This window comes from Nocardia sp. NPDC004278 (assembly GCF_053602975.1).
Genome location: NZ_JBSGEQ010000007.1, coordinates 285,840 through 340,917 on the forward strand (window position 1 = coordinate 285,840; position 55,078 = coordinate 340,917).

Annotated in this window: 57 protein-coding genes and 1 pseudogene (1 of these 58 running past the window's edge); 29 read left to right on the forward strand and 29 right to left on the reverse strand. The window is 66.7% G+C overall.

Annotated elements, in window-relative coordinates; translation table 11 throughout:
* Positions 1–789 carry the 3' portion of a hypothetical protein gene (locus ACWEO2_RS14010; protein WP_452405639.1) on the forward strand. Its footprint begins 138 nt before the window's first position, so only the last 789 of its 927 coding nucleotides appear in the window; its start codon lies beyond the left edge, outside the window; the stop codon is at positions 787–789.
* Positions 776–961 carry a TetR family transcriptional regulator gene (locus ACWEO2_RS14015; protein WP_452405640.1) on the forward strand — a complete coding sequence of 62 codons (186 nt, stop codon included), beginning with the start codon at positions 776–778 and terminating at the stop codon, positions 959–961. The genes ACWEO2_RS14010 and ACWEO2_RS14015 overlap by 14 nt, the downstream gene beginning before the upstream one ends.
* Positions 962–1,252: 291 nt before the next feature.
* Here the strand turns inward: ACWEO2_RS14015 and ACWEO2_RS14020 are convergent, their stop codons facing one another.
* Both ACWEO2_RS14020 and ACWEO2_RS14025 read right to left on the reverse strand, forming a co-directional pair.
* A complete protein-coding gene (locus tag ACWEO2_RS14020) occupies positions 1,253–1,630 on the reverse strand; it encodes a DUF2218 domain-containing protein (protein WP_452405641.1) in 378 nt (125 codons plus the stop codon).
* A 6-nt stretch (positions 1,631–1,636) separates the two neighbouring features.
* Positions 1,637–2,257 carry a class I SAM-dependent methyltransferase gene (locus ACWEO2_RS14025; RefSeq protein ID WP_452405642.1) on the reverse strand — a complete coding sequence of 207 codons (621 nt, stop codon included), beginning with the start codon at positions 2,255–2,257 and terminating at the stop codon, positions 1,637–1,639.
* 120 nt (positions 2,258–2,377) lie between these two features.
* On the opposite strand from ACWEO2_RS14025, the gene ACWEO2_RS14030 reads away from it, so the two are divergent.
* Complete coding sequence (locus tag ACWEO2_RS14030; RefSeq protein ID WP_452405643.1) at positions 2,378–2,956, forward strand: TetR/AcrR family transcriptional regulator; 579 nt, start codon at positions 2,378–2,380, stop codon at positions 2,954–2,956.
* On the opposite strand, the gene ACWEO2_RS14035 is transcribed toward ACWEO2_RS14030, so the two are convergent.
* The 3 genes from ACWEO2_RS14035 to ACWEO2_RS14045 form a co-directional block, all read right to left on the reverse strand.
* Positions 2,936–4,144, reverse strand: coding sequence for a permease (locus ACWEO2_RS14035; protein ID WP_452405644.1), 1,209 nt, complete (start codon positions 4,142–4,144; stop codon positions 2,936–2,938). The two genes, ACWEO2_RS14030 and ACWEO2_RS14035, sit on opposite strands and share 21 nt — an antisense overlap.
* Positions 4,145–4,269: 125 nt before the next feature.
* The gene (locus tag ACWEO2_RS14040) at positions 4,270–5,391 is read right to left on the reverse strand and encodes a metallophosphoesterase (protein WP_452405645.1); all 1,122 of its coding nucleotides are present in this window, start codon (positions 5,389–5,391) and stop codon (positions 4,270–4,272) included.
* A 117-nt stretch (positions 5,392–5,508) separates the two neighbouring features.
* Positions 5,509–6,390: an esterase/lipase family protein gene (locus tag ACWEO2_RS14045; RefSeq protein WP_452405646.1), complete on the reverse strand. Its 882-nt coding sequence runs from the start codon at positions 6,388–6,390 to the stop codon at positions 5,509–5,511.
* Positions 6,391–6,648: 258 nt separating this feature from the next.
* Here ACWEO2_RS14045 and ACWEO2_RS14050 point away from each other — a divergent pair, with 258 nt between their 5' ends.
* Positions 6,649–7,860, forward strand: coding sequence for a hypothetical protein (locus tag ACWEO2_RS14050; protein WP_452405647.1), 1,212 nt, complete (start codon positions 6,649–6,651; stop codon positions 7,858–7,860).
* Positions 7,861–7,866: 6 nt separating this feature from the next.
* Here ACWEO2_RS14050 and ACWEO2_RS14055 read toward each other — a convergent pair whose 3' ends face one another.
* On the reverse strand, positions 7,867–9,168 hold the full coding sequence (locus ACWEO2_RS14055; RefSeq protein ID WP_452405648.1) for a serine hydrolase domain-containing protein: 1,302 nt from the start codon (positions 9,166–9,168) through the stop codon (positions 7,867–7,869).
* Between the two features lie 201 nt (positions 9,169–9,369).
* Between ACWEO2_RS14055 and ACWEO2_RS14060 the strand changes: the two genes are divergently transcribed.
* Positions 9,370–11,376, forward strand: coding sequence for an ArnT family glycosyltransferase (locus tag ACWEO2_RS14060; protein ID WP_452405700.1), 2,007 nt, complete (start codon positions 9,370–9,372; stop codon positions 11,374–11,376).
* On the opposite strand, the gene ACWEO2_RS14065 is transcribed toward ACWEO2_RS14060, so the two are convergent.
* Positions 11,373–11,951 carry a carboxymuconolactone decarboxylase family protein gene (locus tag ACWEO2_RS14065; RefSeq protein WP_452405649.1) on the reverse strand — a complete coding sequence of 193 codons (579 nt, stop codon included), beginning with the start codon at positions 11,949–11,951 and terminating at the stop codon, positions 11,373–11,375. The genes ACWEO2_RS14060 and ACWEO2_RS14065 overlap by 4 nt on opposite strands.
* A gap of 59 nt (positions 11,952–12,010) precedes the next feature.
* Here ACWEO2_RS14065 and ACWEO2_RS14070 point away from each other — a divergent pair, with 59 nt between their 5' ends.
* The gene (locus tag ACWEO2_RS14070) at positions 12,011–12,361 is read left to right on the forward strand and encodes a winged helix-turn-helix transcriptional regulator (RefSeq protein WP_355176723.1); all 351 of its coding nucleotides are present in this window, start codon (positions 12,011–12,013) and stop codon (positions 12,359–12,361) included.
* A 27-nt stretch (positions 12,362–12,388) separates the two neighbouring features.
* Here ACWEO2_RS14070 and ACWEO2_RS14075 read toward each other — a convergent pair whose 3' ends face one another.
* Complete coding sequence (locus ACWEO2_RS14075; RefSeq protein WP_452405650.1) at positions 12,389–14,152, reverse strand: hypothetical protein; 1,764 nt, start codon at positions 14,150–14,152, stop codon at positions 12,389–12,391.
* 75 nt (positions 14,153–14,227) lie between these two features.
* Between ACWEO2_RS14075 and ACWEO2_RS14080 the strand changes: the two genes are divergently transcribed.
* Together ACWEO2_RS14080 and ACWEO2_RS14085 are read left to right on the forward strand one after the other, a co-directional pair.
* Positions 14,228–14,800 (forward strand): TetR/AcrR family transcriptional regulator, encoded by a 573-nt coding sequence (locus tag ACWEO2_RS14080; RefSeq protein WP_354951493.1) that lies wholly within the window; start codon positions 14,228–14,230, stop codon positions 14,798–14,800.
* 95 nt (positions 14,801–14,895) lie between these two features.
* Positions 14,896–15,918 (forward strand): medium chain dehydrogenase/reductase family protein, encoded by a 1,023-nt coding sequence (locus ACWEO2_RS14085; RefSeq protein WP_452405651.1) that lies wholly within the window; start codon positions 14,896–14,898, stop codon positions 15,916–15,918.
* A gap of 15 nt (positions 15,919–15,933) precedes the next feature.
* Here ACWEO2_RS14085 and ACWEO2_RS14090 read toward each other — a convergent pair whose 3' ends face one another.
* The gene (locus ACWEO2_RS14090; RefSeq protein WP_452405652.1) at positions 15,934–16,398 is read right to left on the reverse strand and encodes a hypothetical protein; all 465 of its coding nucleotides are present in this window, start codon (positions 16,396–16,398) and stop codon (positions 15,934–15,936) included.
* Positions 16,399–16,408: 10 nt separating this feature from the next.
* Positions 16,409–16,813, reverse strand: a complete 405-nt coding sequence (locus tag ACWEO2_RS14095; RefSeq protein WP_452405653.1) for a hypothetical protein — start codon at positions 16,811–16,813, stop codon at positions 16,409–16,411.
* Between the two features lie 100 nt (positions 16,814–16,913).
* Here ACWEO2_RS14095 and ACWEO2_RS14100 point away from each other — a divergent pair, with 100 nt between their 5' ends.
* The 3 genes from ACWEO2_RS14100 to ACWEO2_RS14110 all read left to right on the forward strand — a co-directional run bounded on the left by ACWEO2_RS14100 (position 16,914) and on the right by ACWEO2_RS14110 (position 18,956).
* Entirely contained in the window at positions 16,914–17,864 is a 951-nt protein-coding gene (locus tag ACWEO2_RS14100; protein ID WP_452405654.1) for a GlxA family transcriptional regulator, read from the forward strand.
* 51 nt (positions 17,865–17,915) lie between these two features.
* Positions 17,916–18,536, forward strand: coding sequence for an aromatic-ring hydroxylase C-terminal domain-containing protein (locus tag ACWEO2_RS14105; protein WP_452405701.1), 621 nt, complete (start codon positions 17,916–17,918; stop codon positions 18,534–18,536).
* Positions 18,537–18,629: 93 nt separating this feature from the next.
* Positions 18,630–18,956 (forward strand): hypothetical protein, encoded by a 327-nt coding sequence (locus ACWEO2_RS14110; protein WP_452405655.1) that lies wholly within the window; start codon positions 18,630–18,632, stop codon positions 18,954–18,956.
* A gap of 9 nt (positions 18,957–18,965) precedes the next feature.
* Here the strand turns inward: ACWEO2_RS14110 and ACWEO2_RS14115 are convergent, their stop codons facing one another.
* The 4 genes from ACWEO2_RS14115 to ACWEO2_RS14130 form a co-directional block, all read right to left on the reverse strand.
* Entirely contained in the window at positions 18,966–19,508 is a 543-nt protein-coding gene (locus ACWEO2_RS14115; protein WP_452405656.1) for a hypothetical protein, read from the reverse strand.
* A 219-nt stretch (positions 19,509–19,727) separates the two neighbouring features.
* Entirely contained in the window at positions 19,728–20,429 is a 702-nt protein-coding gene (locus tag ACWEO2_RS14120; RefSeq protein ID WP_452405657.1) for a DUF305 domain-containing protein, read from the reverse strand.
* Positions 20,430–20,511: 82 nt separating this feature from the next.
* Complete coding sequence (locus ACWEO2_RS14125) at positions 20,512–20,919, reverse strand: DUF6153 family protein (protein ID WP_452405658.1); 408 nt, start codon at positions 20,917–20,919, stop codon at positions 20,512–20,514.
* 63 nt (positions 20,920–20,982) lie between these two features.
* Positions 20,983–21,558 (reverse strand): AMIN-like domain-containing (lipo)protein, encoded by a 576-nt coding sequence (locus ACWEO2_RS14130; protein ID WP_452405659.1) that lies wholly within the window; start codon positions 21,556–21,558, stop codon positions 20,983–20,985.
* A 127-nt stretch (positions 21,559–21,685) separates the two neighbouring features.
* Here ACWEO2_RS14130 and ACWEO2_RS14135 point away from each other — a divergent pair, with 127 nt between their 5' ends.
* Positions 21,686–22,834 carry a methyltransferase gene (locus ACWEO2_RS14135; RefSeq protein WP_452405660.1) on the forward strand — a complete coding sequence of 383 codons (1,149 nt, stop codon included), beginning with the start codon at positions 21,686–21,688 and terminating at the stop codon, positions 22,832–22,834.
* A 192-nt stretch (positions 22,835–23,026) separates the two neighbouring features.
* The gene (locus ACWEO2_RS14140) at positions 23,027–23,884 is read left to right on the forward strand and encodes a Bax inhibitor-1/YccA family protein (RefSeq protein ID WP_452405661.1); all 858 of its coding nucleotides are present in this window, start codon (positions 23,027–23,029) and stop codon (positions 23,882–23,884) included.
* 355 nt (positions 23,885–24,239) lie between these two features.
* Here ACWEO2_RS14140 and ACWEO2_RS14145 read toward each other — a convergent pair whose 3' ends face one another.
* The 3 genes from ACWEO2_RS14145 to ACWEO2_RS14155 all read right to left on the reverse strand — a co-directional run bounded on the left by ACWEO2_RS14145 (position 24,240) and on the right by ACWEO2_RS14155 (position 27,076).
* Positions 24,240–25,460, reverse strand: a complete 1,221-nt coding sequence (locus tag ACWEO2_RS14145) for an acetyl-CoA C-acetyltransferase (protein ID WP_354951516.1) — start codon at positions 25,458–25,460, stop codon at positions 24,240–24,242.
* A 24-nt stretch (positions 25,461–25,484) separates the two neighbouring features.
* Positions 25,485–26,408, reverse strand: coding sequence for an SGNH/GDSL hydrolase family protein (locus ACWEO2_RS14150; protein WP_452405662.1), 924 nt, complete (start codon positions 26,406–26,408; stop codon positions 25,485–25,487).
* Between the two features lie 209 nt (positions 26,409–26,617).
* Positions 26,618–27,076: a hypothetical protein gene (locus ACWEO2_RS14155; protein WP_452405663.1), complete on the reverse strand. Its 459-nt coding sequence runs from the start codon at positions 27,074–27,076 to the stop codon at positions 26,618–26,620.
* Positions 27,077–27,520: 444 nt separating this feature from the next.
* On the opposite strand from ACWEO2_RS14155, the gene ACWEO2_RS14160 reads away from it, so the two are divergent.
* Positions 27,521–28,894: a cystathionine beta-synthase gene (locus ACWEO2_RS14160; protein ID WP_452405664.1), complete on the forward strand. Its 1,374-nt coding sequence runs from the start codon at positions 27,521–27,523 to the stop codon at positions 28,892–28,894.
* A gap of 70 nt (positions 28,895–28,964) precedes the next feature.
* A pseudogene (locus ACWEO2_RS14165) lies at positions 28,965–29,255 on the forward strand (ATP-binding protein); the annotation flags it as partial.
* An 81-nt stretch (positions 29,256–29,336) separates the two neighbouring features.
* On the opposite strand, the gene ACWEO2_RS14170 reads toward ACWEO2_RS14165, so the two are convergent.
* Entirely contained in the window at positions 29,337–29,810 is a 474-nt protein-coding gene (locus ACWEO2_RS14170) for a DUF4254 domain-containing protein (RefSeq protein ID WP_355176741.1), read from the reverse strand.
* 684 nt (positions 29,811–30,494) lie between these two features.
* Positions 30,495–31,670 carry an acyl-CoA dehydrogenase family protein gene (locus ACWEO2_RS14175; protein WP_452405665.1) on the reverse strand — a complete coding sequence of 392 codons (1,176 nt, stop codon included), beginning with the start codon at positions 31,668–31,670 and terminating at the stop codon, positions 30,495–30,497.
* 99 nt (positions 31,671–31,769) lie between these two features.
* Between ACWEO2_RS14175 and ACWEO2_RS14180 the strand changes: the two genes are divergently transcribed.
* The gene (locus ACWEO2_RS14180) at positions 31,770–32,915 is read left to right on the forward strand and encodes a cystathionine gamma-synthase (RefSeq protein ID WP_452405666.1); all 1,146 of its coding nucleotides are present in this window, start codon (positions 31,770–31,772) and stop codon (positions 32,913–32,915) included.
* Between the two features lie 104 nt (positions 32,916–33,019).
* On the opposite strand, the gene greA is transcribed toward ACWEO2_RS14180, so the two are convergent.
* Positions 33,020–33,514 carry a transcription elongation factor GreA gene (gene greA / locus ACWEO2_RS14185; protein WP_040695247.1) on the reverse strand — a complete coding sequence of 165 codons (495 nt, stop codon included), beginning with the start codon at positions 33,512–33,514 and terminating at the stop codon, positions 33,020–33,022.
* Positions 33,515–33,811: 297 nt separating this feature from the next.
* Entirely contained in the window at positions 33,812–34,261 is a 450-nt protein-coding gene (locus ACWEO2_RS14190; RefSeq protein ID WP_452405667.1) for a DUF4307 domain-containing protein, read from the reverse strand.
* A gap of 123 nt (positions 34,262–34,384) precedes the next feature.
* On the opposite strand from ACWEO2_RS14190, the gene mca reads away from it, so the two are divergent.
* The 4 genes from mca (at position 34,385) to ACWEO2_RS14210 (ending at position 36,693) form a co-directional block, all read left to right on the forward strand.
* Positions 34,385–35,269 carry a mycothiol conjugate amidase Mca gene (mca, locus tag ACWEO2_RS14195; RefSeq protein ID WP_354951533.1) on the forward strand — a complete coding sequence of 295 codons (885 nt, stop codon included), beginning with the start codon at positions 34,385–34,387 and terminating at the stop codon, positions 35,267–35,269.
* Positions 35,269–35,538: a hypothetical protein gene (locus tag ACWEO2_RS14200; protein WP_452405702.1), complete on the forward strand. Its 270-nt coding sequence runs from the start codon at positions 35,269–35,271 to the stop codon at positions 35,536–35,538. The genes mca and ACWEO2_RS14200 overlap by 1 nt, the downstream gene beginning before the upstream one ends.
* On the forward strand, positions 35,504–35,866 hold the full coding sequence (locus tag ACWEO2_RS14205) for a hypothetical protein (RefSeq protein ID WP_452405668.1): 363 nt from the start codon (positions 35,504–35,506) through the stop codon (positions 35,864–35,866). Before ACWEO2_RS14200 ends, ACWEO2_RS14205 begins: the two co-directional genes overlap by 35 nt.
* A gap of 260 nt (positions 35,867–36,126) precedes the next feature.
* Entirely contained in the window at positions 36,127–36,693 is a 567-nt protein-coding gene (locus ACWEO2_RS14210) for a TIGR03086 family metal-binding protein (protein WP_452405669.1), read from the forward strand.
* A gap of 81 nt (positions 36,694–36,774) precedes the next feature.
* On the opposite strand, the gene ACWEO2_RS14215 is transcribed toward ACWEO2_RS14210, so the two are convergent.
* Complete coding sequence (locus ACWEO2_RS14215; RefSeq protein WP_452405670.1) at positions 36,775–37,329, reverse strand: GyrI-like domain-containing protein; 555 nt, start codon at positions 37,327–37,329, stop codon at positions 36,775–36,777.
* A 103-nt stretch (positions 37,330–37,432) separates the two neighbouring features.
* On the opposite strand from ACWEO2_RS14215, the gene ACWEO2_RS14220 reads away from it, so the two are divergent.
* Positions 37,433–38,335, forward strand: coding sequence for a serine hydrolase (locus ACWEO2_RS14220; protein WP_452405703.1), 903 nt, complete (start codon positions 37,433–37,435; stop codon positions 38,333–38,335).
* On the opposite strand, the gene ACWEO2_RS14225 is transcribed toward ACWEO2_RS14220, so the two are convergent.
* On the reverse strand, positions 38,287–39,234 hold the full coding sequence (locus ACWEO2_RS14225) for a LysR substrate-binding domain-containing protein (RefSeq protein WP_355176748.1): 948 nt from the start codon (positions 39,232–39,234) through the stop codon (positions 38,287–38,289). The two genes, ACWEO2_RS14220 and ACWEO2_RS14225, sit on opposite strands and share 49 nt — an antisense overlap.
* A 24-nt stretch (positions 39,235–39,258) precedes the next feature.
* Positions 39,259–40,257: an AraC family transcriptional regulator gene (locus ACWEO2_RS14230; RefSeq protein WP_452405671.1), complete on the reverse strand. Its 999-nt coding sequence runs from the start codon at positions 40,255–40,257 to the stop codon at positions 39,259–39,261.
* A 268-nt stretch (positions 40,258–40,525) separates the two neighbouring features.
* On the opposite strand from ACWEO2_RS14230, the gene ACWEO2_RS14235 reads away from it, so the two are divergent.
* The 4 genes from ACWEO2_RS14235 (at position 40,526) to ACWEO2_RS14250 (ending at position 45,379) form a co-directional block, all read left to right on the forward strand.
* The gene (locus ACWEO2_RS14235; protein WP_452405672.1) at positions 40,526–41,083 is read left to right on the forward strand and encodes a cupin domain-containing protein; all 558 of its coding nucleotides are present in this window, start codon (positions 40,526–40,528) and stop codon (positions 41,081–41,083) included.
* A 37-nt stretch (positions 41,084–41,120) separates the two neighbouring features.
* A complete protein-coding gene (locus ACWEO2_RS14240) occupies positions 41,121–41,705 on the forward strand; it encodes a hypothetical protein (RefSeq protein ID WP_452405673.1) in 585 nt (194 codons plus the stop codon).
* An 11-nt stretch (positions 41,706–41,716) separates the two neighbouring features.
* On the forward strand, positions 41,717–44,515 hold the full coding sequence (locus tag ACWEO2_RS14245) for a helix-turn-helix transcriptional regulator (RefSeq protein ID WP_452405674.1): 2,799 nt from the start codon (positions 41,717–41,719) through the stop codon (positions 44,513–44,515).
* Between the two features lie 90 nt (positions 44,516–44,605).
* Positions 44,606–45,379, forward strand: a complete 774-nt coding sequence (locus ACWEO2_RS14250; RefSeq protein ID WP_452405675.1) for a TIGR03084 family metal-binding protein — start codon at positions 44,606–44,608, stop codon at positions 45,377–45,379.
* Positions 45,380–45,473: 94 nt separating this feature from the next.
* Here the strand turns inward: ACWEO2_RS14250 and ACWEO2_RS14255 are convergent, their stop codons facing one another.
* The 4 genes from ACWEO2_RS14255 to ACWEO2_RS14270 form a co-directional block, all read right to left on the reverse strand.
* Positions 45,474–46,313 carry a helix-turn-helix transcriptional regulator gene (locus ACWEO2_RS14255; RefSeq protein ID WP_452405676.1) on the reverse strand — a complete coding sequence of 280 codons (840 nt, stop codon included), beginning with the start codon at positions 46,311–46,313 and terminating at the stop codon, positions 45,474–45,476.
* A 79-nt stretch (positions 46,314–46,392) separates the two neighbouring features.
* Positions 46,393–47,322: an NADP-dependent oxidoreductase gene (locus ACWEO2_RS14260; RefSeq protein ID WP_452405677.1), complete on the reverse strand. Its 930-nt coding sequence runs from the start codon at positions 47,320–47,322 to the stop codon at positions 46,393–46,395.
* Positions 47,323–47,324: 2 nt separating this feature from the next.
* Entirely contained in the window at positions 47,325–47,855 is a 531-nt protein-coding gene (locus tag ACWEO2_RS14265; RefSeq protein ID WP_452405678.1) for an ester cyclase, read from the reverse strand.
* A gap of 222 nt (positions 47,856–48,077) precedes the next feature.
* Entirely contained in the window at positions 48,078–48,695 is a 618-nt protein-coding gene (locus ACWEO2_RS14270; RefSeq protein ID WP_452405679.1) for a TetR/AcrR family transcriptional regulator, read from the reverse strand.
* Between the two features lie 75 nt (positions 48,696–48,770).
* On the opposite strand from ACWEO2_RS14270, the gene ACWEO2_RS14275 reads away from it, so the two are divergent.
* Entirely contained in the window at positions 48,771–49,637 is an 867-nt protein-coding gene (locus ACWEO2_RS14275; RefSeq protein ID WP_452405680.1) for an oxidoreductase, read from the forward strand.
* 398 nt (positions 49,638–50,035) lie between these two features.
* A complete protein-coding gene (locus ACWEO2_RS14280; RefSeq protein WP_452405681.1) occupies positions 50,036–51,001 on the forward strand; it encodes an alpha/beta hydrolase family protein in 966 nt (321 codons plus the stop codon).
* Between the two features lie 43 nt (positions 51,002–51,044).
* Here ACWEO2_RS14280 and ACWEO2_RS14285 read toward each other — a convergent pair whose 3' ends face one another.
* On the reverse strand, positions 51,045–51,935 hold the full coding sequence (locus ACWEO2_RS14285) for an SDR family oxidoreductase (RefSeq protein WP_452405682.1): 891 nt from the start codon (positions 51,933–51,935) through the stop codon (positions 51,045–51,047).
* A gap of 52 nt (positions 51,936–51,987) precedes the next feature.
* Between ACWEO2_RS14285 and ACWEO2_RS14290 the strand changes: the two genes are divergently transcribed.
* On the forward strand, positions 51,988–52,587 hold the full coding sequence (locus ACWEO2_RS14290) for a TetR/AcrR family transcriptional regulator (protein ID WP_452405683.1): 600 nt from the start codon (positions 51,988–51,990) through the stop codon (positions 52,585–52,587).
* Positions 52,588–52,864: 277 nt separating this feature from the next.
* Positions 52,865–54,937 carry a thioredoxin domain-containing protein gene (locus tag ACWEO2_RS14295; RefSeq protein WP_452405684.1) on the forward strand — a complete coding sequence of 691 codons (2,073 nt, stop codon included), beginning with the start codon at positions 52,865–52,867 and terminating at the stop codon, positions 54,935–54,937.
* Positions 54,938–55,078: the final 141 nt, after the last annotated feature.

The window sequence follows — 55,078 nt, forward strand, 5'->3', positions numbered from 1 at the left end:
GACTACCGCGGGTCCGGCGCGCGGATAGTCGAGCGGGCGGAGGTTTTCGCGCGCGCCGACCTTGTGGTGTGGGTGAAGCCTCCGGCATATCCGCTGGATTCGGTGCGGTCCGGTACCACCCTCATCGGATTCCAGGACCCGCTGCATCGTCACGATGTGATCGCTGGACTGCGGGCCCGCGGCATCGAATCCATCGGCTACGAAACCGTTCCGCACTCGCGCCCCGAGATCGATGCCCTCTCCGCCATGAGCCGAATAGCCGGTGAGGTCGCCTATGTGCAAGGCCGACAGCTGCGCTCGGCTCAGGGGACCGTGCACACCTTGATCCTCGGCTGCGGACAGGCCGGACTCGCCGCCATCGCCGTGGCGGCCGCGCACGGCGACGTGCCGACCGCGCTCGGCAACCGCCCCGATCAGGAGTCCGCGGCAATCCGGCACGGTGCCAAGACATTTCTGCCGAATCCGGCCGGGCTGCTCGCACACCTCGCCGCCGAACCACCCGGCCTGATCGTCTGTGCTGCCGTACATCGTGGCGCCCGGGGTCCGCTGCTGCTCGATGGCGCGGCTCTCGACACACTGCGCCCCGGCACGGTGATCGTCGATCTCGTCGCCAAATCGGGTGGCAACTGTGTCGCCACCGCGCTGGACCGCACCGTAACCCTGCCCAACGGCGTCATCGTCACGCACCGATCGAATTATCCGACGCTCCGGCCGCTGGAAGCGAGCCTCGCCTACAGTGCGGCCACCGCCGCCCTGCTGAAGACCCGCTTCGTAGGTGAAGAACGTTAGTGGCCAGGGGTTTCAGCGGGGCAATGTCACTGGATCCGTGCAGTTGGCCGCCGCATCGACCAGTGCGCAGATACTCGAAGCTGCGCTGCGCACCATCGCCGAGCGCGGCTACTCGGCCACCTCCGTGGCCGAGCTGGCCGAGAACAGAAAACCGGAATCCCTGAGGCACTGACATCGAGCGCCGTCGCCGCACGGGCGTCGGTAGGGCCGGAAGAACTCGGCCCCGAGACCCATGTCCAGGGGCGTGGGGTACTCGCGCTCACCGCCTGTGGGCGGCACCGATACGGCCATTACGGTGCCCTGCCCATCTGACGGTTCCCGACCCGCTTCCCGTGCGTCAGGTGCGCTGGAGCTCGCCACTGGTGAGGCCAGCGGTCAATGCATCCCATCATCCTGGATTACATTCCGGTGTGCGGTGAGCCGGGGTCATGCTGGGCGCGGCAGCTGGTTGGTCGGAGGTGGGTCATGGCGCGGCCCCCGCGCTGTCGGGTTCATCGATCGACTGCCATTGCACAGTGAGTTCGTGGCGGCCGAAGCGGTCGAGGTCGCGGGTGATGATCTCGCGGATGCGTTGCAGCGCTCGGTCATCGGTCGCTTCGATGCGCACGTTCAGCGTGTTGGCGTCGTCGCTCAGTACGCATCGACCCCAAGGGTCGAACACGATGGTGGTCCGAATATCGGTCGATTCGATACTCAGCGCTATTTCCGCATGGGTGACCGGGTCGCTGTGTTTGCGGATGCGGTGCGCACGCGGCGAGCCCATTGTGCTTGCGTGCTTTGTGAATTGGCGTAGGTACCGGTGCGGTCGATCGGTCGGGATACGGGCTTCAATGATGGGCATCGCCGATCACATCCTGGTGATACCGACCAGCCAGGCGCGGACGTCGCCCGGTTCCGGATTGATCTCGATGGTGGATTCCTCGATGGACTCGATACGCCAGCCGTCCGTGAAGGCGGCGGTGATGTCGTCGCGGCCGAGCCGATGCGGGCCCCAGGTGCCGGACTGGCGGTCGCTGAAGCCGAGCATGAAGTAGCCGCCACCCGGAACCAGTGCCGTGGCGAGGCTTTCCACATAGGACGTGCGTGCCTTGGGGGTGAAGATGTGGAACAGACCGCAATCGAGCACCGTATCGAAGGTTTCGCCGAGTTCGGCCAGGCGCAGGGCATCGTGGCGCTGGAACCGGACGTCGAGGCCGCGCTCACGAGCCTTCTGCTCGGCGAGCCGAATGGCCTGTGCGGATTGATCGATGCCGACTGCGGGATGGCCGAGCCGCGCGGCCAGCATTGCGTGCTCGCCGGTGCCGCAACCGATATCGAGCACGCGACCGTGCAGTCGGCCGGTTTCGGCGAGCGTCCGGAAGGCGGGTTGTGGTCGGTCGATATCCCACGGCGGTTTGCTCGTGTAGAGGTCGCCGGGGCCGGTCGGGCGCGGGTAGTCGGGGTGGGGATCGTGCGTCGGGGTGAACACGTGTCGTCTCCTGTCGAGTGTTGTCCAGGTCCCTGGCCTGCTGAAACTCAATTTATCGAGACAGGGTGTCTATAGTCAAGACGTTATGTCTACACCAAGGTCGAAATGTATAGTCGGGTGGTGCCGAAGCTGTGGAACGAGACGATCGAGGCGCACCGTCAGCAGGTGCGCGATGCGATCCTGGACGGCACGGCGGCGCTGGTGTTCGAGCGCGGGCTGCGGGCGGTAACGATGTCGCAGGTGGCCGAGCGCGCCGGCATCGGGCGGGCGACGTTGTACAAGTACTTTCCCGATGTCGACACCATCCTGCGCACCTGGCATGCGCGCCAGATCGATACGCACATCGCCGAACTCGTGCGCGTTCGCGACGGCGCGGGCAGTGTCGGCGAACGCCTCGTCGCCGTACTCACCGCGTACGCGCACATCACCCGGCAAACCCGCAGCCACGACCGCGAATTGGTGCGATTCCTGCATCCCGACGAACAGATCGCCAATGCGCAGGAGCAGTTGCGCGGGATGATCCGGCAGCTGATCGAGGAGGGGGCCCAGGCGGGTGAACTCCGCGCTGACGTCCCCGCCGAAGAATTGGCCAACTATTGTCTGCACGCGCTCGGCGGAGCCGCCGAACTCATCACGGAAGCCGCTGTCGCGCGGCTGGTTTCGGTCACCGCGAGCGGACTACATTCCGACGTGCGGTGATCCGTGGTCATGGTCGTGACCGGTGTGCTCTTGTCGAGTGTGATCGTGCTGGGCGTCGGGTGAACCACCCATCATGCGCAGCATGGGAATTCCGCCGGTCCGTACGAAAATCGTGACCAGCAGTGCGGCGAGGATCAGGAAGGCGATATTGAGCCAGGTGGTGTAGTTCCACCTGATTCCTTCCGCCATCACCATGGCATTGCGTTCGGCCGGGATGAGATTTGTTGTGCCGAAAATGATTTCGACCAGAAATCCGGCGCCGACCATGGCGGCGTAGAAGGTGCCGAGCAGGGTGAGCATCATCCGGGTGCCGTAGTACTTGCGGTAGATATTCAGGATCGGCAGGATCAGCAGGTCGGCGTAGATGAAGGCGATCACACCGCCGAAGCTGATGCCGCCGTTCCACAGCACCGCGGCCAGCGGCACATTGCCGATCGAGCAGACGAACGACAGGATCGCCACCAGCGGTCCGACGATCGGTCCCCAGATGGCCGACAGCAGTGGATGATCGGTGAGGAAGAAGTTCTGCCAGAACGTCTCCGGCACCCATGCGCCGATCGCGCCCGCGATGAGCAGGCCGAGCACGAGATCGCGCAGAATCGCGGCCCATTCCATGACGAATACATGTGAGACCGCGGTCAGCCCCGATCGTGACAGCAGCCGGTGCGCGAAGGAGCCTTCGGCCGCTACCGACATATCCATCGCAGCATGGCCTTCCATCGATCCGGCGAGACCGCGGTCGGCTTGCCGACGGGCCTCGTCGACCAGCTTGGACCGCACGAAGAGCCGGAACAGCACCGCGAGCAGCACGATCATAATGGGACCGCCGACGAATTCGGCCGCGGTGAACTGCCAGCCCATCAGCAGCGCGAGGATGACGCCGAGTTCGATGACGAGATTGGTGGAGCCGATCTCGAAGGCCATCGCCGCGGTGAAATTCGCGCCCTTGCGGAACAGTGAACGCGCCAATGCCACCGCCGCGTACGAGCACGACGAGGAGGCCGCCCCCAGCCCGGCCGCGATGGCGAGGGTGCGCGGCCGATCATCGCCCATCAGCCGCAGGATGGTCGACTTGCGCACCACCGCCTGCACCACGGCCGAGAGCGCGAAGCCGAGGATCAACGCCCAGAGGATCTCCCAGGTCATCGACCCGGCCAGCGATAGCGCATGCCCGATAGCGTTCACCACAACCTCGTCTCGGTGGAGATCCGGGGCGACCGCTCTGACCGCCCTGCGCGGCAAGCTATACCCCCACCGGGTAATGGTCAAGCCGCCACTCAGCTCGGCGCGCTGCGTCGCGTGCCCGCTTGCGGTCAGGCGCTGCGCAATACCAGGACGGTGATTTCGCTTGGTGCGAAGACGCGCAGCTGTGGACCCCAGAAACCGGTACCGCGGCTGGTGTAGAGCTGAGTGTCGCCGTGTCGGGACAGGCCGGCCACGACGGGTTGTTCGAGGCGGACCAGATAGTGGAACGGCCAGATCTGGCCGCCGTGGGTATGGCCGGAGATCTGCAGCGCGACACCGGCGGCGGCGGCCTCGGCGACCTGCCTGGGTTGGTGGGCCAACAGGACCACCGGTGCGTCCCGATCCGCGCCCGCGAGGGCGGCGGGCAGGTCGGGGCCGTGGCCGGGCAGGCCGACGCCGGTGGGATCGTCGATACCGGCCAGCACCAGCCGGTCATTGCCGCGGGTGATCGTCTCGTGCTGGTTGTGCAGCGGCTGCCAGCCGATCGAGGTCATATGGTCGATCCAGCCGGGTGCGTCGCCGAAGTATTCGTGGTTGCCGGTGATGTAGAAGCGGCCCAGCGGGGCCTCGATCTTGCCGAGCGGGTCGACCTGCGGATGCCGTTTCGCCACCGAACCGTCCGCGAGATCGCCCGCGTGGCAGGCGATATCGGGCTGCTGGGCATTGACGACGTCGACCACCTGCTCCGACCAGCGCAACCGGTCCAGCGCCGCGTAGTGGGTATCGGTGATGACCACCATGCGCAGTCCGTCGAGCGCGGGGCCGAGCCCACGGATCGCGATATCGAGGGTGCGGACCCTGGGCACCCGGCGCGCTTCGATCACACCCCAGACCGTCACCGCGGCCGCGATCGCCAGTACGCCGATGGCGACAATTCTGGAGCGGGTCGGATCGTCCACCCCGCCGAGCGCCAATCCGAGTCCGACGATATTGCCGATTACCGACCAGCTGAACAGCACCCACATCACGCCGAGCAGCGTGTCGCCCACAATGGACGCCGCATCCGACTGCCTCGGTCCATGGCCGAGAAACATCGAGGTGGGCAAACATGCGAATCCGACCAGGAAAGCCGCCGAGCCGAACCAGAACAGCGGGCCCTCGGTGGTGGCACCGATCAAGGTCCACCAGGGCAGCAGGAACAGTAAGGCGGGAATCGCCAGAAACAGGGCGATGCGCGGAACGTATTTCACGGAAGATCATTTCTCGCGGGTGCGGTGCGGCACCCGGTCCCACCACCCGGTGCCATGGGCGCTATCGACGATAACAGCGTTAACGCAACTGCGTCGGCGACGACCGATCCGCGCACGTCACTCCGGGCAGGGGAGTCCGATATAGGACGGGTCGAGTGCTTTCTGCACGACATAGCCAACGGTGGGCGATTCCGGCAGCGCGCCATGGTTGAAGTCATCGTCCGGGCACAGATCCTGTACCCAGATATTGTCGACCGTGGCACCGAGACCGGCGGTGAGAAAGGTGGCCTCGGGCGGGGTGACGACGCGGTCGAGGTGGCTGGCGATCACCGTGTATTTGATACCGGGTTCGGTATCACCCGCGGCATTGAGGCTGTGCAGGAATTCACTGTCGATCAGTTGTTGCAGCGCGGCTGTGCCGAGATATTCGGCGATGATGCCGAGGACGGGCGCCTGTGCGCTTCCGGTCGGTAGTAGATAGCCGAGTCCTTCGGCAGTGGTGCCGTGATTGGTCGCCGCGATGGTGATCAGCTGGTCCACCTTGTTCTGCGCGGGATCAAGGTGGTTCGCGCCGCCCTCGAAGCGCAGAAATTGCCGGACCAGCGGACCGCCCTGCGAATGCGCGACGATATCCACCTTCGGTACACCGGTCGCCGCGCGCACCAGGTCGACGAATCCCCCGACTTCCCGGGCCGAACTGCGCATATCCTCGGTGCCGTATACGCCCGGTTCCGCACCTCGGACACTGGATTCCGCGCGGCCGTAGCTGAGCGAAAATACGCAGTAGCCTTGCGCTTTCAGTTGCGGTGCGAGCACATCCCAGGAATTCTGATTGCCCCAGGTGCCATGGACCAGGACCACGGGTTCCGGATGCGCCGCCGACGGTCGGCACGCCCAATCATTGGCCCCGGCCGGTGGCGTGCTGCCATCCGGGGAGCCATCGTCGGCGTGCGCCGGAGCGAGCATGCCCGAGAATGCGCCGATGAGCAGAGCGGGCACAATAAATGATCGTCGAATAAGCGAACTCTTCGCGAACAGCGCAACGCTCCCTTCGCTCACAAATCAGGACCTGCAAACGAAACTCGCCACCGACTCGGTGATCGGGGCCGATAAGGCTGTCAACCGCCTGCTTCATAACACGGCAGCGAATACAGGGCAAATATGCTCGCCGCTGTGGCGAGTCGCGGAAATGCGGTGCCACGATGGAGTTGCGCACCGCTGTCGGTCGGTATGGTCGTTGGAGAGGAATTCGAATTCATGCCCAGCACACCGCGTTCGGTTATCGCAGTGTTCATCGCGGCACTGCTGGTTTCGGTGCCGACCGCGTGCGGTTCCGATAACAAACCCGCCCCGGCGGTACCGCGCGGTGCGGTGGTTTCCACCACCCCGGTCGAGCAACTGTCGACCGAACAGACCACGGCGTATCTGGCCGATGCGAATATCGGTACGCCGGTGCGCAATGGCGTCGACGCCTACCGCGTCGTCTATCGCACCATCACCCCGGAGGGCGGCGCGACAACGGCGAGCGGACTTATCGCCTTGCCGCGCACCGATTCCCGGCGGCTGCGCGTGGTCAGCTACGAGCACGGCACGCTGGTGCTGAAGAGTGACGCGCCCTCGGTCAACGGCACGACCCGCCCAGAACGCGCCCGCACCATCATGTTCGCCGCGGCGGGCTATGCGGCCGTCGCGCCGGACTACCTCGGACTCGGCGAAGGTCCGGGCTTCCATCCCTACACCCACGCCCCCTCGGAGGTCAGCGCCTCGGTCGACCTCTTGCGTGCCGCCCGCACCATGGCCGCCGAACGGCAGCGCGATCTGGACCTGGACATCCTCGTCACCGGCTTCTCCCAGGGCGGACAGGCCGCGACGGCACTGGGTAAGGCGCTACAGGGCGGTGCCGCCGCCGGCTTCGGCCTGTCCGCGCTCGCGCCGATCAGCGGGCCCTACGACGTCGCGCACGTCGAGACGCCCGGCGCCATCGAGGGACGGGTCCCCCCGGCGATCGCAGTCTTCTTCCTGGCCTACTGGATCACCTCGATGAACCGCATCTACCACCTCTACGATCGGCCCGCCGACGCATTCTCCGAACCCATCGCCGACCGCATCGACCAACTCTTCGACGGACAGCAGAACGAGATCACCATCGGCACCGCCCTACCCGTGCGCCCGGAACTGCTGCTGACACCGAAATTCCTGGCCCTGGCCCAACATCCGACCGGAACCTCGCAATCGGCAGTGGCCGCCAGCGACGGCACCTGCGACTGGACGCCACGCGTCCCGGTGCACCTCTACGCCGCCACCGGCGACCGAAATGTGCTCTACGCCAATGCCGAACACTGCCTGCAGGCCATGCACACCGACCGCGCCACCCTCACCGACCTCGGCGATATCGACCACTCCGCCACCGCCCGCATCGCGCTCCCGCAGATCCTCGACTGGTTCCAACGCGAAATTCCGGCCACCTGAACAGATTCAGCGGATGCCGGGAGTCGGGGCGGGGCCGATGCAGCCGAGAATGAAGCAGCCGGATGGCCAATCCGCGAACGGTGCGGCAGGGGCCTTGCCGAGGCAGAGCAGCGGGCCGCACCCCGGATAGGCATTGGGGCCGATGCCCAGGGCATCGAGGACCGCGTCGGGGTTGGTGATCGTCGGATCGTCCAGGCTGACGCCCTCTTGTGGCACATAGGGTCCTGGATCCGGTAGCCGCGGTTCCCGGAAGGCCGCGTTGATGGCGCGCAGCGTATCGCTCGGGAAGGTTCCGGCACCGCCGGGGACGGTGACGCCGGTCCAGCTGACCACCAGGTCGAGGCTCGGCACAATGTAGCTGTCCTGGCGCATCATGCCCGACATCTTGACGGCATCGGCCGGCAGACCCGGAAATTCGGCGGCGCATTCGGGTCCATTGACGACGAAGAGGAAGCCGTAGCACGGGCTGGTCTGCGACGGTTGACTCGCCTGCGCGAGGTAGTCCGTCGAAATGACCTGGATGCCATGCCAATTCCCGCGATTGGCGACCAGCAGACCGAGCTTGACGAAATCGTCGGGTGGGAGCACGAGATGGGCGTAGCCGTAGGTGTTCCCGCTGCGGTCGCGGCCCCAGAAGTAGTCGGTCCTCCGGATGCCCAAGGGGTCGAACAGCTTTCGCTGCGCGTACTCCTGGAAGTCCACGCCGACGGCGCGCTGTACCACATAGGCGATCAGATCGACGGCGCGCTGGCTGTAGCGCCAGACGGTGCCCTGCGGATGCTCGACCGGTCGCGCCATGGCCTGCGCCACCACATTCGGATCGAGTTGCGCCAGCCCCGTGACCCCCTCGGAGAGTACCGAGACCTCGAGACCCGAGGATTCGGTGAGCAGATTGCGCACGGTGATCGCGCGGTGCTCGGCATCGCCGATGCCCGGCGGCAGATAGGCACCGATCGGATCATCGATCCGCAACCGCCCCTCGTCGACGGCGAGGCCGGTGACCAGCGAGACCACGCTCTTGGTTGCACTCCACAGATTCCACGGCTCAGCGCCGGTCTGTGCGTTGTTCGGCCCGGTCGCGATAAGACAGTTATTGCGGAACACCTGGATATTGCGCCGGGTCGGATCGGAGACGAAGCCCATGGCGGTGCGCAGCGCGGCCGAATCGAGGCCGACCTCTTCGGGCGTCGCCGTTTGCGGCGTGCGCCCATCGGTGAGTTCACAATGCCTCAACTCCGCTGGCGCGGCCTCGGCGACCGCACCCGACAGACCGGCCAACAGCACAACGGCCATGGTGATCGCAGACACCACAGCACTCTTCGAACGACGACGCACTCGACCCTCCACGTACCCACGGTTTCGGTGGTGAGATCGGGCGGTACGGCCCCCTGTTACGGCATCGAACGCCCCAAATCCCATGGTCATAGGGGTTAGGGGCAGGCTCACAGCGGACTGACAGCAAACGCCAAGGCGGTCCACCGGTACGGCTGTGATACTCCCCAGGTGACAGTGACCAGTCCCCCGGCGTCCCTGCCCGATACGACCCCGCCCGACCCGACCCCGCCCGTCTCGGCGACGGCGTTGTCACCCATCCGGCGGTGGGAGCGCATCGGCCTGGTGGTCCTGCTGATCGGGACGGCGGCCGCCTATCTGTGGAATATCACCGTCAATGCCATGGGCAATGGCTTCTACGCCGCCGCGGCATGGTCGGGTTCGCGGGACTGGAAGGCGGTGCTGTTCGGCTCGCTGGATCCCGGAAACTTCATCACGGTCGACAAGCCACCGGTATCGCAGTGGGTGATGGGACTTTCCGGTCAGCTGTTCGGCTTCAGCAGTGCGAGCATGCTCATACCGCAGGCGCTGATGGCGGTCGCGACGGTCGCGATGATGTACGGCGCGGTGACCAGGGCGACCGCGAGCCGCGGCGCGGGGCTGCTCGCCGGTGCCGTCTTCGCGGTGACGCCGGTGGTGGCGCTGATGTTCCGGTTCAACAATCCGGATGCGGTCATGGTGCTGCTGATGACGGCCGGTGCGTACTGCACGATCCGCGCGCTGCGGCAGGCGAGTGTGCGCTGGCTGATGCTGGCCGGGGTGGCGCTCGGCTTCGCATTCCTGGCCAAGATGCTCGAGGGCCTGATGGTGTTGCCCGCGTTGGGCATCGCGTATCTGATCGTCGCACCCACCGCACTGCGGACCCGGCTGTGGCACCTGCTGGCCGCGGCCGGTGCGTTGATCGTCTCGTCCGGCTGGTTCGTACTGCTGACCATGCTGTGGCCGGAGTCCTCGCGACCGTATCTGGCCGGTTCGACCAACAACACCTTCATGGATCTGGTGCTCGGCTATAACGGCTTCGCGCGCTTCCTCGGCCGCAATCACAAGGGCGGCAACCGCTTCGAGCTGCCGCCCGGTTACGAAATGCCGCACGATGCCGGACCGGGACAGGGCTTCGGCGGCTTCGGTTCGGGACCGGACCGATTGTTCACCGGCGAAATCGGTTATGAGATCTCCTGGCTGCTGCCAGCGGCGATCCTCGCCTTCGTGCTGGTGCTCGCGGCACGGTGGCGCGCGCCGCGCACCGATCTGGTGCGTGGTGCGGCATTGACCTTCGGACTGTGGCTGATCATCGATGGCGTCGCCTTCTCCACTATGAAGGGCGGCATGCACGCCTACTACACCCTGGCGATCGGACCTGCCGTTGCGGGAATGTTCGCGCTCGGTGTGCACGAAATGTGGCGTCGCCGCGACAGCGCGTTCGGCCGAATCGGCTCCGCCGCACTCATTTTGACCGCGGGCATATGGGCATTCGTTGTCCTGCAGCGGAATTCGGACTGGCAGCCCTGGCTGCGGTGGACCATCCTCGTGCTCTCGGTGCTCGCGGCGGTCGGGCTGCTCATCGCATCGCTGCCGGCGGCCGGGCGTCGCCGGGCGCGCGACCGGGTGACCTCGGTACTGGTGGTCGCGGGTGTGCTGGCCGGTCTCGGCGGGTCGACGGCATATGCCGTGACGACGCTGCCGCAGTCGCATACCGGCGGCAGTCCGACGGTCGGCCCGGCCCGCAAGCAGAAGCCCGGTCCCGAGAACGAGGCCCAACAGGAGATCCGTCGGTTCATGAGCGGCGACTTCGCGGAGCCGCGATTGGTGAGCATGCTCACCGATACGACGACGCGGTGGTCGGCCGCCGTGGACCGCTCCTCGACCGCCGCCAGCCTCGAATTGGCCAGTCGCACACCGGTTATCGCGATCGGCGGCTTCACCTCCGATGATCCGGTGCCGACACTCGACCAGTTCCAGGAACTGGTGCGCACCCATCAGGTCACCTATTACCTCGCGCAGGAGGTGAAGCTGCCCGATTCCTGGCGGGTCCCGACTCGAGACAATGCCCCGGCGGCGGAGCCCGACGACGAGCTGTGGCGGCCGGTCGGCCACAAGGACATCGGCGACTGGGTGGCCGAGCATTATCAAGCGGTCCACATCGGCAATGTCGCGGTCTACGACCTGACGGCGTCGCCGAGCTAAGGGTTGCGCGGCGGAAAGCGCCGGGCCCAGGGTTCGAATTCGATACGGGCACTGGTGATCACGGTGCTGAGCAAGCGATACCAGCCAGCGATGATGATCAGTTCCAGGATCTGGTCCACGTCGTAGCGTTCGGCCAGCCGGGTCCAGACCTCATCGGAGATATCCCCGGTGTCGTGGAGTTCATCGGCCATGAGCACCAGCACGCTGTCCGCGGCGGTCCACGCCGGATCGTCGGCCGGACCGACCGCGGCGGCGTCGATTTGGGCGGTGGTCAGGCCGACCTGCGGCCCCTGGACCACCGCGTGCACGCCCCATTCGTACTCGGCGCCCGCTCGGGCGCAGGTGCGGTGGATGACGATCTCGCGATCGCGCGGCGACACCCGGCCATGGCCCAGAATTCCCGCGCCAAGTGGACGCATGCGCGCGAAGAGTTCATCGTGCACGGCCAGCGTGCGGAACAGCGCCAGCGGCTCGATTGTGGCTTCCGGTGGCATCCACTTCTTCAGCTGTGCGTCGATAGCGGGTGCGTAGGGCGGGTACAGCGGGGCGATTCGGGGTGTGGATCCGGTGGTCATCGATCGAACCTCGTTAGGCTGGTCTTCATGCTTCGAAAAACAGAGCAAGGACGGTCTCGATGGTAGCTTCGGAATCCGAAGCGGGCAAGACTCCGGTGGTCGGCAAGCCCGTGCGGGGATCGCGCACCGGGCGCCCGATCATGGCGCTGCTGGATCTGCTCGGACGTCGCTGGACGCTGCGGGTGCTCTGGGAGTTACGCGACGGTGCCAGCGTCACCTTCCGCGAATTGCAGGGTCTGACCGGCGGGGTGTCGGCCAGTGTGCTGAACGATCGGCTGCGCGAATTGCGTGCGGTGGCGATCGTGCAGACGGATGCGAAGGGGTACCGCCTCACCGCCGATGGCCTCGAACTGGTCGCGGCCCTCGAGCCACTACAGGTTTGGGTTGAGCGCTGGGCCGACGACGCCTAGGTGCCGAGGCCGCGTTCGAAGCCGCGGTCAGTTGCTCGACAGGGCGACCGACAGTGCGCGGGCCGCCGCGGCCAATCGGCTGGCATCGCCGCGCCGCAGCACCGCATCGAGTCCGGGCAGGTCACCGCGAGCGCCCGATTTACGTGCGCAATCGGCCGCCACCGCAACCACATCGGGCAGGCCGGGCGTCGGATTGCTGGCGAACAGCACAGGCAGGATGGCCGCGAGCAACGGCCAGGTGCGGTGCGCGCCCAACGCGCGACGGGTGTCACGCAGCGAACTCGCGAGGCGCCCGGTCTGGGCGCGCACGGGCAGTGCCCGCGCCAGCAGATCCGGCCGCAGTTCGTTGGCGGTTGCCAGCACAGCCAGTGCGTCGACGCCCGCGGTTCGGTCGCGGGCATCCTCGCTGACGAGTGCGGCCATTACCGCCCGATGCACCCGCGGCCCCTTCGTGCCCGGCAGATTCACGATGCGCGACAACCGATCTCGGTCCACCCATGACATCCACGCCGCTTGGACCTCCGGGATGGGGAGCTGATATTCGGATAGCGGGCTGGAGTGCCCGCGCTCATTCGGAGGCGGGCCCCGCAATGCCGCGCTCAGGTACTTCGGAAACGCGTCGGTCTCCGCATCGGAATGATCACTGCGCAACCAGGCGGCCAGGCGTGCTCCCTCGGGCGGCCGAAGTGCATCGGCCATCAGTAGCACCTCGGGGCGCGCTGTCGGCGCAACCCGCACCAATGCCTGGGCGAAGTCGACCGGGCCTGGTCGCAGGCCCAACTCGGCGTATTCGCGCAGCCGCTCGACGAGTTCGGCGGCATCGATCCCGCCATTGTCAAAGGAGGGCGTGGCCAGTGCGAACGGCGGCAGCACAGCACCTTCCAGCACCAGGGTGCCCCATTCGGCCATGCGGTCGGTCAGCGGTGTGGAGCGGGTGGGGCCGCGCGGCGGATATCGCAGCGCGCCGATGGCAATCGCGGCCAGGGTGCGCATCGACCACGGTTGCCTATCGCACCACCGACGCTGTTGTTGTCGCTGCCACCACGATGGATCCTGTTGCGCCGCAGGCACTTCGTGGTCGATGAGGCGCCCGAGAGCCGTCGACAACCCGTTGCGATCCCGGTAGCTGAACCGGATGACGGCGTCGAGGAAGCGCTCGTCCAGTGACCAGTCGTCGTGCGGTCGTGCTGTCACCCGGCGGTACAGCTCCACCGTCTCCACGACCGTGCTCGCCACCGTGAATCGAGCGAGCGGAGCCCGCGGTGGCAGCGTGAACCGCTCCTCGATCTCCCACGCTCGCGCCGCGTCCGCCAACTCTTCCCGCGTCCGCTCGTCCGCGACCCGCAGTTGCCGGGTGATGATCCGCGCCATCCGCTCACGCAGCCCGATATCCGCGGTCGTCTCGATGGCTTCCGTCAGCACCCGCACGGCCGCCGAGGCGCACCCGGGCTCACCCCGAACTGTCCGATCCAGCCAGCTCAACTGTGCCCGTACCAGCTTCTTCTCCGGTCGCGCGAGCACCGCTCGGGACAGCGATACGACATCCGCGCTGGCGAGCGCGCCCTCGTTGTGCAATTCGGCGAGCACATTCTGCGCATGCGCGGCGGCGGTGGACCGCCCCTCGGTCAACATCCGCGAGTAGAACTCCACCCGCCCGGCGCATTCCGCGACGCTGGCCCGCATCCGCGTGAGTTCCACCAGCTGCCAACGGATCTCGGACGGACGCGCATCCGCACGCAGCAGACTGCTGAGCAGCTGCCCATGTCTGACCGCGCGGTCGGTATCCGCCATGGGCACACCGTAGAGGCGGGGTCCGACAATCTGGGGGTTGACAGCGGGCGGATGAGTGAGTGTATAGTCACTCACATGAGCAGGCGCGGTGTCGTACTTTCTACTTCGGAGATCCGGCGGGATGCGGTGGTCGATGCCGCGATCGCCGAATTCGCACAGGCTGGATATCACGGCACGCCGATCAATACCGTTGCGGCGCGGGCGGATATCTCGCCCGCCTACGTGTTCAAGCTGTTTCCAGGCAAGGTCGCGCTGTTCGTGGCGGCGCTGGATCGGTGCTACGAACTGGTGGAGCGGGCGCTGTCGGCGGGCGCTGCGCGGGTGGACGGCGCGGCCCCCGATGCGATCCTGTACGAGATGGGCGCGGCGTATGCGGAACTGATCACCGACCGAAACCTGTTGATGCTGCAGGTGCACGCGCAATCGGCGTCCGATATCCCGGAGGTCGCCGAGGCGGTGCGGCGTGGGCTCGAGCGGGTGACGACCTTCGCGAAGACGCGATCCGGGGCGGCCGATGACGCGGTGCAGCGCTTCATAGCCTACGGCCAACTCTGCCATCTGATCACGACGCTCGGATTGGACAGTATCGAAAGCGATTGGGCGCGAATGCTGAGCGCCGGTATCCGTCACGTCGATCCGAAGCACTGAAGAAACTTGTTGCCCCTTCGTGGGGCACTCTTTTTGACCACCGAGTGACTGTCCAGTCACTCACTCGATGAAAATCAACCGAGAGGACACCGAAAATGAACACCCTGGCGACCCAGATCCTGCTGCCCGGCCCCGTCGAACCGTCGGGTCTGCAGATCACCCACCGCGAACTGCCCGCACCGGCCGATGGCCAAGCCATGGTGGCCGTCGAGGCGACCGGTATCTCCTTCGCCGAACAGCAGATGCGCCGCGCGAAGTACTACGACCAGCCGCCGTTCCCGTTCGTCCCCGGCTACGACCTGGTCGGCACGGTGACCGCAATCGGGTCGAATGTCGATTCGACGCTGCTCGGCCGCCGTGTCGCCGCACTGACCAAGGTCGGCGGCTGGGCCAGCCATATCGTCCTCGACGCCGCCGACCTGGTCCCGGTTTCCGACGGACTCGATGCCGCGGAAGCCGAAACCTTCGTCGTGAACGGCATCACCGCATGGCAGATGCTGCATCGCATTGCCAAGGTACGCAGCGGCGCAACGATTCTCGTGCACGGTGCCAATGGCGGCGTCGGCTCGACGCTGGTCCAGCTCGCGCGTCACGCCGGAATCCGGGTGCTCGGCACGGCATCCACCCGGCACGCCGAAGCCGTTACCGCACTGGGTGCCGAGGCCATCGACTACCGCGGTGACGTGGTGGCGCAGGTTCGTGCGCTGGCGCCGGGCGGGGTCGACGCGGTCTTCGATCACGTCGGTGGTCCGGGCATCGTCGATTCGTTCGGCCTGCTCGCGCCGCACGGCACGCTGGTCTCCTATGGCACCGCGGCCACCAAGGACGATCCCGGCAACTCGCGTCTCCCGGTACTCGCCCTGGTGGGCCGCCTGATCTGGTGGAATCTGTTGCCCAACAAGCGGAATGCGCACTTCTTCAACATCTGGGCGGGAAAGCGCAACCGCGCGCGGTTCCGCACCGAGATCGCCGCGGATCTCAGCGCGGTATTCGACCTGGCCGCGGCCGGAATCCTGCGGGCGCAGGTGGCCGCTCGCATCCCGCTGTCCGAAGCCGCCCGCGCAATGGAACTCGCCGAATCCGGAACCGTCACCGGCAAGGTCGTCCTCGTCCCCTGACGCTGTTGCCCCGGCTCACGCCCCGGTCGTTGAGCCGGGGCGGACGATCATCAGCACCGTGACGACGGTCCAGAGGAGATTGAAGATGCCGGTGAACATGGCCAGCTGGGCGGTGCTGGGGACGGGCTGGGATGCGGTGCCGGAAAGCGCGGCGAGGATGCGGGTTTGATCGGGCAGGATTGCCAGGGCGAGGATTCCGGCGGCCGCCCCGGTCAGAGCAATGGAGATGGTCAGCCAAGTATCGGTCAGGACACCGAGACTCGCCGCGGTGGCCAGACCGAAGACCGGGACGGCGAGGCCGATGGCGGCATAGACGCGGCAGATGCGATGCAGGGTGCGGGCGGCGACCAGGTGGTGTTGGTCGGCCGGGGTGGCGAATGCCCGGCGTGCGGCGGCGGGGAACATGCTGGCGGCCACCGTCACCGGGCCGATGGCGATAATGGCGGCCAGGACATGCAGGGAGAGTAGAAGTTTCGTCACGTGCCGCGGCTCACCGGGCGACGGCGGGAGTGCGGCCCGCGTTGCGCCAGACGGTGCCGCGGCGCTTGGTGTCCGGCCATTGGTCCTTCGGTCCTTTGGGCATTGTGCCGACCGCGCCGGGGACGACGATCAGGTCCGCGCGGTCCGGATCGAGTCGGGCTGCGGCATCGAGCGAAATGGCGGGGATGCCGCTGGGCACCCGGCGTGCACCCTCGGCGGAGACCGATTCGACGGTCACCCCGCCGTCGGACACCAGACGTCCGGCATCGAGCACCGCGAACGGTGCGATGACATCCAGTGGGTCGAATCCGTCGAACAGTACGAACTGGGCGAGCACCCGAATCAGCTCCTTCTCATGTCGGTGCTGCCGACGGTAGTGATCGGGGAGCGGCACGGGAACTGGCGAAATTGCCATATGTCAACAGATTCTCGCCAAGCCGGTTGAACTGCAATTATGGGTAATCTGCGAGGTCAGCGCATTTGGCGGGAATCCGGTGACCGCCTACGGTATCGGCATGCACACCGTGGCCGTCCTCGCGTTGGACCAGGTCCTGCCCTTCGACCTCTCCACGCCGATCGAATCCTTCACCCGCTGTCGGCTGCCCGATGGCCGCCCGGCCTACCGGGTGCGCGTCTGCGCCGTCACACCGACCGTCGAGACCGAACTGTTCACCATCCGGGCCCGCTGGGGACTCGAGGCATTGGCCGAGGCCGATACGGTCATCCTGCCCGGCTGCGCGGATCCCGCCGCGCCGGTCCCCGCCGATGTCGTCGCGGCCCTGCGCGCGGCCGCGGCGAATGGCACCCGCATCGCCTCGATCTGTGTCGGTGCCTTCATCCTCGCCGCTACCGGACTGCTCGACGGGTTGCGCGCCACCACACACTGGGTGGCCGCCCCGACGCTCGCCGCCCGCTACCCCGCGATCGATGTCGACCCCGATGTGCTCTACGTCGATAACGGCCAGTTCCTCACCTCCGCGGGTGCCGCCGCCGGAATCGACCTGTGCCTGCACATGATTCGCCGCGATCACGGTTCGGCAGTGGCCGCCGATGCCGCTCGCCTCGCGGTGATGCCGCTGGAACGTGAAGGGGGACAGGCGCAGTTCATCGTGCACGACCAGCCGCCGACGCCGCAGGGCGCGTCGATGGAACCGCTACTGCGCTGGCTGGAGGAGAATGCGGCGAAGTCCCTCACGCTGGAAGATGTTGCGGCCCAGGCCGGTATGAGCCAACGGACCCTCAACCGCCGCTTCCGCGAACAGACCGGCACCACCCCGCTGCAGTGGCTGCACCGAGCCCGCATCCGTCAGGCCCAATACCTGCTCGAAGCCACCAACCATCCGGTCGATCGCATCGCCACCCAGGTCGGATTCGGTTCCCCCACCGCCTTTCGCGACCGCTTCAAACGAGTCGTCGGCACCAATCCGCACGCCTACCGCACCGCCTTCCAGAGCCTCGCCCGCTGACCGGCTCGGCTCGCGAAACTGACGGTTCCAACCGGACCGCCACCCTGGAAACTGGCCGCGGTGCTGGCCGGGCATGCCGGTCCGGCGCTGCTCGACAGCTATGACGCCGAGCGGCGTCCGGTCGCGACCACCACCATGGCGCAGGCGCTGCTTCGATTGAAGGCCCCAGGGCTGCACTGGGATTCCAGCCCGGCCGCCGCCGCCGAGCGCGCGGTACTCGGCATCATCAATGCTCCCGTCGTGCATATGGGCTATCGATACGATTCGGCGGCGGTAATCGCACCGGAGCCCGCGCTGCCATCGACCGAGAACATCGAACTCGTGCTCGACGGCACACCGGGATCCAGGCTTCCGCACGCCTGGGTGGAGCGCGACGGCACCCGAGTCTCCACCCTCGACCTCGTGGCATCCCATTTCACGCTGTTGGTCGGTCCGGACGGTGCGACGTGGCTGCGTGCCGCACGCGAGGTTGCCGACCGTCTACTCATACCTCTGCGCGCGACGGTGATCGATACGCCGGACTGGTTGCGGCAGGTCGGAATTCCCGAGCAGGGCGCTCTCCTCGTGCGACCCGATCAGATGATCGCCTGGCGCGCGCCGACCACGCCGCCGGATCCGGCCGATGCGCTCGGCCGAGTGCTCACGCGCATCCTCGCCCGCACTGGGGGCTAGCCCACCTGGCTGTTTCGGATCGGCGCGTGGGGGAAATCTCAGACATGTCAGGCACCGAGCACCCAGCCTGAGATCGAAATGTGAGGTACCACCATGACAGCGGAAGGGCCGTGGGAAATTCCCCCGCTCGACGACGCGCCGGATATCGCCCGCGCGCCCGAGCCGCAGCCGGGAATTACGTTGGCGGACGCTAGAAATTGGCCCGGATTCGTCCTGCTGATCATCGGCGGACTCGTCGCAATCGCCGCCGCGGTGATCGCGGCGGTCGGATACCCCGGCGCGGCATTCACTTTCGCGCTCGTCGCAATCGCCGCATCGCTCAGCGGCGTGGCGCTCGTATTGTTCGAGCGTCGCGGCCACCGCCCGCACCGCGGGACGCGGACACCGCCGTCGCAGCCGACCATCCCGCCGGGCGCCTGATCGCCTGTGTCAGTGGCCTTTACAGGCATCCTCGGCAATGTTCTTGGTGGCGTTGAACTTATCGATCGCGGCATTGAGGGTATCGGTCGGCGCGTGCCGATCGAGGGTGTCGGCGAGTGCGTTGGTGTCGTCGCGGTAGCTGCGCAGCGGAGTCGCGACGGCCAATGGCACCTCGGAGGTCACCTTCGCATCGATGGTGCGCGCGTTATTGCGCAGCGCGGTGACGGCGTCATTGGCCTTGGAATTGGTCTCCGGGTCGTTGATGCCCTTGCTATTGCTCGCATCGATGTAGTCGTTGAAGGTGCTGATCGAGCTGCTGTTCGCGGTGGCGAAGGTGTCGCACGCGGTTCCGGTCGCCCGTTCGGCCGCTGCCGCGCGCGAGGAGGATGCGGCCACCGACGACGCCGTGACCTCGGAGGTGTATGCGGCGAGTTCGGTCTGGTCGACCTGCGCGCTGCCGGTGATCTGCTTCGAGCATGCGCCGATGGTCAGGACACCCGCTGCGGTCGCGGCCGCGGCGGCGACGAGGCCCGCACGTTCTAGACGTCGCATGTCGGTTTCCCCTCTCTCCTCCGAACACCCGGCCGCTGGAGGCGCGAAGGAGGCCGGACGTAACGACCGTACTTGTTCGTGCCCGCCGACGTCAGCCGAGCGCGGCCAGATCGATGACCAACTGATATCCAGCGCACACGATGACGCAGGTCAGAGTGGAGGATCGGCACCGGAGCACACCGGGACGTGCCGGTCCCGGTGTGCTCCGGTTGCGCTGGATCAGCGCTGGCCGAGCAGGCCGCGCATGGTGTCGATTTCGGCCTGCTGGGCCGCGACGATCGCGGTGGCGAGTGCCTTCGCATCCGGGTTGACGCCGTTGGCGAGTTCGGTGTTCGCCATGGTGATCGCGCCGTTGTGGTGCTCGATCATCAGTTCCATCCACTGCCGGTCGAAGTCGGCCCCCGATGCCGCCGCCAGCGCGTTCATCTGCTCGTTCGACATGATGCCCGGCATTGCCGAGGCGCTGGGCATGGTGGTCATACCGGGCATGCTGGTCATGCCGGGCATTTGCATGGTGCTGGTCATACCGGGCATCTCCATGCCGTGTCCGCCGTGTCCGGTGCTGCTCGGCGCGGGCTTGCCGAAGCTCTCGAGCAACTTGGTGATCTGCTCCATTTCGGGGGACTGTGCCTTCTCGATATTCGCGGCGAGCGCGCGCACCTGCTCGTTCTGGGTGCGGCTCGGGACCAGCCGCGCCATCTCGACCGCCTGTGCGTGATGCGGGTACATCATCTGCAAGAAGGTCACGTCGGCGTCATTGAAATCGGTTCGGGCGGCGGGCGTTCCAGAGCTGGCCTGGCTCGACGACGAGCCGTGGTCCGCGTTCGGCGATTCGCTATTGCTACAGCCCGCGGCGAAAAGCGCTGCGGCGGTGCTGGTTACGGCAATGGCGAGGGTGATTCGGTTTCGGGTGATGAACATGTCTGTGCTCCTGAGGAATGGCGAATAAACGGTTTCGGACAAGGCAGCAGCCGCGACCGTGGTTGCGGGCGCGGTGGGCCTGTCAGATCCGCAGAATCGACAATTCGGCCAGGGACAGCACGGTCCACGGTGGTGCGCGTTCGCGCATCGGCCGCCACTGGCGCGGTTTCGACACACCGCCACCCGGGCGATCGAGGGTGATCCAGTAGAGCAGGACGAGCATCAGAGCCAGTGCCACGGCCGTCAGGATGAAGACGCACGCGTGCATGCCGCCGTGTGCGTTGCCGCAACCGTCGTCGGTGCAGTCCGATCCGGTGGTCGCGTCGTGCTCGGCAGGCATCGCCATTGTCATCGTGCCGTGGTGGTGGTCGGCGGGCGTGGCGACGGTGAAAACCCCGGCGTGCATGGCCACGATCCCCGCGAGCAGCACCAGCACACCGAGCGCCCGGACGAGTCCGGTGGCGCGCGGAGACAGGTGCTGTTCGACCACGCCGTCATTCTAGAGCGGCCCGGACGGGCGATCGTTGATACCCCCTGGCCGTATCGACACCGGCTATGCGGTCGCGATATCGATCACCAGCCGGGTGGGATTCGTCAGCGTGCTGACCGCGAAGTTCGGGCGATCGGCGTTCACCCCGATGAACGATTGGGTGGTGCCCTCGAAGACGGTGGTCCGGTAGACGCCCGCGATCGCGGGCGCGCTGGGGTCGGTGGCCGGATCGGGACCGGAGTACGGCGTCACACCGCTGTCGAACGGATAGGCCGAACCCGTGATCTGGACCTCCAGAATCGAACGGCCCGCGACATCGATGACCTTGCCGCTGCCGTCCTGGATGGCCTGCTCGGTGTACTGCACGATCCAGCCGGGTGTGCCACCGCCGCCGAATTCGTAGACCACGCGGTCGAATCCGGGATGATGTCCGATCCGCAGGTCGGACACGGTCACGCCCGCGCCATTGGACGGGGCACCGCGCTTGGGCAGGGCATCGCGCGGTGCGCTCTCCGGCGCGTCGGTGAATGTGCCGGTCGTGGTCGGCGCGGTGGTGGTGTTCGGGCCGGATCCACCGTCGCCGCAGCCGACGAGCACCATTGCCGCGGCGGCGGCCATCAGCACCATCCTGTTACGCATGTGGCTGATGGTATTGGCCCTCGCCTGTGCTGCCCGGGATTTGCCACAACCCGGTGTAGCCACCGGGGTGTCGCTGATATGCCGGGTCGGACGCGATGTATCGGCAACGATCTAGCACACTTGAGGTGTGGAAGATGTCGAGGATGTACTTGGCCGATTGCGGCGGTATCCGGATGTGGAGGCGCGCAACCTCTATGCCGTCGATGCCGCCGACCGGCTGATTCTCGACGTGGCCGCGGACGCCATCGATGCCGCTGGCAGCGGCCGGATCACCGTCATCGGCGACGCCTACGGTGCGCTCACCCTCGGCGCGATCGCCGGGCACGACCTGAGCGCTGTCCGGGTCCATCAGGATCTGCTCACCGGCGAACTCGCGCTGGCCAACAACGCCCGCGCGCTCGGCCTCACGGATCGCTATACCGCACACGCGCTTTCCGAAGAGTTGCTCGCCGATGCCGAGGTCGTCCTGCTGCGCCTGCCGCGCATGCTCGCCGGACTGGCCGAGGTCGCCGATGCCATCGCCCGCTACGCGGACCCCGGGGTGGTCGTCGTCGCGGGCGGGCGCGATAAATACCTGACCAAATCCATGAACGACACACTGGCCGAATCGTTCTCGCACGTGCGTGCGAGCCGGGGGCGGCAGAAGTCCCGCACGCTATTGGTGAGTGGTCCGAAACCCGTTGCCGCGCCGCCATTTCCGGTGCGCGAGCGGATCGACGATATCGATATCGATGTGGTCGCGCACGGCGCCGCGTTCTCCGGCGCCAAATTGGATATCGGAACCCGGTTCCTGTTGCAGCACCTCAAGTGGATGAAACCCGATGCCCGCGATGCCATCGATCTCGGTTGCGGCACCGGCATTCTGGCCGTCGCACTGGCCAAGGCGCGGCCCGGCATCCGCGTCATCGGCACCGATCAGTCGGCGGCCGCGGTGGCCTCGGCGCGGGCGACCGCCGAGGTCAATCGGGTTGCCGATCGGGTGACGGTGGTGCGCGACGATGCCATGTCCGCGGCCGCGGACAATAGCGCCGATCTGGTGCTCTGCAATCCGCCGTTCCACGTCGGCGCGGCCGTGCACACCGGATCGGCGATCAAGATGTTCGCCGAGACCGGCCGGGTATTGCGGCCCGGCGGTGAGCTGTGGACGGTGTACAACTCACATTTGAACTATCGCGGTGTGGTCCAGCGCATGGTGGGCCAGACCGAGGTGATCGGCCGCAATCGGAAATTCACGGTCACGCGATCCGTGCGTGGACTGCGTGACGTCCAGCGATAGTAGAGTCCGATTTGTCCGTACCGAAGGGTTGCTCGGGAACTCGAGCAGGCCGACACACGTTGGACAACCTAGTTGGATATCGAGCGACCGGCTCGATAGACACGGCTCGGGACCGATCTTCGAGCGACCGGCAAGTAGGCGCTGGCGATCGGCCACGGCGACGTGGACCACGACTCCAGAAAGGCATTCACGGTGCGCACCACTAGCAATCCGGTATTCCGTCAACTTCCTCGGCAAGAGGGCGGTGGCTATGCCAACTTCGGGTCAGGGGTGACGGGCGCGGGCCAGATGGGCCAGCAGTACGGCCAATACCCGCAGTACCCCCAGTATCAGCAGCCGTACCAGCAGGCCCCGACCACCCGGGCCATGACCATCGACGATGTGGTCACCAAGACTGCTATCACCCTCGGTGTGGTCGCGCTGTCGGCGATCGTGTCCTACGGCCTCACCAATGCCAATACCGCGCTGGCCCCGCTGTTCGTCATCGGCGGCGGTCTGATCGGTTTGGTGCTGGTGCTGGTCGCGACCTTCGCAAGGAAGATGGACAACCCGGTCGTCGTGCTGTCGTACGCGGTCTTCGAGGGTCTGTTCGTCGGCGCGCTGTCGTTCATGTTCACCAATATCGAATTCGGCGGCGTCGGTGGCAGCGCGATGATCGCGCAGGCCGTGCTGGGCACCTTCGGTGTCTTCGCAGGCATGCTGGTGGTCTACAAAACCGGCGCGATCCGGGTCACCCCGCGCTTGACACGCATGGTCGTCGGCGCGATGTTCGGCATCCTGGTGCTCATCCTCGGCAATGCGATCGCCAGCTTCTTCATCGACGGCGGCCTCGGCCTGCGTGACGGCGGCCCGCTCGCCATTGTCTTCAGCCTGGTCGTCATCGCGGTCGCCGCGTTCAACTTCCTGCTCGACTTCGACGCCGCCGACCAGCTGATCCGCGCCCAGGCTCCGGAGAAGGCCGCCTGGGGTGTGGCCCTCGGCCTGACCGTCACCCTGGTCTGGCTCTACACCGAAATCCTGAACCTGCTCAGCTACTTCAACAACGACTGATCCGGTACTTCAATAACGCGACTGATCCGGCCACCCGGGTCCGGCGCTGACGATACGGCCCCAGTTGCCTTGGTATTCCAGGCCACTGGGGCCGTTCTCGCTGATCGGGGGAGCTTGTGTGGATCAGGCGGCGATCCCGAGCCCCGTCGCGATGACTGGAACCATCTACAGCAGCGGGCAGGGAATCCTGGCGTGTTCGCTGAGAAGTCGAAACCCGGGTGCGCACTGTGACATCCGCGAGCGGACGCGGATTCTCCGGGCCGATCGATACCACGGCGAGCAGCCCTGATACGCCAACGGCTCCCCATCTCCATCGAGATGGGGAGCCGTTGAAGCGATTTGGCGAGTTACCCGATCAGCTCAGGCGCTCGATGACCATCGCCATGCCCTGGCCGCCGCCGACGCACATGGTCTCCACACCGAACTGCTTGTCGTAGGTCTGCAGGTTGTTGAGCAGCGTGGTGGTGATGCGGGCGCCGGTCATACCGAACGGGTGGCCGAGCGCGATCGCGCCGCCGGAGACGTTCAGCTTGTCCTCGTCGATCTTCAGCGCGCGCGCCGAGCCGAGCACCTGCACCGCGAAGGCCTCGTTGATCTCGAACAGGTCGATATCATCGACGGACTTGCCCGCCAGCGCGAGCGCCCGCTTGACCGCCTCGATCGGGCCCAGGCCCATGATCTCGGGGGACAGACCGGAGACGCCGGTGGACACGATGCGCGCCAGCGGGGTGAGGCCGAGTTCCTTGGCCTTGGTGTCACTCATGATGACCAGCGCGGCCGCACCGTCGTTGAGCGGGCAGCAGTTACCGGCGGTGACGGTGCCGTCCGGACGGAACACCGGCTTCAGCTGGCTCACCGCCTCGTAGGTGACTCCGGCGCGCGGGCCGTCGTCCTTCGAGATCACGGTGCCGTTGGGCAGCGTGATCGGGGTGATCTCGCGCTCGAAGAAGCCCGCCTTGATGGCCTCCTCCGCGCGGTTCTGCGAGCGCACGCCCCAGCGGTCCTGCTCCTCGCGGGTGATGCCGGTGAACGACGCGACATTCTCGGCGGTCTGGCCCATGGCGATGTAGGCGTCCGGGATCAGGCCGTCCTCGCGCGGGTCGTGCCAGATGCCGGCGCCGCCCTCGGCGGTCTTCGCGGTGCGGGCCTCGGCCTCGGCGAACAGCGAGTTCTTGGTGTTCGGCCAGCTGTCGGCGGAGCCGTTCTTGTAGCGGGACACCGTCTCCACGCCGGCGGAGATGAACACATCGCCCTCGCCCGCCTTGATGGCGTGGAAGGCCATCCGGGTGGACTGCAGCGACGAGGCGCAGTAGCGGTGCACCGTGGTGCCGGGCACGAAGTCGTAGCCCAGCTGCACCGCGACGATGCGGGCGATATTGAAGCCCTGCTCGCCGCCGGGGGAGCCGCAGCCGAGGATCAAGTCGTCGATCTGGGCCGGATCCAGAGCCGGCACCTTGTCGAGCGCCGCGCGCACGATCTGGGTGGTCAGATCGTCGGGCCGCATATCGACCAGCGAACCCTTGGCTGCCCGGCCGATGGGGGAGCGGGCGGTCGAAACGATAACTGCCTCAGGCATGAGGGCTCCTTATGTACTCGCTGCTCAGTTTTGTACTGGCACCTCTATGTGTACCGAATCCGCTGAGCGGGACATCCGCCACCCCGGTGATTCGACGAGTCGGCGCAGCCGGGCGGTGATGCCGCGACGTTCGGCAGAGCAGGCCTGAGGTGATTCCGAGCGCCGCTGTGCGAGTGCCGTCACCAGGATCGGCAACAGATGCGCGGCGGCCAATGCGTAGCCGTCGGCAGAAGGATGGAAGCCGTCGTCGGCGAAGAGCCGGTCCGGCGCGGTGAGGAATTCCGGCCCGAGATCGCCCATCGGCACTGGGCTGCCGCCCGCGGTGTGGGTGACCGCGAACTGTGCCTTGGCCAGCCGGACGCTCCAGTTGTGCACGATGGTGCGCAGCGGCTGCGGAATGGCGCCGACGGTGCCCAGATCCGGACAGGTGCCGACCACAACGACGCTTCCGGCCGCATGCAGCCGCGCGACGGCCACGCCCAACCTGCGCGCCGATGCGGATATCGAATGCTTCTTGGTGATGTCGTTCGCGCCGATGAAGATGACCGCGGCATCCGGCGGCGGCCCCGCGACGAACATGGCGTCGACCTGTCCGGCCAGCCCCTTCGAAGTCGCACCGGAGATCGCCTTGGTGCTCAACCGGATCCGCATGCCGGTGGCCTCGGCCAGCCCGCGGGCGATGCGCACGCCCGGTACCTCTTCGGCGGTGACGCAGCCCACGCCCGCGGCCGTGGAGTCGCCGAAGACCATCAGGTGGACGTCGACCGGCCGACCGGGACGCCACGGCTCAGGGACGTCGCATCCGGCCGAATAGATACCGTCGGCCTCGGGCGGTTTGCTGGTATCGCGCCCGATCAGACCGCGCGCTGCTCCCGCCTGCGCCATGAGAAGTCGATACGCGGCCCAGGACGCGGTGCCCGCACTGGATCCGGCCAGCACGGTAGCCATACCCGTCACCGCGGCTGTCCGCCAACTGATTCGAGGTGCCACGACTAGAAATAGTACGTGTTGATCGGCGGCCTGCGGTCGGTCGAACTGCGCCGTTCTGCTCATCCGATATGTGGCTCCGGCACCGTATCGGTGCCCGTCGCCGCGTGGCGGGCAACCGCACGCCGGACTGCCACTTCGGCGCGGCGATCAAGTCCCGGCCAGCGGGATCAGGCTGGCACGTCGAAGGTGCCGTGCGCCGGGACGCTCGCGGTGTCGGTGGTGACGGTGACCTCGACGCGCCCCGGACCGGTGTCCTGGAACAGCGCGTACTGAATGCTGCCGTAGAGACCGGTGACCACGTTGTTCTCGTAGACACCCGTCGCGCCGGTGCTCAGATTGCGCCACGTGACGGTGGTGCGGACCTCGCACAGCGGGGCCAGCGGATAGTCGCCGGGGCCCAGACCCGCCGCCGGATTCGCGCGCACATTGAGAATGGCCCGGCCCGGCCACTCCGAACTGGTATCGGCCCAGGTGCGGATGCTCGTCCAGCAGACGCCGCCGCGGGCCAGCGTTGGCACCTGCGGGAATTCGACGGTCGCGGCATCGGCTTGCGCCGCGCCAACTCCCACGGCGAGTGCCGCTCCGGCGAGAACTGTTGCGGCGCGAGCAATGTTCGGCTGCCTCATGGTCGCGATCCTAGGCAAGTGATCGGCCTCAGGTGCATTTGTCACGCAAAACCGTCCGAGGCGACGTGCGCGAACTCACAGTGTCGGATCCGCGACATCCGCGGTGCACTGCGTGTTGTGCTGTGCGTCCGCCAGCGTGCCTGTTGCGAACGCCGTGAGAGGGATCTGTGTGACGTTCGTTGTGCTGCTTTCTCGACCGCCGTCGGGGCTGACCTGTGACGGTGCTCTGCGGCGGATACGCCGCACCTGCGGGCCCCGTTGTGCGGGCTGCGGGACCGGTCGTGGTGCCCTGCGCGGTTTCGCTGTGCTGCTGTCTGCGGGTCCGTTGTGCAGACCGCGGAGTCGGATTTGTGATATTCGCGGTGCCCGACGCGCCGTACGCTGCGCATCCGCCTCCGGGACCATCGCGAACGCCCTGGAAGTCCTTCTGCAACGATAGGGGGCATGCGCATCGCTGATCATGTCGTTGACCTCATCGGCAATACGCCGCTGGTTCGGTTGAACTCGGTGGTGGGGCCCAACGCTGGCATCGTCGCGGCCAAGATCGAATATCTGAATCCGGGCGGCAGCGCCAAGGACCGCATCGCGGTGAAGATGATCGAGGCGGCCGAGGCCTCCGGTGCCCTGCGGCCCGGCGGCACCATTGTCGAGCCGACCTCGGGTAATACCGGTGTCGGGCTCGCGCTGGTCGCGCAGCAGCGCGGCTACAAGTGCGTATTCGTCTGCCCGGACAAGGTCAGCGAGGATAAGCGCAATGTGCTGCGCGCCTACGGCGCCGAGGTGGTGGTGTGCCCGACCGCGGTGCCGCCGGACCACCCGGACAGCTACTACAGCGTCTCCGATCGGCTGGTCCGCGAGATCTCCGGTGCGTGGAAGCCGGACCAGTACTCCAATCCGGGCGGCCCGGACAGCCACTACGAGACCACCGGCCCGGAGGTCTGGCGCGATACCGACGGCAAGGTCACCCACTTCGTCGCGGGCGTCGGCACCGGCGGCACCATCACCGGCACCGGCCGGTATCTGAAGGAGGTGTCCGGCGGCAAGGTGAAGATCATCGGCGCGGATCCGGAGGGTTCGGTGTACTCCGGTGGCACCGGTCGGCCGTATCTGGTCGAGGGCGTCGGCGAGGACTTCTGGCCCTCGGCCTACGACCCGGCCGTGCCCGACGAGATCATCGCCGTCTCCGACGCCGACTCCTTCGATATGACCCGCCGCCTCGCGCGCGAGGAGGGTCTGCTGGTCGGCGGCTCCTGCGGAATGGCGGTGGTCGCGGCCATCGAGGTCGCGCGCCGCGATCCCGATGCGCTGGTGGTCGTATTGCTGCCCGACGGCGGCCGCGGCTATCTGTCCAAGATCTTCAACGACCAGTGGATGAGTTCCTACGGCTTCCTGCGCGACCGTCTGGACGGCACCGCGGAACCGCTGGTCGGTGATGTGCTGCGCGGCAAGTCGGGCGCGCTGCCCGATCTGGTGCACACCCATCCGTCGGAGACCCTGCGCGATGCGATCGAGATCCTGCGCGAATACGGAGTTTCGCAGATGCCGGTCGTCGGCGCCGAACCGCCGGTCATGGCGGGTGAGGTCGCGGGCAGTGTCACCGAGCGCGATCTGCTCTCCGCGGTCTTCGAAGGCCGTGCGCATCTGACGGATTCGGTGGCCCAGCATATGAGTCCGTCGTTCCCGCTGATCGGTTCGGGCGAACCCATTTCGGCCGCGACCAAGGCACTGTCGGATACCGACGCGTTGATGGTGGTCGAGGACGGCAAGCCGGTCGGCGTGATCACCCGGCACGATCTGCTCGGGTTCCTCAGCACCTGATCCAGCTGAATCCACCTGGCTCGGTCGCCACTGAGTCGCCCGTCGGTCGTCGACGTGACGGATCCGTGGCATTGGCCGGGCACAGGTCGGCGAGCGCGTTTTCGGCCGTTGCCGTGGCACTGTTCGGCTCGGCGTTGTTCGTAGATCCGGTGCTGTCAGGGTCTGTACCCGGCATCAACACCCGGGGCCATCAACGCCTTGCCAGCCACGGCCGAGGGTATGGGATGACGGGCTCGGATTCGATCCCGCCGTATTGCCGCACGTCTTCCGACGCTTCGCGCGTGGCCACGGACAGGGCCACGGACTCGGGCTCGCGCTGGTGCGCTCGATCGTCGCACTGCACGACGGGCGGGCCGAGGCGGTCAACCGGGCCGAGGGTGCGGCCACCAGAGCCTGCACCTGCTCTCGATGTCCAGCGGCGACTGTCGCCGGTACTCGGTTGCTATGCGGATCGACGCGTGCGCGAATTGTCTTGTGCGGCACCGATGATGAGGTCGCTCCACTGGTCGGCGAGCAGTGCGAGGCGGTACCAGGCGGCGTGTACGCGATCGTCGGAGACCTTTTCGGCGGTGTGCAGCAGATGGCTGGCGTGGGTGTAGGCGGCGGCCATCCGATCCAATGTCGCGCCAATGGATTCGGCCCGGATATGTGCTGTCGATCGCCGCTGCGGCACCCGGGTGATCACCCAGGTGTCGATAGCCGAGACGAGTTCGGCTCGGCGGCAATCGATTCCGGCGGTGGCGAGTGGATCGTCGTGCCGCTTCCTGTGCAGATCCGCGAGCACGCGCGCCAGCGGAACAAGCGGATGTTCCGAACCCGGTTCGGGCGGATGCCCGCCGAATGCGCCGATCAATTCTCGTTGGTCCGGAAGCATTTTCGCGCCCTCGATGATCGGCGCGCGGTCACGGACGAACATTATGGGCCCCCAGATCTGACGACGGCATGAACATGGTGCACCTCCGAATAAGCGGTCGGTGCACTCGGATTCGCCGCGTTGATCCGGGACGCTGTACGGCTCCGATGCTGTGAGGCCTTCCCGAAACCGAGTGCCGTTACAGCTTCGCTATCCGCCTTGGCGAATCGGTGACATGAAGATGGCACAGCGATGACAGGTAGTAACAATGTTCTCAACTTGGTGCGAGCGGCGCTGTGAAATGTGCCGACCAGTCCGGAATACGCCGAATTCGCCGGTTCCCCAGCATGATTCGCTGGCACAAGGCTCGAATGCCGCCAGCATGGATGTCAGCGCCCGCTGATCCGGTCCGACGAAGGCGGCCGCGGCCGAGATCGTCTCGAACATCCGGTCGTTCATACCGATCGCGGAGGAAGATGTGCGCTGAAGAGTCCGGATGGATCGAGCTTCCGGATCGGATCCACAGTGGCCGAATATTTTTCGGGATCGACGGTATGCACCCACGGACTGTCCACCGTCGCCCGCAGCAACTGCGTCGCAGCCCGGCGGCCTCGACACGGCCACGCGTCGCGCTCGAGGGTGCCTGCCCCGGCAACCGCCGACGCCCCCAAGATGTGGACAAATGATCACCATGCGCTGATGCAGGCAAACGCCGAGAGCTCCCTACATCAGCGCATTCTCGTCGGTTTAGCGGAAGGCGTTGGAGTTGGTGAGGGATTTGCCTAGGACTAGTTGGTGGACTTCGGCGGTGCCTTCGTAGGTGAGGACGGATTCTAGGTTGTTGGCGTGGCGGAGGACTGGGTAGTCGAGGGTGATGCCGTTGGCGCCTAGGATGGTGCGGCATTCGCGGGCGATGGCGATGGCTTCCCTTGTGCTGTTCAGTTTGCCTGCGCTGATCTGTTCGGGGAGGACCTTGCCGGTGTCCTTGAGTCTGCTGATCTGTAGTGCGAGTAGTTGGCCCTTGCCGTATTCGAGGGCCATATCGGCGAGCTTGGCCTGGGTGAGTTGGTAGGCGGCCAGGGGTTTGTCGAAGACTTCTCTGGTTCGCGCGTATTCGATGGTTGCGGCCAGGCAGTCGCGGGCGGCGCCTAGTGCGCCGAAGATGATGCCGAAACGGGCCTCGCTCAGGCAGCCGAGGGGGGAGCTCAGTCCGCGGGATTGCGGGAGGACCGCGTCCCCGGGCAGGCGCACGTCGTCGAGGTCCAGTTCCGCGGTCACCGAGGCGCGCAATGAGAGTTTGTGATGCATTTCGCGGGCGGTGAATCCCGGCGTGCCCGCGGGTACCAGGAATCCGCGCACCACCTGTTTGCCCTCATCCTCGGTCTGTGCCCACACCACTGCGATATCGGCCACCGAGCCATTGGTGATCCACATCTTCGAGCCATTGAGCACCCAGTCGGTGCCGTCGCGCTTGGCCCTGGTCCGCATGCCGCCCGGATTGGAGCCGAAGTCCGGTTCGGTCAGGCCGAAACAGCCGAGTGCGCGCCCCGCCGCCATATCGGGCAGCCAGCGCTCTTTCTGCTCTTCGGAGCCGTATTTGTGGATCGCGGTCATGGCGAGCGAGCCCTGCACCGAGACCATGCTGCGCACGCCCGAATCGACCGCCTCGAGCTCCTGGCAGGCCAGACCGTAGGCGGTCGCCGAAAGGCCAGCGCAGCCGTAGCCCTCCAAGTGCATGCCGAGCAACCCGATATTGCCGAGTTCCGGCGCAATCTCGCGGGCCGGGAACGTTCCCGCCTCGAACCAGTCCGCGATATGCGGTCGCAACCGCTGGTTGGCGAACGTGCGGACGGTATCGCGGATCTCGCGCTCGTCCTCGGTCAACAGGGCATCGATCGCGAACAGTTCATCAACGCTGAGCATGAGCTCAACCTACCGCCGCACCCGCGCCGAAACCCCGGATCGGTGCACAACGCTGATCCGGCCGATAACCCGCCGATCGCCCGACGCTAGGCTGACCCCATGAGTGAGCTGGGATTCTCCACCAGAGCCGTGCACGCCGGATACGACCCCGAAGCCCGGACCGGTGCGGTGAACGTGCCCATCTACGCGAGTTCGACGTTCGCCCAGGACGGGGTGGGCGGGCTGCGCGACGGCTACGAATACGGCCGCACCGGCAACCCGACCAGGACCGCGCTGGAAGCGAACCTTGCCGCGCTCGAATCGGGCCGCTATGGACGGGCATTCGCCTCCGGTATGGCCGCCACCGACTGTGCGCTGCGGGCGACGCTGCGTCCCGGCGACCACATCGTCATCCCGGATGACGCCTACGGTGGCACCTTCCGGCTGATCGATAAGGTCTTCAGCCAGTGGGGCATCGAACATTCGCCCGCCCATGTGTTCAACGTCGACGAAATGCGCGCCGCGATCCGGCCGAATACCAAGCTGATCTGGATCGAGACCCCGACCAACCCGCTGCTGAGCATCGGCGATATCCCGGCGCTCGCCGATATCGCGCACACCGCGGGCGCGAAACTGGTGGTGGACAACACCTTTGCCACGCCGTATTTGCAGCAGCCGCTGCTGCTCGGTGCCGATATCGTCACCCATTCGACCACCAAGTATCTGGGCGGGCACTCCGATGTCGTCGGCGGCGCGCTGATCACCAATGATCCGGAGCTCGACGCGGCATTCGCCTTCCTGCAGAACGGCGCGGGCGCGGTGCCCGGTCCGTTCGACGCCTTCCTCACCCTGCGTGGCACCAAAACCCTCGCGGTGCGGATGGATCGGCACTGCGACAATGCCGAGACCATCGCCGAATTCCTGACAAGGCATCCGGCGATTTCACAGGTCATCTACCCCGGCCTGGCCGAACATCCCGGCCACTTCATCGCCGATAAGCAGATGAAGCGCTTCGGCGGCATGATCTCGGTCCGGCTCAACGGCGGCAAGGACGCGGCACACGAGTTCTGCTCGCGCACCAAGATCTTCACCCTCGCCGAATCGCTCGGCGGTGTGGAATCGCTGATCGAACACCCGGCCGCGATGACACACGCCTCCACCGCTGGCTCGCAGCTCGAGGTGCCGGACGATCTGGTGCGGCTCTCGGTCGGCATCGAGGACGTCAGCGACCTGCTGGCCGATATCGAACAGGCGCTCGCGAGCTAGGCATGCATATCCCGAACGGCGGCCGCATCCGGATCTCCCGGATGCGGCCGTTCGTTTCGGGACCGGTGTCGGGATGCTCCGGCCGAGCCGGTCCCGACCCCAGATCAGCTGTGGTAGGGCTCCGCGCTGACCAGCGTCACCTTCATGGTCTTGCCATTGGGCAGCGTGTACTCACGGGTGTCACCGACCTTCGCGTCGATGAGCGCGCCGCCGAGCGGCGAATTCGGCGAGTAGGTCTCGAGCTTGGAATCGTTGAGGCCCTCTTCGCGGGTCGCGATCAGGAAGGTCTCGGTGTCGGACTCGTCGCCGTCGTAATAGACCTTGACGACCGAACCCGGCAGTGCGACGCCGGACTTGGTGGGCGCAACGCCGACCTTGGCGTTGTTCAGCAACTCCTGCAGCTGCCGGATGCGCGCCTCCTGCTGACCCTGCTCCTCGCGCGCGGCGTGGTATCCGCCGTTTTCCTTGAGGTCGCCCTCTTCGCGGCGCTCGTTGATCTCAGCAGCGATGACCGGACGATTAGCGATGAGCGCGTCGAGTTCACCCTTGAGCCTGTCGTGCGACTCCGGGGTCAGCCAAGTCACTTGCGTCTCAGTCATCTCGATCACTCCCTAGTAGTTGTTCCCGGCCGAGACCGGGCTCCCTGATCCGCTGCAGTGCCCACAGGGGGCGGGCACGCACCAGCCGACGGCTAGTGCCATCCTGGGGAAGTTCATCGAACCCCGACAGGCCTCAGGTCCGGCGAACTCACACACCCGGAACTGACAGCGCTGGCCGCCAATGCAGCAAACACGGCTCCGTGCCCCGGAACCGTGTATCACGCCATTTTAGCATGAATCGCAAACATGCAGGTCGGCGTTCGTTTTGTGGACGCCGTGCTGGGGTACCGCCCGGGATCAGCCCGCCCGAAGGTACTTCGGGACGTCATCGCTGCAGCCGTAAATGCTGCTCGAGACCGGCCGCTCGGCGGCGCGCACGGTGGTCGTCAGCTCGATGGTGCCGCTGCCGGATGGCTCGATCAGCACCTCGCGGCGGCCCAACTCGGATCCGTCCCTGGCCATCGCGCGCACGAAACACACCACCGGCCGCTGCGGATCCTTGCGGGTGACCTTGAGGTGCACCGAGATCGTGGAATCGTCGACGACGGTGTAGCCGAGCTGTTCGGCGTCGATATCGGTCGGGCCGTACTTCTGGAAACCGATATATGCGACCACGAGACCCGCGGCGAGTACGACCGCGCCGAGTGCGAAAGGAATCCAGCGGCGCCTCGGGCGTGGCGTCGTACCGTACCGGTCGGCACGTCGGTCGGCGGGCGCCGAAGCGGCGGCACCGGGCGTATCACTCATGGTGTATCGCTCCCGGGGGGTACGTCGGAACAAAAGTCTGTCGAATGGAACTATAGGGACAGCAGATCGGACCCCGGCGGCGGAGATACGAGGTATGACGGTGAGTTCTGAGGTGGACGAGACGTGAGTGGCTTTCGCCTCATGGCGGTTCATGCCCATCCCGACGACGAATCCAGCAAGGGTGCTGCGACGACCGCGCGCTATGCCGACGAGGGCCATGACGTCCTCATCGTCACGCTGACCGGCGGCGAACGCGGCAGCATCCTCAATCCCGCGATGGATACCCCGGGGGTGCTGGAGCGGATCGATGAGATCCGGCGCGAGGAGATGGACGCCGCGGCCGCCGCACTCGGGGTGCGGCAGACCTGGCTCGGTTTTGTCGACTCCGGCCTGCCCGAGGGCGATCCGCCGCCGCCGCTGCCGGAGGGCAGCTTCGCGCTGGTCCCCTTGGAGGAGGCGGTCGAGGCGCTGGTCCGGGTGGTGCGCGAGTTCAAACCGCATGTGATGACCACCTATGACGAAAACGGCGGCTACCCGCATCCGGATCACATCCGCTGCCACGAGGTGTCGATGGCCGCATTCGAGGCGGCGGGCGATCCGGAGCGGTTCCCGGACGCGGGCGAGCCATGGCAGCCGCTGAAGATCTACTACGACCACGGCTTCACCATGGCGCGCCTGGATGTCTTCGCCGCGGAGTACGAGCGGATCGGCGAGCCGTTCCCACTGCAGGAGTGGCTGGAGCGGATGCGCACCTACCGGCAGGGCCGCCCGGACGGAATGACCCGGGTGACCACGCAGATCGAATGCGCCAAGTACTTTCCGCAGCGTGACGACGCCCTGCGCGCCCACGCCACCCAGATCGATCCCAACGGCGCGTTCTTCGCGATTCCGATGGAGATGCAGCAGCGGCTGTGGCCGACCGAGGAGTTCGAACTGGCCAAGTCCCGGGTGTCGAGCTCGCTCCCGGAGACCGACCTGTTCGCCGGTATCGAAGACGAGCACCGGTGATGTTGGCTCTGCTCGCTCAAGCGCCCGGCACACCGACCGGACCGGAGTTCGGCAAGGCGTCGCCGCTGGGTCTGGTGATCATTCTGGTGCTGCTCGCCGGGACCGTGCTGTTGGTGCGGTCGATGAACCGGCATATCAAGGGTCTGCCCGCGACCTTCGAGCCCGACCATCCGGAGCCGGATCAGGAGGCCGATGAGGGCACCGAGCCGGGCATCACCCGGCTCGAGGAGAGCAATGGCGACTCGGGCGATCGGCCCGATAAGACCTGATAGCGCCCGCCGCGACACCGGCCGCCCGAGGAATTCGGGCGGCCGGTGTTACGTTTGCGGGCCGTATTTCGTCTATGGGGTAGTCGCGGCCCGATCCACGGGCCGCAGGTGCTTTCGGGCACGGCTGCGAAGTGGCACCGCCCGACGGGCCGAGATCGTCGATGCGATCGGCGCGCATATCAGCGGCCACAAGCCGTACACGTTCCTCACGCCGGAGGAGACGGCCGCCGCGGCGTTCGATGAGAGCACGCTCGCGCGGTTGCGGGAGATCAAGCGTGCGCGCGATCCGCGGTCGGTGATCCGCTCCAACTATCCGGTGCTGGGATAGCGCATTTCGGCCGCTGCCGACCGCCGGGGCGGGGCCGTCGGTCGGCAGCAGTCTGGCCGACGTCCTCATGTGGCATCCGGAGTTCGGCATGACCGGTTGACATTTCGGTTTCGAAGACACAGATCCGCCGGAAGTGCAGCAGCGCAACGCTTTTGGGTCCCTGCCGTGTTGGATTCGGTGATTCGGGCGGCGTTGGATCGAGTTTGGATGTCACCCCGACGTGCTACCCATTCTGCGAACTCTTCGAGCGAAGGATGCCCATGGACAATGTGATCGGACAGATCGACCGCGCTCTGGATATGACGGGCGCGATCGTGGTCGCCGCCGTCGACGGCGACCGGCTCGCGGCGTCGACGCCGTGTTCGGAGTGGGATGTGCACGCCGTGCTCAACCATGCCGTGGGCGGTATGCACCTGTTCGCCGCCGAGGTGAGCGGCACCGACGCGGGCGCCGGACACGATGACGACTGGCTCGGCATCGATCCGCAGGGCGCCTTCGCCGCGGCGTCCGAGGTCGACCGCGCGGCCTGGCATCGACCCGACGCACTGACCGGCACCGTTCACTTCTCGCTCGGCGACCTGTCCGGCCCGGCCGCCGCCATGATCCATCTGACCGAGGTCGTCGCACACGGTATCGATATCGCGGTGGCCATCGACCGCCCCGATCTCGCCGACGACGAGCTGTGCGCCGAACTGCTGACCTCCATGCACGCGATGGGCGGCCTCGACGGCTTCCGCAAACCGGGCATGTTCGGCGCGGAGGTCGCCGTGCCCGCCGACGCGCCAGCGCACCGCCGATTGCTCGGTTATCTCGGGCGGGCATATTGATTGCGTAACCGCTTGCCGCGCAGCTGATTTCGTCGCGTTCGGCGTTGTGCCCGAGCTCGCGTCGCCCGGTCGATCGCCGGATCAGGCGCGGCGAACGGGATGACGCAGGATGGTCCTGGTCTTCGCGTCGGGGGATTTGCGCGGATCCGAGAGGTAGATCTCGTGATGGCGGCCGTTCATGACCAAATTCTGCTCGGCCATGAACGCCTCCATCCGAGCCAGCGTCTCCGGTTCGGTCGCATACGGTCCGATGTGCATGACCTGGATCGCTTCGCCCTCGGTCAGCCGCTCGAATGTCGCGCCCGAGACCATCTCGGCGGTGACGGTATCGGGCATTCGGATCATCAGCTGCCACTGCCACAGTTCGCGCGGCACCGACAGCGGCGGCTCATCGGAATTCACCCACCACTGGCCCTCCAGCTTGGGCACCACGAAATCCTGTCCATCCGCCTTGGCGAGCTTCTTGGCGCCGTAGGCGGTTCGGTACAGCGTCTGCACCGCCTCGGTGTACACCTCGCCGCCGGGTGCGCCCGAGCCGGTGACCGTCAGGTAGCCGTAGGTGTCGAAGGTGCGCAGCTGCGGTTGCGTGGTGGCGTCGTAGTAGTGCTTATCGCTCTTGGCCAGGTCGAGTTTCATCGTGGGTCCTCCCAGTCGAATGCGGACGCTGACGAGCCTGAACCCTCCATCGGCGGGAGAGTCAAGATGACTCGGATCGCTGCCGTATGGAAGCTTGGCAAGTGTGGAGGAGATCTTCCGTAAGGTCGGCGTGCACGGCTGGGTGCATGCCCGATGTTTCGATTGCGAGGGCGCGGCCGGGCTCGGTGCCGACGAACCGGTGGTGTTGGCATCGGTGGTGAAGGTGCCGCTGGTACTGGAGTTCGCGCGGCAGGTCGTGGCCGGTCAGCTCGATCCGACCGACCGGGTGCGGGCGAGCGCGGCGGACCGGCTCGGTGGCGTCGGCACCGCGGGCTGTCTGGACGATGTCGAATTCAGCCTGCGCGATGCCGCGTTCTTCGCACTGTCGGTGAGCGATAACACCGCCGCCGACCTGCTGTTCGATCGCGTCGGCCTGGACAATGTGCGCTCGCTGGTCCGCGAATTGGGCCTGACCCGCACCCGGATCGTCGGCTCGCCCAGGTATGTCGTGCAGACCATGGCCGCGGATATCGGCGCACCCGATACCGCCGAATTCGCGCGCCGCTTCCCGACGCTGAGCGTGTCCGAAGTGCTCGCCACCCGTGCCATGGACCCGCACCACACCACCGCGAGCACGCCGCGCGATATGACCCGCCTGCTCACCCTGCTCGGCCAGGATCGCGCCGGCGCACCCGAGGCCTGCCGGTGGGTGCGCGGACTCATGGCACAGCAGGTCAACTGGCACCGGCTCGCCGCGGCCTTCCCGCCGGAGGTGTCGGTGTGGGGCAAGACCGGTTCACTGCCCGCGATTCGCAATGAGATCGGCGTGGTGGAGTATCCCGGCGGCAGTCGCTATGCCGTCGCGGTTTTCACCAGGGCCGATACCCTCGTGCAACGCTTGCCCGATGTCGATCATGCGATCGGCGAGGCCGCGCGGCTGGCGATCGAGCGCATCCGTCACGATCTGCCGAATACGACATTCCACGGCCGCTGCGCCACCTCCTGAGCGGGTGCGGGCCGCGACGCGCCGTCGCCTTGAATTACTTCGACGATGAGGTCGGCGAGTTCGTGCACCAGGGGATGCGGTGCCGCCGCGGGCCAGGCGAGTGAGAGCCGCCAGCTCAAGGTGTCGGTCAGCGGGCGCCACACGACCCGGGGCTCCTTCTGCGCCACCATGCCCTGGTCGAAGGCGACGCCGCGGCCGGAAAGCACCATGCCGAGCACGAATTCGGGGTTGCGGGCGTGCTGGACCCGGCTGGGCCGGAAGCCGTGCTCCCAGCAGGTGCGCAGGGTGGCGTCGTAGAGTCCGGGCGCGGCGGCCCGCGGAAAGATCACCAGACCGAGTCCGGCCAGCTCGGCCAGGGTGAGCGAGGAGCGAACGGCCAGTGGCGAGTCGCGCGGCAGTACCACGCCGAGCGGTGTCTCGACTTCGGGGCCGAGTTCGAGGCCGACCACATCGACCGGATGCTGGAGCAGCCCGGCATCGAGTTGGCGGTCGGCAAGCAGCCGGATCTGTTCCGCGGTGGTCAGCTCCTGCAGATCGACCCGGACGTCGCGACCTTCGCAGGCGGTGAGGATCGCCGCCAGCACCCGCCCGGCCAGCTCGGGTGGGACCCCGACCCGCAGCGCATCGATCTCACCCCGATGTGCCTTACCCACCAGCCGCTGCGCCCGATCCCAGCGGGCCAGCAGATCGCGGGATTCGGCGAGCAGGATCTGACCCGCCTCGGTCAGTTCGACCCGTCGGCTGTCCCGGTCGAACAGCCGCGCACCGAGATCCTGCTCGAGTTTGCGGATGCGCTGGCTCAGCGGCGGCTGCGCAATGCCCAGCCGCTCGGCCGCACGTCCGAAATGCAGTTCTTCGGCGACGGCGACGAAGTACCGCAACTGGCGCAGGGAGTCCACGCTGCGACGATAGCGTGGTCGTGCTTATCGGCTGATGTCCGGCGATGACGTCGTGCGGCTTGGTTGGACGTGGCCCGCCGGTCCTTCGCGGAGTTGTCCCGGCGTGGTGTCGAAGCGTCGGCGGAAGGCCTTGCTGAAGCTGCTGGTCGAACCGAAGCCCAGCTCCGATGCGATATCGGTGATGCTTCGATGCCGGTAGGCGGGGCTGCGCAGGCGGTCGCGCGCCAATTGCAGGCGTTCTTCCCGGATGACATCACTGGGCGTGGTGCCGACAGTGCTGAATGCCAGTTGAATTTGACGCAGCGACCAGCCGAGCGCACCGGCGACCGATGTGCCGGTGAGGTTCGGATCTCCGGCATGGCTGTGGATATACCGACGGGCGGTCGCCGCCACATGGGCGAGCTGGGTGGGTGAGCTCCCCGGGTCGCCGAGGATCTGCATGCAGATCAGATCCACCAGCCGTTCGGAGACGGCGTCGAATTGATGGTCGGTGAGTACGGCGGATTGGGTGGACAAGCCGCTGATGATCCCGTCGGTTACCTGCCCGAGCCCGCTCGTGAGATCCAGCGGGTGGCTGGGCGGCGCGACGCGGTTGAGGCGATGCTGTATTTCCTTGTGCGGAATGGTGATGATCAGCCCGTGCGTGCCGTCGGACATGGACATCTCGTAAGGCCGGTCGACGGCCACCAGGCCCATGGTTCCCGGCGTGAGGACCCCGTAACCGTCGTCGGTGCGGAAGGACAGTTGCCCGACGAGAGGAACGATCAGCCGGTAGTCGTCATCGGGGTCGGCACGGATGTGCGCTGGGGTGCGCAGGTAGGTGACGGCATCCGATTTCCAGCCGACGAGCTGATAGGCGTCGGTGCGGCGCAGTTGAGTGTGCCCCTGGAAGTCGGTGTGGCTGGGGAATCGGTAGCCGAGCCGACAGTGATATGTGCTGATCAGATGAGCCCAATAGTCGGCTCGCTCATGTGGGTCCACCACACTTGTCGTGGCGGAGTCGGCGATAGCCGCTCGATCCATGAATTCCGCCCTCCGATCGCCGATCATCGGTGGCCTAGGCGTCGACCCCAATTCTCGTAGCAGACTACGGCAGAACCGCGCGGATCACCGCCGGAGCAGCAAATCGCGGGCATTCGAGTTCTGCGCATTCGGACAGTGCTCATGCGTGCTGGGACAAGTGGGGATGCGCGGGCCGCGGCTATGGTCCGAATAGCTCGGATCGGCTAGGTGCGGGCTATCTCGGTGCCGACCTGATTCGGCTGGTCGCGGAAGATAATCGGGAGTTCACATGCGCAGAATCGTGGTCGGCGACGACGGAACCGGGCAGGGACGGGTACTGGCAGACGACAGTATCGACCCGCTGACATTGGCGCTGCTGCCCGGCGCCGAAATCTATCGGATGTGGGAGCTCGACGAGCTGCCCGATCTGCCGGTGGACCGGATGCCGCCGCAAACCGATACGCGTTACTTTCCCGGCCCGGGCGGGTTGCGTTTCGGGTTCATCTCCGTACCTCCGGGGCTGACCTATGAGCCCGACGCCGAGCTGTCCGAGGAAGCCATGGCGGCCGTCGCCGCGGAAGCGGAGGCGAAACTGCCGGGGATGATGGCGGCATTCGACCCCGCCGCGCCCGGCATACACAGCACTGCGAGCATCGATTTCGTGGTCGTGCTCAGCGGCCAGGGCCGCATGCGCCTCGGCGACGGTGTCGATGTATCGCTGCGGTCGGGCGATTGCGTGATCCAGAATGGCGCACCGCACGCCTGGTTCAACGACGGTGCGGTGCCGTTCGTCTTCTGTTACGCCCTCTGCGGCGTCGCCGACCGGAATGCGCCGACGCAGCCATGACTCATCTCCAGCAGCGCCAACGGCGGAGGCCTCTTACATGAGGGCCGCCGGAAATCGTTGGCGCAGTTTCGAATACACGCTGGTGTCGGCCGGTCCGTGCGCCGTGGCCGTCGACCTCCCGACGGTGGGCATGGCGCAGATGTTCGCTGATTGCCTGGTAGTGCGAGTCGATGTCGAACCGGGCGATTGCCCCTTGACCGCCGAGGCCGTTCGCGCGATCCGGTACCTGTGCCTCGTCAGCGAGGCGGACCATATCGTTATCGCCGGAACTCCGCACTGGACGACCCGGGGTAGTCGGTTCACGTCGGCCGCCCGTCCACTGGATGTCCTCACTCACATCGCCGACACCCTCGACGTGCTTGCGGATCTTTCCGAACAATTGGGGGACTACGGGGAACGCGTCCATCTGATGCCGTTCGGATGGAACCTTGCCTGGCGCGCCGAAAAGTCGGCACGACAATGGGATTTGCCGTCGATCACCGTATCCGCGTCCGGGGATATCGAGGTAGTACCGGAGTCCATCCGCCGGTTGTCGGGCCCGAGCGTGCCCTGTTCGTCGACGGCGCGGCCTTCCGGTCCGGCCCGGACCTTTCGGTCTGTCAGCTGCGCCCGTGGTAGTTAGGGCTCACCCACATGCATGACTCCCGCACGTCGGTCGTCATCGGTCGTGCGGGCGAGATCGACACGCTGGCGGCGCTCGCGCGCCGGGCCGCCGCGGGGCAGGGCGCCGTGGTGCTGGTACAGGGCGAACCGGGTATCGGTAAGACAGCGCTATTGGACGCGGCCGGGGCACGGTTTACGGCGGCAGGTTTGCGAATTCGACTCGGCGCCGCCAGCGAACCAGGCCAGACCGTACCGTTCGCGGCGCTGTTCTCCTGGCTCGACGTCGACCACAACGCCGACGCGCCGGGGGCGGATCCGATCCGCGCCCTGATCGACAGCGACGATCCGTCGGGCGACGCGCAGGCAACGCCCGAGATCGTCATCGCCGAGGCGATCCTCGATCACATCGAGACCTGGTGTGCGAGGGGCCCGCTCGCGCTGATAGTGGACGACGTCCACTGGGCCGACAGGTCGAGCCTGTCGGTGTTGCAGCGACTGTGTGCCCGCATCGATGAGCTACCACTATTGCTACTGCTCGCGGCACGCCCACAGCCCCAGGACTCGGTGTTCACCGCACTCTCGGCAGAACTCGTCGAATGCCGCGCCGCGCAGATCCGTCTCGGTGGACTATCCGACGCGGCGACAGCGGAATTGGTGTCGCATCTCGTCGGTGCCGCACCCGGCCCGGCATTGCTGCGGGAGGTTGCGGGCGCGGGCGGCAATCCGCTCTATATCACCGAATTGGTGGCCGCCCTGCTGCGCGAGCAGGCGATCACGGTGGTCGCCGGCACTGCCGATCGCACCGAGGCGGTCGCCGGGCAGCGCCCGTCCGCGACACTCGCGCAGGCGATTTCGCGGAGGCTGGACTTTCTGCCCCGCCGGACACGGAACGTGCTGGCGACTGCCGCCGCGCTGGGCCCGGTCGTCGACGTCACGGAATTGGCGGCGGTTCTGAACCAACCCCTGCTGGATGTGTGGAGCGTGGTCAGTGATGCGATGGTGATCGGATTGCTGATGCGGGTGGACTCCGAAGTGATGTTCCGTCACGACTTGATCTGCCACGTACTGTCCGATCAGCTGCCCGCTACGGTGCGCGCCGGTCTGCTGCGCCGGGCTGGACAGGTTCTGCAGACGACCAACGCGCCGATCGAGCGGATCGCACACTATTTGGCGGTCGCCGACCACGAACTGGACCGGACCAGCATCGACTGGCTGGTCGCGGTAGCCGACAAGCTGGCCTCTCGAACCCCTGAGCTGGCGGTGCAGCTATTGCGGCGCGCGCTGACGGTCGTGGAGTCCGATGATCCACAGCTGATCCGCTCGTATATCAAGGCGCTGCTGTGCAGCGGCCGGACGGCCGAGGCGGAGGCCGAGGCGCGCGCTGCACTGTCGGCGCGCCCGGAGTGCGGCGACGATATCGAATTGCGCTGGCTGCTCGCTAGCGCCTGCCAGGCCCAGGGGCGCATGGCCGATGCCGTCGACATCGCCGAAACCGCGCTGCGCACAATGGATCTCCATGCCGAGCAGGCGGGCCGCTTGCAACGCATGCGCGCTGTGCTCAATCTATCCCTCGAGCGGTTCGATGCGGCGGAGCGGGCTGGCCGAGCGGCGGTCGCGATGGGGGAATCCAGTGGAGATCTGCGCACCGTCGGGTGCGGACTCGCCGTCGTCGGCGCGATCCGATATGCCCGCGGCGATCTCGCCGAGGCGCTGGAGCTGAGTACTCGAATACCCATAGCCTCGACCGACGGCGCCGGACCGGATCAGTTCGATCCATACGCGCTGCGGGCAGACTGTCTGATCGAGCTCGATCGCCTGACCGAGGCCGAAGACGTACTGGAACAGGCGATCGCGCACAACCGCCGTATCCGAGGCGAGCACCTGTGCTCGAACCTGGTCGCCAAGGCACGGCTACATCTGCTCGACGGTCGCTGGGATGACGCGGTGGCCGAATGCAGCGCGGGCGCGGCGGCGCCGGACGTGCTCGGGTACTCGACGGTCGCGCCCACCCTCGCGGCGCTGATCGGTATTCACCGCGGCACGTTCCTACCGGATGTGGACAGCATTCCGCTGCCGGGCGACCGCGTGGGCACCACCGACTACGCGCACTTGCACTCGTGGGCCGAAGCATTGACCCACGAGGCCCGCGGTCATCCGGACCTGGCCTTGAAGCTGCTCGTCGAGACCCACGAGCGACCGGCCGACCGCTCGGCCGCGGCCACGCTGTACTACATCTTCCCGGATATCGCTCGACTGGCCGCGGACGTCGGTGACCCGGAGGCGGCGCGGTCGGTTGCGGCCAGCGCCGACGAACTCGTGGCGCGAGAGCCGACCGCTTCCCGGAGCGGAACAGCGCTGCTGTGTCGCGGTCTGGCCGAGCGTGATTCTGATCGCCTGCTGGCGGCCGCCCAGGCCTTCCGGCAGTCCGGACGGCCGCTCTACGAAGCACAGGCATACGAGAACGCCGCCGTGCTGCTCGCTGCCAACGGATCCGATGCCGACGCTCGTCGCTCGCTGGATACCGCGATAGCGATCTACGGCCGACTCGGCGCATCGTGGGATATCGCCCGTACGGCCGCGCGCGTGCGGCCGTACGAAATTCGACGAGGTGTGCGCGGCCGGCGCAACCGCCCCAAATCCGGCTGGGCGGCACTGACCGATACCGAGCGCAGGGTAGCGGTGCTGGTCGCCGAAGGCCGTTCCAATTCCGGCATCGCGGCGCAGATGTTCTTATCGCACCGCACAGTTCAGTCCCACGTATCGAAGATCCTCGCCAAACTCGATATGCGATCACGGCGCGAGATCGCCGCGGGCATGCCGCGTATGTGACCGCGCCGACAGCGCGAAACCTGGTGTGGCGCAGTCGCTGTCTATCGTGGTGGTGATCATGTTCGACCATGCGTGTGAAGGTGATACGGGATGTTGGATTACGGCCTTGATATGTCCGAGGTGGAGCGCGATCTGGCGCTGCCCGACTTGGTGGCTGAAGGAGATGAGCTCGACGCCCTGGTGTCAGCGCAGGCCGACTGGTCCAAGGACACGCCGGCAGCGGGGTGGACGATCGCCCACCAGATCGCTCATCTTGCCGCAGCCGATGCGAATGTTCTCATCGCCATACGGACCCCGGAGGCGTTCGACGCCGTGCTGAAGCAGGCCGAAGCCGCAGGCAGCCGATACGCCGATCTCGACGCTGCCGCGGGAGCGGCGAAACCGCGATCGGTACTGCTGGAACAATGGCGTGCCGGTCGAACCGAGGTGGCGGCCGCGCTGCGTGATGTTCCACTGGACCACGGGTTTCCGTGGTACGGCTCGCAGTTGACCGCCGCGCTCATGGTGCCGCTTCGGCTGATGGAAACGTGGGCTCACGGGCAGGACGTTTTCGATGCGCTGGGTGTTGCACACCGTCCGACGGGTCGGCTCCGGCATGTGGCCTCCTTGGGAGTCGTAGGGCGAGAGCTGTCGTTCTACGCGGCCCAATTGCCTACTCCGGCAGAGCCGTTCCGTGTCGAGCTGACCGGTCCCGACGGCCGGACCTGGGTCTGGGGCCCAGAAGATGCCGGGCAACGGGTTCAGGGCAGTGCCCGCGACTTCTGTCTTCGAGTCACCCAACGCAGGTCCCTGGCCGAGACCGACCTCACCGCGGTCGGCGAGGACGCCCGCAAGTGGCTGGAGATCGCTCGCGTTTTCCTCTGAAGTGGTGCGCACATCGGCGTCGCATGTGTAGCGGCGTGAGATGTTCGGCGGCGGCGGTCGGTGCCGCGACCAGGTAATCGGCGGGCCCGGCCGATCACTGGGCTATTTCTTGTTCACCGACCACCGAAAGCAATTCGAGCTGTTCGACCGCCCGTGTGCCCGGCACGGGGGTGAACCAGAGCAGCCGTTGGGTGCCGTCCTCGCTGAGCAGGCTGAGGCAGTTCAGTTCGAGCTCGCCTATGACCGGGTGGATCAGCCGCTTGCGGTCTGCTCGACGGACGCCGACGTCACGCCGCCCCCAGAGCTCTGCGAATTCTGCGCTGAGCCCCAAAAGCTTCTGCGTAAGTGCGATGACTTCGGGATCTTTCCCACGGCGCGCGGCGACCGCCTGCATATCCGCCACGAACACCCGGGAGTGGTATGCGTGTTCGTCGGGGTGGTAGAGCGCACGGACGGAGGGGTCCGCAAACCACTGGTAGATGAAACTCGCCTCGATGCCTTTTCCGCCCCTCGGCGGGCCCAGCAGCGCTCTTGCGAGCGGGTTTTGCACCAGTGGCGCGCTGAGATCGGTGATCACCTGTGCCGGGGTGTTCGGAAGCCGGTCGAGGAGGTCGAGCATGCCCGGATGAACATGCGCGGCGATGCCGTGCACCGGTGGTAGTGGACGCCCGGCCAGGTGGTAGAGGTGATCTCGTTCGTCGGAGCTGAGGCGCAGTGTCCGCGACAGCACCGCCAGCATCTGTTCGGACGGCTGAACTCCGCGCCCCTGCTCCAACTCCACGTAATAGTCGGTGGATACCCCGGCGACCGTCGCCACCTCGTCACGACGTAAACCGGGTACGCGCCGACGGGGTCCGGTGGGAAGTCCGATGTCGGCCGGTCGCACCCGGTCTCGCCGGGACTTCAGGAAGGCGCCGAGTTCCGAGAGATCCATGCATTCAGTATCTGTACCCGGTCCCGCCACCTACCAGGGGGTGACGGCACCACTCTCGGCGAGGTGACCGCGCCCGCTCTCAGACGACGCTGTCGGCGACGAGGACGACCTTGCCCTTGGCCTTGCCCTCGGCGAGGTGGTCCAGTGCTGCGGGCGCTTCGCCGAGCGGCAGTACGCGGTCGAGCAGGATGTACGTGCCGGAATCGATCTTCTCGACCACGGTCGCGAGCCGGGTCGCATCCGAGCTGTGGAAGACGAATTCGGCACGCACGCCACGGCTGGTGGCACGCTCGGCGTCGGGTGGGGCAGGCGTCGCCACGAGAATTCCACCACTTCGAAGGACGTCCAATGACCGCACCTCGTTCACACCACCGATGGTGTCGAGCACGACATCGACGTCCGCTGCCACCGTCGTGAAATCGGTTTCGGTGTAGTCGATGACCTGGTGGGCCCCCAACTTCTGCGCGATGTCGACTCCCGCGCCGGAAGCCGTCGTGGTCACCTGGGCGCCGAGATCGCGGGCGAATTGGACCGCGAAACTGCCGACCCCGCCCGCACCGCCGTGCACCAGCACCGTCTGTCCTGATCGGATGTTTGCTACCTGGGTCAACGCCTGCCAGGCGGTGGCGGCGGCGGTCACAATCCCGGCTGCGACATGCAGTGAAACAGTCGAGGGTGCCCGGACCAGCTGGTCTGCCGGTACCACGGCATATTCGGCGGCGGCGCCACCCTGGCGCGGATCGAGGCGTGCGACGACTCGGTCACCGGCCGACCATCCGGTGACGTCGTCGCCGACTGCCACAACTGTTCCGGACAGGTCGGTACCCAGCGTGTAGGGAAATTCGACCGGGAAATAGTCGTGCATCACGCCCGAGCCGATCTTCAGGTCCAGCGGATTGGCGGCGTAGCCCGCAACACGCACCGATACCTCTCGCGCGCCGATGGTCGGCGCTCGGACATCCCGCACCACGGCCTGATCGCCGTACGCCTGAATCTGCACTGCTTTCATTGCTACTTCTCCTCGTTTCCAACCGTCGGCCACGCACCCACCTGCTGGAACCATCCGAGCCAATCCTCGAGGTGCCAGGTCCGTACCATCCGGCCGTCGACCACTTCGTGAAATTCATGGATCCTGATGCGGACTTGCTGCCCGGTTGCGGGTACGCCGAACCAATCACCGTCGTGGGTGCCGCACATCTCGGCGCGCACCGCGACAAGGCCATTGCCGTTGTCTGCACGGCCGTCGACGATGGTGTGAACCACTATCTTGAAGTCTGCGAATGCTCGATTGATCGCTGTGACAAGGGGTTTGATGCCATCACGTCCCGGCACCTGATCCGGCCCGAGGGGTATGTCGTCCCAGTCGGGTGTCACGACGTCATCGAACAGTGCGGTATCGCCACTGAAGCCGCGGTAGAAGGTCTCGATCAGTTCGTCGAGCGATCTCGTCATTGTCTTTCCTTCGATCGTGTTGGTGCCGTGGCCCGTACCCGCTCCGGTCCCGACCACCATCGGGGCCGGGATCCCGTGGGTCTTGCGCATGCCTGCTCCCTTCTCTGGGGCCTTCCCGAGATGAGCTCAACTGTCGGTGTCGCCGCCGCGGCCATCCAGATGAGGCTTCCCCCGGTGCTTCCGGCACCACCGTCCGGCAGCAGGGGGCAACAACCCCCGGATCGCTGTCAGCACACATCCACCCGCCCGATGCCGCGAACGGGGCTGTGCCGCTGGAGAGCTGGTGGATCCACGCGTCCGCGATCCGGGCCGCTACCGCATGGCCAGTCCTAGCGCGGTGAGCCAGATATGGGTGACGGTGGCGGCGGTGTCGTCCAGCGGGCCGCCGGACCGCGAAGCCTGATAGAACGAGCGCTCGGTCATCCATACCAGGGCGGTTGCGACAGCGCGGGCGCCCGCGGGGCCGTCGTCGTGGGGGATTCCCGCTCGTTCCGCGATGCCCTGCGTCGTGTCGCGGATGGCTGCCACTGCCGAATGCCAGGATTCTTCGATCGCGGGCACCGTCGGCGCGAGGTCGACCGCGGCACGCACCACGTTGCCGTGGTCGCGCCACATCTGAGCGGTGCGGGCGACGGCCCGGCGGATGGCCGTCTCGGGTGGACCGGCGGCGTCGGCGTCGTCGATCTCGGTGCGCAGTGTCTCGACTGTGCGTTCGACCAGCGCCGTGAGCAGGGCGTTCTTGGATGCGAAATAGAAGTAGAACGCTCCCCGGGTGATGCCCACGTCCGTGGCGACGGTTTCGATCGTCATGCGCTCGAAACCGATCTCCTGCAGTTGCCGTTCGGCGGCATCGAGAATGGCGCGCTCACGCAGATCACCTTTCGTCGGTGTGTTGCGTCGGCGTCCTCGTCTGGTCGGGGTGTCTGGCACGAACCGACTCTACCCGCCATAGAAATTTTTCTACGCATTGTAGATTTTTTCTGACTAAGTGTAGATTGCGTGGCCATGAGCGAGCAGACAAGTGCGAGAGTCTTTTTCATCACCGGCGTCAGCTCGGGGTTCGGGCTGAGCTTCGCGGAAGCGGCGATGCAGGCCGGTCACACGGTGGTCGGCACCGTTCGCAACAGCGCCGACGCGACCGAATTCGAAGCGCTGCACCCGGATCGGGCCATCGCGCGCATCCTCGATGTGACCGACGATGAGGCGGTCTTCCGCACGGTGGACGATGTCGAGGCAACGGTCGGCCCGATCGATGTGCTCATCGCCAACGCGGGATATGGGCACGAAGGCGTCCTGGAGGAGTCGCCGATGGCCGAACTGCGAGCACAGTTCGACGTGAACGTCTTCGCGGCGGTCGCCACCATCAAGGCCGCGCTGCCGCATATGCGTGGTCGTCGCCGCGGTCATATCTTCGCGGTCACTTCGATGGGTGGACTGATGACCGTTCCGGGCCTGGCCTATTACCACGGCAGCAAGTACGCGCTGGAAGGAATCCTGGAGACGCTCGGAAAGGAGGTGTCGCAGTTCGGGATTCACGTCACCGCGATCGCACCCGGATCATTCCGCACCGAGTGGGCAGGCCGGTCGATGGTCCGTACCGAACGCTCGATCGCCGAATACGACGCTTTGATGAACCCGATTCGCGAGCGCAGACTGTCCGCCAGCGGCAAGCAACTCGGCGATCCACGCAAGGCCGCGGCCGCCGTGCTGTCGGTGCTCGACACCGGCGACGCGCCGACACACCTGGTGCTCGGCTCCGATGCCCTGCGGTTGATCACCGCGGGCCGGGCGGTCGTGGACGACGAGATCGAGCGCTGGGCCGACCTGTCTCGTTCGACCGACTTCCCGGATGGCGCCCAGCTCGCTGGGTAGGTCCATGACGGCCGTAGTTCCAGGCGTTCGCAACTGCTGGCGGACAACCTTGTGTTGCGTCCCTTCGCATTCGGGACGTGCAAACTCGGCGTGAACCGCCGCGCCGATGCCGTCGCCCGCGCCACGGGTCTGCTCGCACCCTTCTCCCGCTATCGCTGACCCGCGGGTACTCCACATCCGGTCCGGCTGGTCCACGCAGCCGTCGCTACCCGTTGCTCCGCCGATGCGTCAGCGGCCGGGGCGATGGCTGCGCGGCTTGTTGTCCGCACTCGGCTCGCCCGGCAAGTAGTAGCCGTGGCACTGAACGGGTTTACAAAGCGGAACGTTGCTCCGTATAGTTCCGGAGCAACGTTCCGCTTTGGAGCGCGGCCGACATCCCCAGCAAGGAAGTACGCATCATGAGTGAATCGACTGTCGCTACACCCGACGCCCCCGGTCCTGTCTTCTCGGTCGCTCCGGTGGTGCTGCCGGTTCCCGGCCGCCCCGTGGATCTGCAACTGCGGGTCTCGGCACCGGTGACCGGAAGCGAGTTGCCGATCATCCTGCTCTCGCACGGTCACGGCTACTCGAACCACCTGTCCTCGCTGAACGGCTATGCGCCCCTTGCCAACTACTGGGCCGCGCACGGCTTCGCCGTCATCCAGCCCACCCACCTGGACTCGAAAACGCTGGCCGGTGCTCCCGACCTGAACCCCGATGATCCGGAGGCGCCGCTGTACTGGCGGTCGCGGGCCGAGGATATGAGACGCATCCTCGACCAACTCGACGCGATCGAGGCCGCGGTCCCGCAGCTGCGCGGCCGCTTGGACCACGGCAAGGTCGCGGTGGCCGGACACTCGATGGGCGGGCACACCGCGAGCCTGCTGCTGGGCGCGCGGCTCACCGATCCCCGCGATGAAATGGAAGTGGATCTGGCCGATCCCCGGATCGCGGCGGGAGTGCTGCTCGCCGCGCCCGGGCGAGGCGGCGATGCCCTCACCGAATTCGTTGTCGAGAACTATCCCTTCTTCCTGACCGCGGACTTCACCACCATGACGACACCCGCGCTGGTGGTCGCCGGTGACAAGGACACCTCCACCCACCTGACGGTCGTTGGGCCGGACTGGCACACCGATCCGTACTTCCTCTCCCCGGGTCGCAAAACCCTGCTGACCCTGGCCGACGCCGAACACGGCCTCGGCGGGATCTCCGGATACGACGTCGCCGAGACCACCGACGAGAACCCGGAAAGAGTCGCAGTGGTCCAGCGGCTCACCTCGGCCTACCTCCGCAGTGCGCTGTACCCCGGGGATTCCGCTTGGCAGACGGCGTGTGATGCGCTGACGGCGGGACCCGACCCGCTGGGGCGCGTCGAGTCCAAGTAGTCCTTAACCGGCATGGTCGGCCGCTGCTTTGCTCGCATGCGATTCATGCAACGGTGGTCGTCGGGTAATGCGGACGGAGGCTGATCGCGAGTATGCGGTCGAGCGTCCGGTCGGGTAGTACCCGTGACAGGCGGGTGATCAGGGCCGCGTCACGGCCCACGGTGTAGCGGGTGCGGGGCTTGCCGGCGGTTACGGCCTTCGCGATCACCCGGGCGGCGTCGTCGGCGGGCCTGCCATTCGGGATATGGGCGGCGGCGTGTGCGTTCACCGCCTGGATCAGCCTTCCGTAGCGGTCGCGCTGTTCCGGTGACATGGCAGCGGCCTGCTGGTTCGTGGCGGCGATGACCCGGTCCGACATCTCGGTGCGGACCGCTCCGGGCTCGACGACGACGACTTGCACGCCCAGCGGCGCCAGTTCCCGGCGCAGCGAGTCGCTGACCGCCTCGAGGGCGAACTTCGTTGCCGCGTAGGGGCCGTATGCGGGCATGGCGACTCGCCCGCCGACCGAGCTGATGTTGATCACGCGGCCCGAGTTGCGCAGCAGCGCGGGCAGCAACGCTTGGGTGACGGCGATGTGACCGAAGAGGTTGACCTCGAACTGCCTGCGCCACTCGTCCAACGGCAGGGTCTCGACAGGGGCGTTGATTTGGATGGCGGCATTGTTCACCAGCGCCCGCAGCGCACCTGTCCGCGACCCATCGGCGAAGAGGGAGGCCAGTCGCGCGATGTGATCCGGCTCGGTGATGTCGAGAATGATCGGCTCGATGCGGTCCGTGCGAAGCGCGTCGGCGTCCTGGTCGCGGCGGACTCCGGCGATGACATGGAATCCTCGGCGAGCCAGTTCGCGTGCGGCCGCCGCGCCGATCCCGGTCGAGGCCCCGGTCACGACGACGCAGCCCTGAGGTTTCCGCGATTTTTCAGATGACATTGTCATCTTGATGACGATAGGCATCTCAGATGACAGCGTCAACTGTATTGTGATCGGCATGGTCAGCCGCATGGAATCCGCCGCCACCACGCGACGCACCCTGCTGGACGCCGCCGCCGACCTGCTGGACAGCGGTGGCCCGGACGCGGTGACGTTGCGCGCAGTCGGGGCGCGCGCGGGGGTCACCCGCGGTGCGCCGTACCGGCACTTTCCCGACAAGGACAGCCTGCTGACCGCCATTGCAACCGAGGCACTGGACCGGCTCGCGGATCAGGTGCGGGCCGTGCGCGCCGATCCGCAGATATCCCCGGCCGACAAGCTGCAACGCGCCCTGACCGCGCTGATGACCGTCGGCCGTCGTCAGCCGCACCGGTACCAGCTGATGTTCACCTCCCCGGCCGGCGACGCATCCGCGATCGACGCCTCGACCCGGGCGGCCGAGCGCGCCCAGGACGAATTCCTCGCCATCGTCGGCGAAGTCGTCGGCGCACAGCACGCTGAGCGATTCGGGGCGCTGCTCTTGACCAGCGCGCACGGGATCACGGTGATGCAGATCAGCGGGCACCTGCCCGAAGAGAAGTGGCACGTCACGGCCGAGGAACTTGTCTCGACCCTGGTGTGCATGATCGATCGCCAGGTCCACACGGAGGCTTCGTGACGCGCTCGGCGTACTGCTAGAGCGCCGGGTCGTCGACGGTCCGCGGGTTCGTCCGCCGGTGGACAGCAATTGTCAACACGCGCAATCGGTTTCAGTTCCGAGCCGGACTATCGGCTGCCGTAGCCGCCGCCATGTGATGGCGTACTACTCTTCAAGTGATGGCCCACGAGTCTCCGGTGTGGTGGCGGGGCAGGTTTTGCCATACCGCCGATCTCCATCGTGTGGTTCGAGGCGCTGAGCGAGTTACGTGCTGGCTTGACACAGGAGGTTGATGGGTGTGAACCAATTATCTGGTGCGACATCTCCCTATCTGCGTCAGCACGCCGCCAATCCGGTGGATTGGCGGGAGTGGGATGCGGATGCGCTGGCGGAGGCGGCGGCGCGGGATGTGCCGATCCTGCTGTCGGTCGGGTATGCGAGCTGTCACTGGTGTCATGTGATGGCACATGAATCGTTCGAGGACGCGCAGACGGCCGCGTTGATGAATGACAACTTCGTGTGCGTCAAGGTGGATCGCGAGGAGCGTCCGGATCTGGATGCGGTCTATATGAATGCCACGGTGGCGATGACCGGTCAGGGGGGCTGGCCGATGACGTGCTTCCTCACCCCGGGTGGCGAACCGTTCTATTGCGGCACCTACTACCCGAAACTGCCGCGCGGCGGGATGCCGTCGTTCACCCAGTTGCTCGCCGCCATTACCGATACCTGGAAGACCCGCCGCGACGAAGTGGACCAGGCATCCGCCCAGGTGACCGCGGCGTTGCGAGCGCAAACCGCCGGACTGCCCGATGCCGAGGTGGCGATCTCGGCCGACCTGCTCGCGCACGCCGTCGCCGCGGTGATCCGCGATGAGGATCCCAAACACGGCGGATTCGGCGGCGCACCGAAGTTTCCGCCATCGGCGCTGCTGGAGGGGCTACTGCGCAGCTGGGAGCGCACCGGCGACGCGGCCGTCTTCGATGTGGTCAACCGCACCGCCGAGGCCATGGCGCGCGGTGGTATCTACGACCAGTTGCGCGGCGGTTTCGCGCGCTACTCCGTCGATGCCGCCTGGGTGGTGCCGCATTTCGAGAAGATGCTCTACGACAATGCTCAATTGCTGCGCGCCTATGCGCATCTCGCCCGGCGTACTCCCGAGCCGGCCCGGGAGTCCTTGGCGCACAGGGTCACTCGGGAGACCGTGCAGTTCATCATCGATGATCTCGGTACCGACGGTGGTGGGTTCGCCTCCGCGCTCGATGCCGATACGCACCTGGAATCCGGCGGTCCCGGCGTCGAGGGCGCGACGTACGTATGGGCGCCCGCCGACTTGATCGGCGAACTCGGTTCCATCGACGGCGCATGGGCCGCTGAGGTTTTCGGGGTCACCACCGCCGGTAACTTCGAACAGGGCACCTCGGTCCTCACCCGCTACTCCGACCCCGATGCCCTATCCGACTCGGCCACCGCGGCGGTCGCCCGCGAGCGCTTCGAGCGGATTCGTGCGACGCTGCGGGCGGCCCGTGGCCGACGCCCACAGCCGGACCGCGACGACAAGGTCGTGACCGCATGGAACGGTATGGCCATTACCGCTCTCGCCGAAGCGGGCTCCGCACTGCGGCAAGATGATTGGCTGGACGCCGCCATCCGCTGCGCCCGCTTCCTGCTGGCCGAGCATGTGGTCGACGGCCGGGTGCGCCGCGCCTCCCTCGGTGGTGTCGTCGGTGCGTCTCCCGGCGTCCTGGAGGACTATGCCTGGCTGGTCACCGGCCTGCTCGCCCTGCATCAGGCCACCGGCCAACTGGACTGGCTCGAAGACGCACAACGCCTGCTCGACAAGGCGATTCAGCACTTCGCCGATCCCGCCGCCCCCGGCAGCTGGTTCGACACCGCCGACGATGCCGAAACCCTCGTCACGCGTCCCCGCGACCCCATCGACGGCGCCACCCCGGCGGGTGCCTCCGCACTGGCCGAAGCCCTGCTCACCGCCGCTGCCGCCAGTGCACCGGAACCCGCCCTGCGCTACCGCGAACTGGCCGACCAGACGCTCGCCCGCGGCGCGGTCGTCCTCGCCCGCGCTCCGCGCTCGGCAGGTCAATGGCTGACCGTCGCCGAAGCCGCCCTCCGTGGCCCGCTGCAGGTCGCGATTGCGGCCGACAGCTCCACCGCGGCAATGGAATTGATCGCCACCGCACGCACCGAAGCCCCGGGCGGCACGGTCATTATCGCCGCACCCGCCGACTCGGTTCCCCTCCTGGCCGACCGACCCCAGAAGAACGGCGCACCGGCCGCCTACGTCTGCCGCGGCTCGGTCTGCGACCTTCCGGTGACGACTCCTGCCGACCTGAGCGCCTCGCTGAAACGCCCCTAGCCTGCACCAGCGGTTGCCCGCGGTCTGCTCCGCATGGACCGTTTGGATCGTGCGCCGGCCGACCTGCCGCCCGAAGTCCGGGCGGCCCCCACTCGTGACGAGGCCGTCCTGGAGCGCGCGGTCGTCGTACCGGACGAGCGA

Bases quoted from the DNA above. Each gene is read 5' to 3' on its own strand.
- ACWEO2_RS14020 (WP_452405641.1), bottom strand. From the start codon at position 1,630: ATGCCCATCATTGAAGCCCGTATCCCGACCGATCGACCGCACCGGTAC.
- ACWEO2_RS14050 (WP_452405647.1), top strand. From the start codon at position 6,649: ATGCCCAGCACACCGCGTTCGGTTATCGCAGTGTTCATCGCGGCACTG.
- ACWEO2_RS14065 (WP_452405649.1), bottom strand. From the start codon at position 11,951: ATGACCACCGGATCCACACCCCGAATCGCCCCGCTGTACCCGCCCTAC.
- ACWEO2_RS14070 (WP_355176723.1), top strand. From the start codon at position 12,011: ATGGTAGCTTCGGAATCCGAAGCGGGCAAGACTCCGGTGGTCGGCAAG.
- ACWEO2_RS14075 (WP_452405650.1), bottom strand. From the start codon at position 14,152: ATGGCGGATACCGACCGCGCGGTCAGACATGGGCAGCTGCTCAGCAGT.
- ACWEO2_RS14080 (WP_354951493.1), top strand. From the start codon at position 14,228: ATGAGCAGGCGCGGTGTCGTACTTTCTACTTCGGAGATCCGGCGGGAT.
- ACWEO2_RS14085 (WP_452405651.1), top strand. From the start codon at position 14,896: ATGAACACCCTGGCGACCCAGATCCTGCTGCCCGGCCCCGTCGAACCG.
- ACWEO2_RS14095 (WP_452405653.1), bottom strand. From the start codon at position 16,813: ATGGCAATTTCGCCAGTTCCCGTGCCGCTCCCCGATCACTACCGTCGG.
- ACWEO2_RS14100 (WP_452405654.1), top strand. From the start codon at position 16,914: ATGCACACCGTGGCCGTCCTCGCGTTGGACCAGGTCCTGCCCTTCGAC.
- ACWEO2_RS14110 (WP_452405655.1), top strand. From the start codon at position 18,630: ATGACAGCGGAAGGGCCGTGGGAAATTCCCCCGCTCGACGACGCGCCG.
- ACWEO2_RS14115 (WP_452405656.1), bottom strand. From the start codon at position 19,508: ATGCGACGTCTAGAACGTGCGGGCCTCGTCGCCGCCGCGGCCGCGACC.
- ACWEO2_RS14120 (WP_452405657.1), bottom strand. From the start codon at position 20,429: ATGTTCATCACCCGAAACCGAATCACCCTCGCCATTGCCGTAACCAGC.
- ACWEO2_RS14130 (WP_452405659.1), bottom strand. From the start codon at position 21,558: ATGCGTAACAGGATGGTGCTGATGGCCGCCGCCGCGGCAATGGTGCTC.
- ACWEO2_RS14145 (WP_354951516.1), bottom strand. From the start codon at position 25,460: ATGCCTGAGGCAGTTATCGTTTCGACCGCCCGCTCCCCCATCGGCCGG.
- ACWEO2_RS14150 (WP_452405662.1), bottom strand. From the start codon at position 26,408: ATGGCTACCGTGCTGGCCGGATCCAGTGCGGGCACCGCGTCCTGGGCC.
- ACWEO2_RS14155 (WP_452405663.1), bottom strand. From the start codon at position 27,076: ATGAGGCAGCCGAACATTGCTCGCGCCGCAACAGTTCTCGCCGGAGCG.
- ACWEO2_RS14160 (WP_452405664.1), top strand. From the start codon at position 27,521: ATGCGCATCGCTGATCATGTCGTTGACCTCATCGGCAATACGCCGCTG.
- ACWEO2_RS14170 (WP_355176741.1), bottom strand. From the start codon at position 29,810: ATGTTCGTCCGTGACCGCGCGCCGATCATCGAGGGCGCGAAAATGCTT.
- ACWEO2_RS14175 (WP_452405665.1), bottom strand. From the start codon at position 31,670: ATGCTCAGCGTTGATGAACTGTTCGCGATCGATGCCCTGTTGACCGAG.
- ACWEO2_RS14180 (WP_452405666.1), top strand. From the start codon at position 31,770: ATGAGTGAGCTGGGATTCTCCACCAGAGCCGTGCACGCCGGATACGAC.
- greA (WP_040695247.1), bottom strand. From the start codon at position 33,514: ATGACTGAGACGCAAGTGACTTGGCTGACCCCGGAGTCGCACGACAGG.
- ACWEO2_RS14190 (WP_452405667.1), bottom strand. From the start codon at position 34,261: ATGAGTGATACGCCCGGTGCCGCCGCTTCGGCGCCCGCCGACCGACGT.
- ACWEO2_RS14200 (WP_452405702.1), top strand. From the start codon at position 35,269: ATGTTGGCTCTGCTCGCTCAAGCGCCCGGCACACCGACCGGACCGGAG.
- ACWEO2_RS14205 (WP_452405668.1), top strand. From the start codon at position 35,504: ATGGCGACTCGGGCGATCGGCCCGATAAGACCTGATAGCGCCCGCCGC.
- ACWEO2_RS14210 (WP_452405669.1), top strand. From the start codon at position 36,127: ATGGACAATGTGATCGGACAGATCGACCGCGCTCTGGATATGACGGGC.
- ACWEO2_RS14215 (WP_452405670.1), bottom strand. From the start codon at position 37,329: ATGAAACTCGACCTGGCCAAGAGCGATAAGCACTACTACGACGCCACC.
- ACWEO2_RS14230 (WP_452405671.1), bottom strand. From the start codon at position 40,257: ATGGATCGAGCGGCTATCGCCGACTCCGCCACGACAAGTGTGGTGGAC.
- ACWEO2_RS14235 (WP_452405672.1), top strand. From the start codon at position 40,526: ATGCGCAGAATCGTGGTCGGCGACGACGGAACCGGGCAGGGACGGGTA.
- ACWEO2_RS14240 (WP_452405673.1), top strand. From the start codon at position 41,121: ATGAGGGCCGCCGGAAATCGTTGGCGCAGTTTCGAATACACGCTGGTG.
- ACWEO2_RS14245 (WP_452405674.1), top strand. From the start codon at position 41,717: ATGCATGACTCCCGCACGTCGGTCGTCATCGGTCGTGCGGGCGAGATC.
- ACWEO2_RS14250 (WP_452405675.1), top strand. From the start codon at position 44,606: ATGTTGGATTACGGCCTTGATATGTCCGAGGTGGAGCGCGATCTGGCG.
- ACWEO2_RS14255 (WP_452405676.1), bottom strand. From the start codon at position 46,313: ATGGATCTCTCGGAACTCGGCGCCTTCCTGAAGTCCCGGCGAGACCGG.
- ACWEO2_RS14260 (WP_452405677.1), bottom strand. From the start codon at position 47,322: ATGAAAGCAGTGCAGATTCAGGCGTACGGCGATCAGGCCGTGGTGCGG.
- ACWEO2_RS14265 (WP_452405678.1), bottom strand. From the start codon at position 47,855: ATGCGCAAGACCCACGGGATCCCGGCCCCGATGGTGGTCGGGACCGGA.
- ACWEO2_RS14275 (WP_452405680.1), top strand. From the start codon at position 48,771: ATGAGCGAGCAGACAAGTGCGAGAGTCTTTTTCATCACCGGCGTCAGC.
- ACWEO2_RS14280 (WP_452405681.1), top strand. From the start codon at position 50,036: ATGAGTGAATCGACTGTCGCTACACCCGACGCCCCCGGTCCTGTCTTC.
- ACWEO2_RS14285 (WP_452405682.1), bottom strand. From the start codon at position 51,935: ATGACAATGTCATCTGAAAAATCGCGGAAACCTCAGGGCTGCGTCGTC.
- ACWEO2_RS14290 (WP_452405683.1), top strand. From the start codon at position 51,988: ATGGTCAGCCGCATGGAATCCGCCGCCACCACGCGACGCACCCTGCTG.